The organism is Erwinia persicina, assembly GCF_014838825.1.
Lineage (GTDB): Bacteria > Pseudomonadota > Gammaproteobacteria > Enterobacterales > Enterobacteriaceae > Erwinia > Erwinia persicina_A.
On record NZ_JACYMO010000004.1, the window covers coordinates 57,672 to 114,967 of the forward strand.

General features: G+C 56.2%; 54 protein-coding genes (2 of these 54 cut by a window edge). 30 read left to right on the plus strand and 24 right to left on the minus strand.

The genetic code is table 11. From position 1 onward, the window contains the following. Nucleotides 1-1,845 carry the 5' portion of a bifunctional glycosyl transferase/transpeptidase gene (gene mrcB, locus IFU29_RS11775; protein ID WP_191934100.1) on the minus strand. The gene continues 696 nt to the left of window position 1, outside the view, so only the first 1,845 of its 2,541 coding nucleotides appear in the window; the start codon lies at nt 1,843-1,845; its stop codon lies off the left edge, out of view. Nucleotides 1,846-2,144: 299 nt separating this feature from the next. Next, on the minus strand, nt 2,145-4,595 hold the full coding sequence (hrpB, locus tag IFU29_RS11780) for an ATP-dependent helicase HrpB (protein WP_191934101.1): 2,451 nt from the start codon (nt 4,593-4,595) through the stop codon (nt 2,145-2,147). A gap of 263 nt (nt 4,596-4,858) precedes the next feature. Here hrpB and sfsA point away from each other — a divergent pair, with 263 nt between their 5' ends. From sfsA to panD, 8 genes are all read left to right on the plus strand, one after another. Beyond that, complete coding sequence (sfsA, locus tag IFU29_RS11785) at nt 4,859-5,563, plus strand: DNA/RNA nuclease SfsA (protein ID WP_191934102.1); 705 nt, start codon at nt 4,859-4,861, stop codon at nt 5,561-5,563. A gap of 308 nt (nt 5,564-5,871) precedes the next feature. Further along, nucleotides 5,872-6,327 carry an RNA polymerase-binding protein DksA gene (dksA, locus tag IFU29_RS11790; RefSeq protein ID WP_191934103.1) on the plus strand — a complete coding sequence of 152 codons (456 nt, stop codon included), beginning with the start codon at nt 5,872-5,874 and terminating at the stop codon, nt 6,325-6,327. 69 nt (nt 6,328-6,396) lie between these two features. After that, entirely contained in the window at nt 6,397-7,302 is a 906-nt protein-coding gene (gene gluQRS / locus IFU29_RS11795; protein WP_191934104.1) for a tRNA glutamyl-Q(34) synthetase GluQRS, read from the plus strand. 58 nt (nt 7,303-7,360) lie between these two features. Then, entirely contained in the window at nt 7,361-8,782 is a 1,422-nt protein-coding gene (gene pcnB, locus IFU29_RS11800) for a polynucleotide adenylyltransferase PcnB (RefSeq protein WP_342214473.1), read from the plus strand. Continuing rightward, nucleotides 8,779-9,258 (plus strand): 2-amino-4-hydroxy-6-hydroxymethyldihydropteridine diphosphokinase, encoded by a 480-nt coding sequence (gene folK / locus IFU29_RS11805; protein WP_191934106.1) that lies wholly within the window; start codon nt 8,779-8,781, stop codon nt 9,256-9,258. Before pcnB ends, folK begins: the two co-directional genes overlap by 4 nt. 76 nt (nt 9,259-9,334) lie before the next feature. Beyond that, on the plus strand, nt 9,335-10,129 hold the full coding sequence (gene panB / locus IFU29_RS11810) for a 3-methyl-2-oxobutanoate hydroxymethyltransferase (RefSeq protein ID WP_191934107.1): 795 nt from the start codon (nt 9,335-9,337) through the stop codon (nt 10,127-10,129). Between the two features lie 15 nt (nt 10,130-10,144). Continuing rightward, nucleotides 10,145-10,999, plus strand: coding sequence for a pantoate--beta-alanine ligase (panC, locus tag IFU29_RS11815; protein WP_191934108.1), 855 nt, complete (start codon nt 10,145-10,147; stop codon nt 10,997-10,999). Nucleotides 11,000-11,064: 65 nt separating this feature from the next. Beyond that, nucleotides 11,065-11,445, plus strand: a complete 381-nt coding sequence (gene panD, locus IFU29_RS11820) for an aspartate 1-decarboxylase (RefSeq protein WP_062747172.1) — start codon at nt 11,065-11,067, stop codon at nt 11,443-11,445. Between the two features lie 92 nt (nt 11,446-11,537). Here the strand turns inward: panD and IFU29_RS11825 are convergent, their stop codons facing one another. Then, nucleotides 11,538-12,308 carry an ABC transporter permease gene (locus IFU29_RS11825; protein ID WP_191934109.1) on the minus strand — a complete coding sequence of 257 codons (771 nt, stop codon included), beginning with the start codon at nt 12,306-12,308 and terminating at the stop codon, nt 11,538-11,540. Beyond that, entirely contained in the window at nt 12,305-13,231 is a 927-nt protein-coding gene (locus tag IFU29_RS11830) for an ABC transporter ATP-binding protein (protein ID WP_191934110.1), read from the minus strand. Before IFU29_RS11830 ends, IFU29_RS11825 begins: the two co-directional genes overlap by 4 nt. A 108-nt stretch (nt 13,232-13,339) precedes the next feature. On the opposite strand from IFU29_RS11830, the gene can reads away from it, so the two are divergent. Next, a complete protein-coding gene (gene can, locus IFU29_RS11835) occupies nt 13,340-14,002 on the plus strand; it encodes a carbonate dehydratase (protein ID WP_118665867.1) in 663 nt (220 codons plus the stop codon). Between the two features lie 143 nt (nt 14,003-14,145). On the opposite strand, the gene hpt is transcribed toward can, so the two are convergent. Next, nucleotides 14,146-14,682: a hypoxanthine phosphoribosyltransferase gene (gene hpt, locus IFU29_RS11840; RefSeq protein ID WP_062747178.1), complete on the minus strand. Its 537-nt coding sequence runs from the start codon at nt 14,680-14,682 to the stop codon at nt 14,146-14,148. Nucleotides 14,683-14,935: 253 nt separating this feature from the next. Between hpt and IFU29_RS11845 the strand changes: the two genes are divergently transcribed. After that, nucleotides 14,936-16,213 carry a cystathionine gamma-synthase family protein gene (locus IFU29_RS11845; protein ID WP_062747181.1) on the plus strand — a complete coding sequence of 426 codons (1,278 nt, stop codon included), beginning with the start codon at nt 14,936-14,938 and terminating at the stop codon, nt 16,211-16,213. Nucleotides 16,214-16,500: 287 nt separating this feature from the next. On the opposite strand, the gene cueO is transcribed toward IFU29_RS11845, so the two are convergent. Then, the gene (gene cueO, locus IFU29_RS11850; RefSeq protein ID WP_191934369.1) at nt 16,501-18,117 is read right to left on the minus strand and encodes a multicopper oxidase CueO; all 1,617 of its coding nucleotides are present in this window, start codon (nt 18,115-18,117) and stop codon (nt 16,501-16,503) included. A gap of 211 nt (nt 18,118-18,328) precedes the next feature. Between cueO and IFU29_RS11855 the strand changes: the two genes are divergently transcribed. The 3 genes from IFU29_RS11855 (at nt 18,329) to speD (ending at nt 20,648) form a co-directional block, all read left to right on the plus strand. Further along, nucleotides 18,329-18,676 carry a YacC family pilotin-like protein gene (locus IFU29_RS11855; protein WP_062747186.1) on the plus strand — a complete coding sequence of 116 codons (348 nt, stop codon included), beginning with the start codon at nt 18,329-18,331 and terminating at the stop codon, nt 18,674-18,676. A gap of 277 nt (nt 18,677-18,953) precedes the next feature. Beyond that, nucleotides 18,954-19,811, plus strand: coding sequence for a polyamine aminopropyltransferase (gene speE / locus IFU29_RS11860; RefSeq protein ID WP_191934111.1), 858 nt, complete (start codon nt 18,954-18,956; stop codon nt 19,809-19,811). Between the two features lie 27 nt (nt 19,812-19,838). After that, nucleotides 19,839-20,648 (plus strand): adenosylmethionine decarboxylase, encoded by an 810-nt coding sequence (gene speD, locus IFU29_RS11865; protein ID WP_062747316.1) that lies wholly within the window; start codon nt 19,839-19,841, stop codon nt 20,646-20,648. A 73-nt stretch (nt 20,649-20,721) separates the two neighbouring features. On the opposite strand, the gene yacL is transcribed toward speD, so the two are convergent. From yacL to cspG, 3 genes are all read right to left on the minus strand, one after another. Further along, on the minus strand, nt 20,722-21,084 hold the full coding sequence (gene yacL / locus IFU29_RS11870; RefSeq protein WP_191934112.1) for a protein YacL: 363 nt from the start codon (nt 21,082-21,084) through the stop codon (nt 20,722-20,724). Nucleotides 21,085-21,250: 166 nt separating this feature from the next. Next, nucleotides 21,251-23,848 carry a bifunctional aconitate hydratase 2/2-methylisocitrate dehydratase gene (gene acnB / locus IFU29_RS11875; protein ID WP_191934113.1) on the minus strand — a complete coding sequence of 866 codons (2,598 nt, stop codon included), beginning with the start codon at nt 23,846-23,848 and terminating at the stop codon, nt 21,251-21,253. 505 nt (nt 23,849-24,353) lie between these two features. Then, on the minus strand, nt 24,354-24,566 hold the full coding sequence (gene cspG / locus IFU29_RS11880) for a cold shock protein CspG (protein ID WP_062747198.1): 213 nt from the start codon (nt 24,564-24,566) through the stop codon (nt 24,354-24,356). A 1,171-nt stretch (nt 24,567-25,737) separates the two neighbouring features. On the opposite strand from cspG, the gene IFU29_RS11885 reads away from it, so the two are divergent. Continuing rightward, nucleotides 25,738-26,520 carry an enoyl-CoA hydratase/isomerase family protein gene (locus IFU29_RS11885; RefSeq protein ID WP_191934114.1) on the plus strand — a complete coding sequence of 261 codons (783 nt, stop codon included), beginning with the start codon at nt 25,738-25,740 and terminating at the stop codon, nt 26,518-26,520. A 7-nt stretch (nt 26,521-26,527) separates the two neighbouring features. Here the strand turns inward: IFU29_RS11885 and IFU29_RS11890 are convergent, their stop codons facing one another. From IFU29_RS11890 to IFU29_RS11900, 3 genes are read right to left on the minus strand one after another with little or no spacing between them, the layout of a single operon-like run. Continuing rightward, entirely contained in the window at nt 26,528-27,733 is a 1,206-nt protein-coding gene (locus tag IFU29_RS11890; protein WP_191934115.1) for a thiolase family protein, read from the minus strand. Next, a complete protein-coding gene (locus tag IFU29_RS11895) occupies nt 27,696-29,207 on the minus strand; it encodes a class I adenylate-forming enzyme family protein (protein WP_191934116.1) in 1,512 nt (503 codons plus the stop codon). Before IFU29_RS11895 ends, IFU29_RS11890 begins: the two co-directional genes overlap by 38 nt. 5 nt (nt 29,208-29,212) lie before the next feature. Next, on the minus strand, nt 29,213-29,644 hold the full coding sequence (locus IFU29_RS11900) for an acyl-CoA thioesterase (protein ID WP_423244841.1): 432 nt from the start codon (nt 29,642-29,644) through the stop codon (nt 29,213-29,215). A 46-nt stretch (nt 29,645-29,690) separates the two neighbouring features. Between IFU29_RS11900 and IFU29_RS11905 the strand changes: the two genes are divergently transcribed. Then, nucleotides 29,691-30,677 (plus strand): zinc-dependent alcohol dehydrogenase family protein, encoded by a 987-nt coding sequence (locus tag IFU29_RS11905; RefSeq protein WP_191934117.1) that lies wholly within the window; start codon nt 29,691-29,693, stop codon nt 30,675-30,677. A 62-nt stretch (nt 30,678-30,739) separates the two neighbouring features. Here IFU29_RS11905 and IFU29_RS11910 read toward each other — a convergent pair whose 3' ends face one another. The 8 genes from IFU29_RS11910 to pdhR form a co-directional block, all read right to left on the minus strand. Beyond that, nucleotides 30,740-31,279 carry a biotin transporter BioY gene (locus IFU29_RS11910; protein WP_191934118.1) on the minus strand — a complete coding sequence of 180 codons (540 nt, stop codon included), beginning with the start codon at nt 31,277-31,279 and terminating at the stop codon, nt 30,740-30,742. Continuing rightward, the gene (locus tag IFU29_RS11915; RefSeq protein ID WP_137269066.1) at nt 31,279-31,923 is read right to left on the minus strand and encodes an energy-coupling factor transporter transmembrane component T family protein; all 645 of its coding nucleotides are present in this window, start codon (nt 31,921-31,923) and stop codon (nt 31,279-31,281) included. The genes IFU29_RS11910 and IFU29_RS11915 overlap by 1 nt, the downstream gene beginning before the upstream one ends. Next, on the minus strand, nt 31,920-32,594 hold the full coding sequence (locus IFU29_RS11920) for an energy-coupling factor ABC transporter ATP-binding protein (protein WP_191934119.1): 675 nt from the start codon (nt 32,592-32,594) through the stop codon (nt 31,920-31,922). The genes IFU29_RS11915 and IFU29_RS11920 overlap by 4 nt, the downstream gene beginning before the upstream one ends. 13 nt (nt 32,595-32,607) lie before the next feature. Further along, nucleotides 32,608-33,312, minus strand: coding sequence for an SDR family NAD(P)-dependent oxidoreductase (locus IFU29_RS11925; protein ID WP_137269064.1), 705 nt, complete (start codon nt 33,310-33,312; stop codon nt 32,608-32,610). Between the two features lie 130 nt (nt 33,313-33,442). Next, nucleotides 33,443-34,870 carry a dihydrolipoyl dehydrogenase gene (gene lpdA / locus IFU29_RS11930; RefSeq protein ID WP_191934371.1) on the minus strand — a complete coding sequence of 476 codons (1,428 nt, stop codon included), beginning with the start codon at nt 34,868-34,870 and terminating at the stop codon, nt 33,443-33,445. A gap of 299 nt (nt 34,871-35,169) precedes the next feature. After that, nucleotides 35,170-36,768: a pyruvate dehydrogenase complex dihydrolipoyllysine-residue acetyltransferase gene (aceF, locus tag IFU29_RS11935; RefSeq protein WP_191934120.1), complete on the minus strand. Its 1,599-nt coding sequence runs from the start codon at nt 36,766-36,768 to the stop codon at nt 35,170-35,172. 14 nt (nt 36,769-36,782) lie between these two features. Continuing rightward, nucleotides 36,783-39,446, minus strand: coding sequence for a pyruvate dehydrogenase (acetyl-transferring), homodimeric type (gene aceE, locus IFU29_RS11940; RefSeq protein WP_191934121.1), 2,664 nt, complete (start codon nt 39,444-39,446; stop codon nt 36,783-36,785). Nucleotides 39,447-39,585: 139 nt separating this feature from the next. Then, nucleotides 39,586-40,350: a pyruvate dehydrogenase complex transcriptional repressor PdhR gene (gene pdhR / locus IFU29_RS11945; protein ID WP_191934372.1), complete on the minus strand. Its 765-nt coding sequence runs from the start codon at nt 40,348-40,350 to the stop codon at nt 39,586-39,588. Nucleotides 40,351-40,822: 472 nt separating this feature from the next. Between pdhR and aroP the strand changes: the two genes are divergently transcribed. From aroP to IFU29_RS11960, 3 genes are all read left to right on the plus strand, one after another. Continuing rightward, nucleotides 40,823-42,178: an aromatic amino acid transporter AroP gene (gene aroP / locus IFU29_RS11950; RefSeq protein ID WP_191934122.1), complete on the plus strand. Its 1,356-nt coding sequence runs from the start codon at nt 40,823-40,825 to the stop codon at nt 42,176-42,178. A gap of 170 nt (nt 42,179-42,348) precedes the next feature. Continuing rightward, entirely contained in the window at nt 42,349-43,764 is a 1,416-nt protein-coding gene (locus tag IFU29_RS11955; protein WP_191934123.1) for a glycoside-pentoside-hexuronide (GPH):cation symporter, read from the plus strand. After that, nucleotides 43,761-44,741 carry a glycoside hydrolase family 43 protein gene (locus IFU29_RS11960; protein WP_191934124.1) on the plus strand — a complete coding sequence of 327 codons (981 nt, stop codon included), beginning with the start codon at nt 43,761-43,763 and terminating at the stop codon, nt 44,739-44,741. Before IFU29_RS11955 ends, IFU29_RS11960 begins: the two co-directional genes overlap by 4 nt. Here the strand turns inward: IFU29_RS11960 and ampE are convergent. Together ampE and ampD are read right to left on the minus strand one after the other, a co-directional pair. Further along, entirely contained in the window at nt 44,712-45,566 is an 855-nt protein-coding gene (gene ampE / locus IFU29_RS11965; RefSeq protein ID WP_191934125.1) for a beta-lactamase regulator AmpE, read from the minus strand. The two genes, IFU29_RS11960 and ampE, sit on opposite strands and share 30 nt — an antisense overlap. After that, nucleotides 45,563-46,120, minus strand: coding sequence for a 1,6-anhydro-N-acetylmuramyl-L-alanine amidase AmpD (ampD, locus tag IFU29_RS11970; protein ID WP_191934126.1), 558 nt, complete (start codon nt 46,118-46,120; stop codon nt 45,563-45,565). The genes ampE and ampD overlap by 4 nt, the downstream gene beginning before the upstream one ends. Nucleotides 46,121-46,303: 183 nt before the next feature. On the opposite strand from ampD, the gene IFU29_RS11975 reads away from it, so the two are divergent. From IFU29_RS11975 to IFU29_RS11985, 3 genes are all read left to right on the plus strand, one after another. Next, a complete protein-coding gene (locus IFU29_RS11975) occupies nt 46,304-46,861 on the plus strand; it encodes a fasciclin domain-containing protein (RefSeq protein ID WP_191934127.1) in 558 nt (185 codons plus the stop codon). Nucleotides 46,862-46,983: 122 nt separating this feature from the next. Continuing rightward, nucleotides 46,984-47,529 (plus strand): RNA polymerase sigma factor, encoded by a 546-nt coding sequence (locus IFU29_RS11980; RefSeq protein ID WP_191934128.1) that lies wholly within the window; start codon nt 46,984-46,986, stop codon nt 47,527-47,529. Further along, nucleotides 47,526-48,185, plus strand: a complete 660-nt coding sequence (locus IFU29_RS11985; RefSeq protein ID WP_191934129.1) for an anti-sigma factor — start codon at nt 47,526-47,528, stop codon at nt 48,183-48,185. The genes IFU29_RS11980 and IFU29_RS11985 overlap by 4 nt, the downstream gene beginning before the upstream one ends. Here IFU29_RS11985 and IFU29_RS11990 read toward each other — a convergent pair. Next, a complete protein-coding gene (locus IFU29_RS11990; protein ID WP_191934130.1) occupies nt 48,172-49,083 on the minus strand; it encodes a LysR substrate-binding domain-containing protein in 912 nt (303 codons plus the stop codon). The genes IFU29_RS11985 and IFU29_RS11990 overlap by 14 nt on opposite strands. A gap of 104 nt (nt 49,084-49,187) precedes the next feature. On the opposite strand from IFU29_RS11990, the gene IFU29_RS11995 reads away from it, so the two are divergent. The 7 genes from IFU29_RS11995 to hofC all read left to right on the plus strand — a co-directional run bounded on the left by IFU29_RS11995 (nt 49,188) and on the right by hofC (nt 54,696). Beyond that, a complete protein-coding gene (locus IFU29_RS11995; RefSeq protein WP_191934131.1) occupies nt 49,188-49,508 on the plus strand; it encodes a carboxymuconolactone decarboxylase family protein in 321 nt (106 codons plus the stop codon). 3 nt (nt 49,509-49,511) lie between these two features. Continuing rightward, a complete protein-coding gene (locus tag IFU29_RS12000; protein ID WP_191934132.1) occupies nt 49,512-49,910 on the plus strand; it encodes a tautomerase family protein in 399 nt (132 codons plus the stop codon). After that, entirely contained in the window at nt 49,907-50,452 is a 546-nt protein-coding gene (locus IFU29_RS12005; RefSeq protein WP_191934133.1) for a DUF4865 family protein, read from the plus strand. Before IFU29_RS12000 ends, IFU29_RS12005 begins: the two co-directional genes overlap by 4 nt. An 80-nt stretch (nt 50,453-50,532) precedes the next feature. After that, nucleotides 50,533-51,423 carry a carboxylating nicotinate-nucleotide diphosphorylase gene (gene nadC, locus IFU29_RS12010; protein WP_191934134.1) on the plus strand — a complete coding sequence of 297 codons (891 nt, stop codon included), beginning with the start codon at nt 50,533-50,535 and terminating at the stop codon, nt 51,421-51,423. 240 nt (nt 51,424-51,663) lie between these two features. Further along, a complete protein-coding gene (ppdD, locus tag IFU29_RS12015; protein ID WP_191934135.1) occupies nt 51,664-52,107 on the plus strand; it encodes a prepilin peptidase-dependent pilin in 444 nt (147 codons plus the stop codon). Further along, nucleotides 52,104-53,504 carry a type II secretion system protein GspE gene (gspE, locus tag IFU29_RS12020; RefSeq protein WP_191934136.1) on the plus strand — a complete coding sequence of 467 codons (1,401 nt, stop codon included), beginning with the start codon at nt 52,104-52,106 and terminating at the stop codon, nt 53,502-53,504. The genes ppdD and gspE overlap by 4 nt, the downstream gene beginning before the upstream one ends. After that, the gene (hofC, locus tag IFU29_RS12025) at nt 53,497-54,696 is read left to right on the plus strand and encodes a protein transport protein HofC (RefSeq protein ID WP_191934137.1); all 1,200 of its coding nucleotides are present in this window, start codon (nt 53,497-53,499) and stop codon (nt 54,694-54,696) included. The genes gspE and hofC overlap by 8 nt, the downstream gene beginning before the upstream one ends. 34 nt (nt 54,697-54,730) lie before the next feature. Here hofC and IFU29_RS12030 read toward each other — a convergent pair whose 3' ends face one another. Beyond that, complete coding sequence (locus IFU29_RS12030; protein WP_191934138.1) at nt 54,731-55,771, minus strand: GMP reductase; 1,041 nt, start codon at nt 55,769-55,771, stop codon at nt 54,731-54,733. 248 nt (nt 55,772-56,019) lie between these two features. On the opposite strand from IFU29_RS12030, the gene coaE reads away from it, so the two are divergent. Together coaE and zapD are read left to right on the plus strand one after the other, a co-directional pair. Beyond that, nucleotides 56,020-56,631: a dephospho-CoA kinase gene (gene coaE, locus IFU29_RS12035; protein WP_191934373.1), complete on the plus strand. Its 612-nt coding sequence runs from the start codon at nt 56,020-56,022 to the stop codon at nt 56,629-56,631. A gap of 4 nt (nt 56,632-56,635) precedes the next feature. Then, on the plus strand, nt 56,636-57,296 hold the 5' portion of the coding sequence (zapD, locus tag IFU29_RS12040; RefSeq protein ID WP_191934139.1) for a cell division protein ZapD. 83 nt of this gene lie beyond the right edge of the window; only the first 661 of its 744 coding nucleotides appear in the window; the start codon lies at nt 56,636-56,638; its stop codon lies off the right edge, out of view.

Consider the following 57,296-nt stretch of genomic DNA (forward strand, 5'->3'; position numbering starts at 1 on the left):
GGTCAGGTTCAGCGCACCCAGCAACATTGCCGGTACCGGGTGAAGCTGATCTTTCGGCACGCCCAGCTTAGTCCAGGTATCGACTACCTGCGGCAGACCCAGCGTCATGCCCAGATTGACCGTCGGTACGTTCATCGAGTTAGTCAGTGCATCAACCAGCATCACCTGACCGCTGAAGCGGTGGTCATCGTTCTGCGGCTTCCACACCTGTCCGTTCGGCTGCTTCAGCGCGATCGGGTTATCCGCAATCCAGGTATTAAGACGGTAGGTATCCGGCTGACTGAGCGCCGTCAGATAGGTCGCCGGTTTGGCCAGCGAGCCAATGGAACGACGCGCCTGCAGCGCGCGGTTGTAACCGGCGAACTGCGGATCGGCACCGCCCACCATCGCGCGGACTTCGCCGCTGAAGCGGTCGACCACCACCATCGCGGTTTCAAGATCGTTCACGCCGCGCTGTTTACGCAGCGCCGGGATGCCCTCTTCTACTGACTTCTCCGCGGCATCCTGTGACACCGAATCCAGCGTGGTGAAGATTTTCACCCCGGAGAGATCCTTCACTTTGTCACCGAGCTTCGCCTGCAGCTCGTTACGCACCATCTGCATAAACGCCGGCTGTGGAGTAATCACGCCCCCTTTTGGCTGCACGCCCAGCGGACGGGCACTCAGCATATCGTAGAGCTCCTGGTCGATGACCTTTTGCTGCTGCAGCAGGCGCAGCACCAGGTTACGACGCTCCAGCGACAGCTTAGGATTACGCCACGGGTTGTACAGGGACGCGCCTTTCACCATCCCCACCAGCAGGGCCTGCTGATCGAGGCTCAGTTCGTCTACCGGACGACCAAAGTAGTAAAGGCTGGCCAGCGGGAAGCCGCGGATCTGATCGTTACCGGCCTGGCCGAGGTACACCTCATTCAGGTACAGCTCCAGAATGCGATCTTTGCTGTAACGCGCATCCATAATCAGCGCCATATAGGCTTCATTAGCCTTACGCCACAGAGAACGCTCGTTGGTCAGGAACAGGTTCTTCACCAGCTGCTGTGTCAGCGTACTGCCACCCTGCACAGCGCGTCCGGCGGTGATGTTGGCGAGGAAGGCACGGCCAATCGAATAGAGGCTGATACCGTCGTGCTGATAGAAATGACGATCTTCCGTCGCCACCAGGGTATCCACCAGCAGGTCAGGGAACCCGGCGCGTGGTACAAACAGCCGCTGTTCACCGTTAGGTGACTGCAGCATGGTGATCAGGCGGGGGTCGAGGCGGAAGAAGCCGAAGCTGCGTCCGTTATCGAGATTTTTAATGTCCGTCAGCTCATCGCCGCTGAAGGTCAGGCGGGCGCGGATCTGCCCCTCTTTGCTGTCGGGGAAATCAAACGGGCGGCGGATCATCTCAATGCTGTTGGCCTGCACGGTAAATTCGCCAGGACGCGTCATACGCGTCACTTCGCGATACTGTGTGCCTTCCAGCAGGGCAATCATCTCTTTTTTATTGTAAGACATGCCGGGCTCAAGGCTGACCATACGGCCGTAGACCGTCGCCGGAAGCTGCCAGACTTTGCCATCAATACGGCTGCGGATCTGCGAATCAAGATAGAAACCATAAATGGCCATCACTACCGCGAAGATCAGGAAAAGCTTAAATAAAAAGCCTAACCAGCCTCTTTTCTTGCGCGCAGCGCGTCCTTTTCCTTTACGTGGCATCGGGGTTACCTCTTCTTCATCCAGATCATCATCCTGATCGTCATAGTCATCGTACTCTTCTTCCTTACGGCGACCACGCCCCGCTTTATTACGCGCAGGCTGGGGCTGTTTTCCTTTTCGCCCGATAGGTTCGCGATCGTCAGACATGTCTTTTATTTCTCCAGGGGCAGGCGTCGGCCAGGCCGACTACTCTCGTTGCACGACGGCAATTGCGGAACCAGAACCTTCTGAAAGCCTCTGGCCGACACGCAGGGGTTGTCGGAAGATGACGCACCGTCATCGCACTGACACCACACTCCCCCTGCTAAAGCGCGACAGAATACCATTTATTACCGGCAGGCTTAACCTTGATTTTTTTATCGCCCGCCGGTCAGCGCAGAAAAAAACACGCCATTTCAGCGGGATAAATATTATCGCTGTTTAAATTGTTACGATTAAAAGTGCTGTCACTTCCCGTTCCCTGGGGAAGAAAATCTTTTCACCCGGCTGGTGGGCAGGGTATTGGCGGGATCGTCCGGCCAGAGGTGTTTGGGATAGCGCCCTTTCATCTCTTTCTGGACTTCCCGATAGGCCCCCGACCAGAAGGCTGCGAGGTCGCGAGTGATCTGCAGCGGACGGTGTGCCGGGGATAACAGCTCCAGCACCAGCGGCACACGCCCATTAGCCACGCTGGGGTTTTTCGCCTCGCCGTACATCTCCTGCAGGCGTACCGCCAGCGCCGGGGGCTTGTCGCGATCGTACTGAATCGGCAGGCGGCTGCCGGTGGGCACCACGTAATGGGTGGGTAGCAGATTGTCCAGCTGCTGGCGCTGCGCCCAGGTCAGCCGCTGTGACAGGGCACTGGTGATATCAAGCTGACGCAACCCTTTGCCATCCCGCACGCCATTCATGGCGGGCAGCAGCCACTGTTCCAGCGTTGCCAGCAGCGCACTCTCCTGCATATCCGGCCATTCCCCTTCCGCCAGCCACTGCGCGGCACAGTGCAGCCGTACCCGAAGCTGCTCTGCCTGCGGCGTCCAGTTCAGCACCGACAACCCCTTACTGCGCACCCAGCGCAGCATGGCGGCGTGCAGTTCATCTTCGGCAGGTTTTGCCAGCGGCTGCGATTTCAGTACCAGCTGGCCAATCTGCTCCCGCCGCCAGGCGCGCAGCGTGCCTTTCTCATCATCCCATTCAACTTCCGTTTGCTGCTGGACCAGACCGGGCCGCTGGCTGACCAGCCGATCGATATCCAGTGGCAGCGCCTGTAAAATACGTGCGTCGGGCTGACCACTCCCCTGCAGAAGCGCCGGGGCGATCAGCCACTCATAGCGGGTTAAGCCATCCTCACGATCCAGCGAGGCTCCGCTCCCGTTGGCTAACTGATAGCGTCCGTCCACCCCGCGCCGCCGGGCGATACGGTCGGGAAATGCCGCCGCCAGCAGCGGAGCAATCAGATCCTCATCCGGCTGTCCGCCGCTGATGTTCAGCCGCTGTTGCAGCTGACGGGCGCGACGCTGCCACTGCGGCAGACGACGCTGGAAGCTGTCGCGCAGGTCGGCACTGCCGCGTACCGGATCCTCCAGCATCGCCACCAGCGCCGCCGCCGTTGCCACCGCACCGGCATCACTGCCCGCAGCCATCAGCAGAGCGCCAAAGCGCGGCTCACTGCCCAGCGTGGCCATTTTACGCCCTCCGGCCGTCAGTCTGCCGGTATCGTCGGTTGCACCCAGCTGAAACAGCAGCTGTCGCGCTGCCGCGATCCCCGCGGCGGGCGGCGCATCCAGCCACTGCAGCTGACCCGCCTCCTGGCAGCCCCACTGCAGCAGATCGAGCCACAGGGAGGCAAGATCGCTGTGGAGGATCTCCGGATCGCTGTGCGCGGCGGCGCGTTCAGCCTGATCCTTTGCCAGCAGATGAACACAGATGCCGGGTTCAAGACGTCCGGCGCGTCCGGCACGCTGGGTCATTGATGCCTGGCTGACGCGCTGGGTTTGCAGGCAGGTCACTCCGCTGCGCACATCAAACTGTGCGCTGCGCTCCTGGGCGCTGTCCACCACCAGGCGGATTCCCTCAATTGTCAGGCTGGTTTCGGCAATATTCGTCGCCAGCACCACTTTACGCCGCCCGGCGGGCGCAGGCAGGATCGCCCGGCGCTGTTCGGCCAGCGTCAGCGCACCGTACAGCGGGCAGAGGTCAACATCGCCGTCCACCCTTTCCGCGAGCTGCGTCTGTACGCGCTGGATTTCCGCCACGCCGGGCAGGAACAGCAGCATTGAACCCGACTCTTCACGCAAAAGCTGACTGGCCTGGCGGGCAACCGCCTCCTCAAAACGCAGGTGGCTTGCCAGCGGCTGATAACGACGCTCTACCGGGAAGGAGCGTCCCTCCGAACTGATTAAGGGGGCCTGCGGCAGCCAGTCCCGCAGCCGTGAGTTATCCAGGGTCGCAGACATAATCAGCACTTTCAGGTCATCACGCAGACCGCCCTGAACGTCGAGCAGCAGCGCCAGCGCCAGATCCCCCTGCAGGCTGCGCTCATGGAACTCATCAAGGATCACCAGCGATACGCCGTCCAGCATCGGATCCTGCTGCAACATTCGCGTGAGAATCCCTTCGGTCACCACCTCCAGCCGGGTGTGTTGACCGCAGCGGCTTTCACCGCGCATGCGATAACCTACGGTTGCACCAGGTTCCTCACCTAACAGCTCGGCCAGCCGCTGTGCCACGTTGCGCGCGGCCAGCCTGCGGGGTTCAAGCAGCAGGATCCGCCCGTTAAATCCCGCCTGCTGCAGGATCTGTAACGGCAGCCAGGTAGACTTCCCCGCCCCGGTGGGGGCCGCCAGCAGCACCTGCGATGAGGTCCTCAATGCCGCTAACAGCTCGGATAACACGGCACTGACCGGTAATAAACTCACGTTTTCGCTCCATTACAGCATGGTCTAATTTTCGCGGGCATTGTAGCATCCTCCGGGGCGGATTGACCGGGGGGACGCCAGCGCTGTTTTACCGCCGTGCGTTTTCCGTCATCTGCCTGTCATATCAGTGCGCAACGCTACGCAGCCTGTACTGCTGAGGCCGCGTAATTTTTTCGGGTCACTGTCCGTCAGCGTGTTGTGTGGATGTCGCCACGACTCGCCAGCAGGAGATAACGGGCAGGAAATGACGATAAGGAATTCCTATGGAATTTAATCCCGGGCTGCAGTCAGCAACGCTGGTTAAACGCTATAAGCGCTTTCTGGCAGATATTGTGACGCCGGAAGGCGAAACCCTGACTATCCACTGTGCGAATACCGGCGCGATGACCGGTTGCGCCACGCCGGGTGACACCCTGTGGTATTCAACATCGGCCAGTCTGACGCGGAAATATCCGCACAGCTGGGAGCTGACCAGAACCCAGGAGGGGCACTGGATCTGCGTCAACACCCTTCGCGCTAACGCCCTGGTGCGCGAAGCACTTACCGCCGCGACGATCCCGGAGTTAACCGGATACGATACGCTGTTACCGGAAGTAAAATACGGTAGTGAAAACAGCCGCATTGACTTCCTGTTACAGGCAGATAATCGCAGTAACTGCTATATTGAAGTCAAATCCGTGACGCTGTTACAGCAGGGTAAAGGGTATTTTCCGGATGCGGTGACCGAGCGAGGCCAGAAGCATTTGCGCGAACTGATACAGATTGCGCAATCTGGCCATCGGGCGGTACTGTTCTTCGCCGTTCTGCATTCGGGGATTGAGGACGTTTCCCCGGCGCGTCATATTGATGCACGCTACGCGGAACTACTGGTACAGGCACAGCAGAGTGGGGTTGAACTACTCTGCTATAAGGCGCAGTTATCACCCGAAGGGATCCATCTGCACAGGCCCCTGAAGGTGGAGTTGTAAAATGTAGCGCGATTTGCTTTTATACGGCCACTCAGCGGGCATTAAGTGACTGAGTCAATACAGGAAACTGATGCTGCTGCGCTGCCGGATGGACGGAGATGGCGCGCGCTAAATACGCTTTTCCTCACAGGCTTGTCAAGCCATGTTCAGGAATAATTGCTAACCTTGACCGCTTCTGTTATTTATAGCGGCCTGTTTTTTTCCCCAACGTGGGATCGATGCCCGAATATGTCGGGTTGCAGGGTAGCTGCCAACGCCCTGCAGCTTAAAGATGAAGGGTGTAGTGCGTGTTATCCAGGAGAAACAACATGCAAGAAGGGCAAAGCCGTAAAACATCGTCCCTGAGTATTCTCGCCATCGCTGGGGTGGAGCCGTACCAAGAGAAGCCAGGCGAAGAGTATATGAACGAAGCCCAGCTGGAGCACTTCAAGAAAATTCTTGAAGCCTGGCGCAACCAGCTTCGGGATGAAGTGGATCGCACTGTGTCGCATATGCAAGATGAAGCCGCTAACTTCCCGGACCCCGCTGACCGCGCCACTCAGGAAGAAGAGTTTAGTCTTGAACTGCGTAACCGTGACCGTGAGCGCAAGCTGATCAAAAAGATCGAGAAGACGCTGAAGAAAGTGCTCGATGACGATTTTGGCTACTGTGAATCCTGTGGCGTTGAAATCGGTATTCGTCGCCTTGAAGCGCGTCCTACTGCTGATCTTTGTATTGACTGCAAAACGCTGGCGGAAATCCGCGAAAAACAAATGGCCGGTTAACGGCGCATTGATTGTGCAGTGGAGCCGGAAACGGCTCCCGTTTCCGCTTCACTGCCGATCATTTCTCTTATGTCATCATATATTGGGCGCTTCGCCCCTTCCCCGTCCGGCGACCTGCATTTCGGTTCTTTAATAGCGGCTTTAGGCAGTTACCTTCAGGCTCGTGCTGAAAAAGGTCTCTGGCGCGTGCGCATTGAAGACATTGATCCCCCTCGTGAAGTCCCCGGTGCCGCCACACGTATTCTGCATCAGCTGGAACATTACGCCCTGAAATGGGACGGCGAGGTGCTGTGGCAGTCTCAGCGCCACGAGGCCTATCGCGCGGTGCTTGATGACCTGCAGCAGCAGGGCCTCAGCTACTACTGTACCTGCACCCGCAGCCGCATTCAGCAGGCCGGGGGGCACTATGACGGTCACTGCCGCACCCTGGGTCACGGCCCGGAGCGGGCGGCCCTGCGGCTTAAAGTCGATCATCCGGTGACGGCGTTTGAGGATGGTGTGCGCGGCATGGTCAAGGCTGACCCACATCTGGCCCATGAAGATTTTATTATCCATCGCCGCGATGGGCTGTTTGCTTATAACCTGGCAGTGGTGGTTGACGATCATTTTCAGGGGATCACCGAGATCGTACGCGGTGCAGACCTTATCGAACCCACCGTGCGTCAGATGACGCTCTACCAGCAGCTTGGCTGGGATGTCCCCCGACATCTGCATCTGCCGCTGGTGCTTAATCACGACGGCAACAAGCTGTCCAAACAGAATCATGCTCCCGCTCTTCCCGGCGGCGATCCTCGTCCCCCGCTGGTGGAGGCGCTGCGTTTTCTCGGTCAGCGGGTACCGGCAGGCTGGCAGGATCTGACCACGGACATGCTGTTACAGCAGGCGATTGCTCACTGGGCGTGCGCAAATATTCCAATTAATGATGCAAGGCTGGCGCATACGGCGACTTCGGCATTCTCAAACGGTTCACTCTGAGCTATGATTAGCCGCTGTTTTTACCGACCAGATTTCATTGTCACTATCGAGGTGTCCCATTTTTACCCGAGTTGCTAATTTTTGCCGTAAGGTCCTCAGCCGTGAGGAAGTGGCGCCTGCCGTAATCGAGGAAGTGCGTCAGATGGCCGTCGTCCCGCGTGACGCCCATAATATCTCACGCAAGGACATCAGTGAAAATGCCCTCAAGGTGCTTTATCGCCTGAATAAAGCTGGATATGAAGCCTATCTGGTCGGCGGCGGCGTGCGCGATTTGCTGCTGGGTAAAAAGCCGAAAGATTTCGATGTGACCACCAACGCCACCCCGGACCAGATGCGTAAGCTGTTCCGTAACTGTCGCCTGGTCGGCCGCCGTTTTCGTCTGGCACACGTGATGTTTGGCCCAGAGATCATTGAGGTCGCCACCTTCCGCGGTCATCACGAAGCCGAACAACCGGTGACCGAAGACCGTAACAGCTCACAGCGTGGCCAGAACGGGATGCTGCTGCGGGATAACATCTTCGGGTCGATTGAAGATGACGCCCAGCGACGCGACCTGACCATCAACAGCCTTTATTACAGCGTGGCCGACTTTACGGTGCGCGACTACGTAGGCGGTCTGAGCGATCTGCAGCAGGGCATTATCCGCATGATCGGTGATCCGGAAACCCGCTATCGCGAAGATCCGGTGCGCATGCTGCGCGTGGTGCGCTTTGCCGCCAAGCTGGATATGAGCATCGCGGCGGAAACCGGGGAACCCATCCCGCGCCTGGCGACCTTGCTGAATGATATCCCACCCGCGCGCCTGTTTGAGGAAACCCTTAAACTGTTGCAGGCGGGCTACGGTCACAGCACCTATCTGAAACTGCGCGAATATCAGCTGTTCCAGCCGCTGTTCCCGATCCTCACCCGCTACTTCACCGAACAGGGTGACAGTAATATGGAGCGGATGATCCTGCTGGTGCTGAAAAACACCGATAACCGCATTTATAATCAGATGCGTGTTAACCCGGCGTTCCTGTTTGCCGCCATGTTCTGGTATCCGCAGCTCGAAGCCGCGCAGAAAATTGCGCAGGAGAGCGGGCTTGCCTACTACGATGCGTTTGCGCTGTCGATGAATGACGTGCTGGATGAAGCCTGCCGTTCTCTGGCCATCCCGAAACGAATTACCACGCTGGTGCGTGATATCTGGACGCTGCAGCTCCGCCTGTCGCGCCGCCACGGCAAACGCGCCTGGAAGCTGATGGAGCATCCTAAGTTCCGCGCCGCCTACGACCTGCTGGCCCTGCGTGCCGAAGTGGAAAAAAACCACGAGCTGCAGCGCCTTACTACCTGGTGGAGTGAGTTCCAGGTGTCTGCACCGCCGCAGCAGAAAACCATGCTCAACACCCTGGGTGACGATCCGGTTCCGCGCCGTCGCACCCGCCGCCCGCGCAAACGCGTGCCGGGCGCACCACGCCGTGACCAAAATAACGACGCATGATCCGCGTCTATCTGGCACTGGGCAGTAATCTGGCCGACCCGTTGCATCAGGTGCATTCTGCACTGCATGCGCTGGCGGCCATGCCTGATACCACGCTGGTTGCCACCTCGTCTCTCTATCGTACGCCCCCCTACGGTCCACCTGATCAGCCTGATTTTCTCAATGCAGCCGTGGCGCTGGATACCCGGCTGGACGCGGAAAGCCTGCTGAACCACACCCAGCGTATTGAGCTGGAGCAGGGACGCGTGCGTAAAGCCCACCGCTGGGGGCCGCGCACCCTCGACCTGGATATCATGCTGTTTGGTGAGCAGACGCTGAATACGCCACGTCTGACGGTGCCGCACTACGATATGCTCAACCGCGCATTTATGCTGCTCCCGCTGCTGGAGATTGCTCCGGCGCTGTGCCTGCCGGATGGCACACGGCTGGCCGATATTCTTGCCCGGCTCGATACCCGGGCTATCTCCCGCTGGTAACCTGCCCGTTATCCCCCTTTGCACTGCCCTTCCCTTCCTTTAAGATACGCCAACTCAGTTTTCTTAAGGTGAAATGATGAAACCGACAACTGTCTCTACCCTGCACCAGTGGAAACAACAGGGGCGAAAATTCGCTTCGATCACCGCATACGATTTCAGTTTCGCTAAACTCTTTGCCGATGAAGGCATTGAGGTCATGCTGGTCGGGGATTCACTGGGGATGGTGGTGCAGGGCCACGACTCCACGCTGCCGGTCACCATCGCCGATATTGTCTACCATACTCAGGCGGTACGACGCGGCAGCCCGGCAGCCCTGCTGCTTGCTGACCTGCCTTTTATGAGTTATGCCACTCCGGAGCAGACCTTTGGTAACGCCGCGCAGCTGATGCGTGCCGGGGCCAATATGGTCAAGCTGGAAGGCGGTAAATGGCTGGCAGAGACGGTCAGGCAGTTAACCGAGCGCGCCGTACCCGTCTGTGGCCACCTGGGCCTGACACCGCAGTCGGTCAATATTTTCGGCGGGTATAAGGTGCAGGGGCGTGACAGCGCTGCTGCTGACCGCCTGCTGGAAGACGCGCTGGCGCTGGAAGCCGCCGGCATGCAGCTGCTGGTGCTGGAGTGCGTGCCGGTGGCACTGGCACAGCGCATTACCGATGCGCTGACGGTGCCGACCATTGGCATTGGTGCCGGTAACGTCACCGACGGGCAAATTCTGGTGATGCATGATGCCTTTGGTATTACCGGGGGCCATATTCCGAAATTCGCCAAAAACTTCCTCGCGGAAGCGGGCGAAATCCGTGCCGCAGTGCGTCAGTATGTGGCAGAAGTGGCAGACGGACGTTATCCGGCTGCAGAACACAGTTTCCAGTAACCGAGGAGAAAGGCCGTGCTGATTATTGAAACGCTGCCCATGCTGCGCCGCGAAGTCCGTCGCTGGCGTCAGGATGGCAAACGTATTGCGCTGGTTCCCACCATGGGCAACCTGCACGACGGGCATATGACGCTGGTCGATGAAGCGCGCGAACGTGCGGATATTGTGGTGGTGTCGATTTTCGTTAATCCGATGCAGTTCGAACGTGCCGATGACCTGGCGCGCTATCCGCGCACGCTGCAGGAGGACTGCGAAAAGCTGAACCGCCGTGGCGTTGACCTGGTCTTCTCCCCGGCACCCGGCGACGTTTACCCCCAGGGCCTCAGTGAGCAGACTTTTGTTGACGTTCCCGTCCTGTCCACGCTGCTGGAAGGGGCCAGCCGGCCCGGCCACTTCCGGGGGGTTTCCACCATCGTCAGCAAGCTGTTTAACCTGGTCCAGCCCGATCTTGCCTGCTTCGGCGAGAAAGATTATCAGCAGCTGGCGCTGATCCGCAAAATGGTGGCGGATATGGGCTACGATATTGATATCGTCGGCGTGCCGACCGTGCGCGCTAAAGATGGCCTGGCGCTCAGTTCCCGTAATGGCTACCTCACGGCCGGGGAGCGTAAGATTGCCCCCGTCCTCAGCCAGGTCATGCAGGATATCGCCGGCAAACTCAGCCAGGGGGAGCGTCACGTCGAAACCCTGATCGATGCGGCAGAAAGCACCCTCAGCGAGCGGGGGCTTCAGCCTGATGGTCTGGCCATTGTCGATGCCGATACGCTGCTGCCGCTGAATGTCGACAGCCGCCGCGCGGTGATCCTGATGGCCGCGTGGCTGGGCAAAGCGCGTCTGATTGATAACCAGCAGGTTGATCTGACCCAGTAGACAGACGCGCCCGCTCAGGCAATACTGTCGACCGATTTTTTGAATTGACTGCAGAGTGATTATTTATGAACCGTACTATGTTGCAGGGCAAACTTCACCGGGTCAAAGTGACTCAGGCTGACCTGAATTATGAAGGGTCCTGCGCCATCGACCAGGATTTCCTCGACGCTTCCGGCATTCTGCAATATGAAGCGATTGATATTTATAACGTGAACAACGGCCAGCGCTTTTCAACCTATGCGATCGCGGCTGAACGGGGCTCAAAAATCATTTCGGTTAACGGGGCGGCAGCGCGCTGCGCCTGCGAAGGCGATTTGCTGATTATCTGCTCTTACGTGCAGATGTCCGACGCCGAGGCGCGGGAGTGGCAACCAAAAGTGGCCTATTTTGAGGGCGACAACCAGATGAAACGCGTGGCGAAAGCCGTGCCGGTTCAGGTCGCGTAAAACAAAAGGGCCGATCGGTTACAACGATCGGCCCCTGCGTTACAGGTAGGGGTTGACCTTATTTTCCGGCCAACCCGATAAAACAGTTTTAATCAGGTACGTAATCCACGCCCGCGCTGAATTAACACCCACACCAGCGCGTAAAAGACCACGATAAACGCCACCAGCACGCCCAGCGTAAACACCAGCGGCACGTCATTAATCCCCAGAAAACCGTAGCGGAAGCCACTGATCATATACACGATCGGGTTCAGCTTAGACACCATCTGCCAGACCGGCGGCAGCAGGGTCAGCGAATAGAACACGCCCCCTAAATAGGTCAGCGGGGTCAGCACGAAGGTCGGGATCAGGCTGATATCATCGAAGGTACGGGCAAACACCGCGTTCAGCAGGCCCGCCAGCGAGAACAGCACGGCGGTCAGCAGCAGCGTTACCGCCACCATCAGCCATGAATGCACCTGGAACGGGACGAAGAACAGCGAAATGGCCGTAACCAGCACGCCTACGCACACTCCGCGCGCCACACCACCGCCGACATAGCCGGCAATAATCACGTGCGTCGGTACCGGGGCCACCAGCAGCTCTTCTATATTACGCTGGAACTTGGCGCTGAAGAACGAGGAGGCAACGTTGGCATAGGCGTTGGTGATCACCGCCATCATAATCAGGCCCGGCACGATAAACTGCATATAGCTGAAGCCGTGCATTTCACCGATGCGTGAACCAATCAGGTTACCGAAGATAATAAAATAGAGTGTCATGGTGATCACCGGCGGGACCAGCGTCTGGATCCAGATGCGGGCGAAGCGGTTCACTTCTTTACCCCAGATGCTTTTCAGCGCCACCCAATACAAATGTGTCATGCTTTATCTCCACTGTGACCGTTAACCAGGTCCACAAATAACTCCTCAAGACGGTTCGCTTTATTACGCATACTGAGCACCTGCACCCCCTGATGGCTGAGCTGGCTGAACACGCTGTTCAGGCCCTGCTCACGCAGCACTTCGACTTCCAGCGTTGAGGTATCCGCCAGGCGATACTTAAACCCTTCCAGCTTCGGCAGCGGGCTTTTCGGCGCGAGGTCGAGGATAAAGGTTTCCGATTTCAGCTTGGAAAGCAGGCCTTTCATGGAGGTGTTTTCGACCAGCTCCCCGCGCTGAATAATGCCGATATTGCGGCACAGCATCTCGGCTTCTTCCAGATAGTGGGTGGTCAGGATAATGGTGGTGCCCTGCGCATTCAGCTCCTGCAGGAAGGTCCACATGGAACGACGCAGTTCGATATCCACCCCGGCGGTGGGTTCATCGAGGATCAGCAGCTTGGGCTCATGCATCAGCGCACGGGCAATCATCAGACGACGCTTCATGCCGCCGGAGAGCATCCGCGCACGTTCGTTACGCTTTTCCCACAGATCGAGCTGTCTCAGGTACTTTTCAGCACGTTTCTGCGCTTCGGCTTTTTCCACGCCGTACAGCCCGGCCTGGCTGACCACGATCTGTAGCACGGTTTCAAACTGGTTAAAGTTGAACTCCTGCGGTACCAGACCCAGCTGGCGCTTGGCATTGACCACGTCCTGCTGCAGATCGTAGCCAAACACCCGCACCTTGCCAGCGGTTTTATTCACCAGCGAACTGATAATCCCGATGGTGGTGGACTTACCGGCGCCGTTTGGCCCCAGTAGCGCATAGAAATCACCGGCTTCAACCGTGAGATCGATACCTTTTAGCGCCTGAACCCCACCGGCGTAGGTTTTGGTCAGTTTTTCAAGCTCCAGTGCATAAGTCATAGGTTAAAGAGTGCCCTGTTTTGTTTAGGTTTCTTGTTTGTGATTTTCAATCGTGCCGCATTGCCCTATATTACTGCATCGCATTTTGAGCAACGGGTCGACACCATTATGAAAGACATTGATACCCTTATCAGCAACAATCGCCAGTGGTCCCGGTTGCTGAAAGAGGAAGACCCCGGCTTCTTTGAGCGCCTTTCTCTGGCGCAAAAACCCCGTTTTCTCTGGATTGGCTGTTCTGACAGCCGGGTACCTGCCGAGCGCCTGACCGGGCTGGAACCGGGTGAACTGTTCGTCCACCGCAATGTCGCCAACCTGGTGATCCACACCGATTTAAACTGCCTGTCAGTGGTGCAGTACGCGGTAGAGGTGCTGGAAGTTGAGCACGTCATTATCTGTGGCCACTATGGCTGCGGGGGCGTTCAGGCCGCCGTCGAAAATCCTGAGCTGGGCCTGATCGATAACTGGCTGCTGCATATTCGCGATTTGTGGTACAAGCATAGTTCGTTACTGGGTGAACTGCCGCCCGAAAAACGTTTCGATAAACTGTGTGAAATCAACGTCATTGAGCAGGTGTATAACCTGGGTCACTCGACGGTGATGCAGTCAGCCTGGAAACGCGGACAGAAGGTCAATATTCATGGCTGGGTCTACGGCATCCAGGACGGTTATCTGCGCGATCTGGGCGTCAGTTCTGCCAGTCGCGAAATCCTGGAACAGCGCTACCGCCACGGTATTGCTAACCTGCTGAACGACCCGGATCTCAACCCGTAAGCCACCTGTTCTGGCGGCACCGCCAGTCTACACTCACGCGGCATAAGGCCAGGCGGCGTGCGGAATAATGAACAGGCGGGATATGGTATATCAGGCCGGAGAACCCGGCCTTAGTCGATTGTGCTGTGCTTACACCTTACGGGTTACTCGTCCAGCATCACCACTTTACCCACATAGGGCAGATGACGATAACGCTGGGCGTAATCAATACCATAACCCACCACAAATTCGTCAGGGATGGCAAAGCCCACATACTCAACCGGCACGTCAACTTCACGACGAGAAGGCTTATCCAGCAGCGTACAGATCGCCAGTGACTTCGGTCCGCGCAGGCGGAAAATTTCCCGCACTTTGCTCAAGGTATTACCTGAATCAATAATATCTTCAACAATTAACACGTCTTTGCCACGGATATCCTCATCCAGATCCTTCAGGATCTTTACATCACGTGAGCTTGAGGTGCCATTGCCATAGCTTGAGGCCGTCATAAAATCGACTTCGTGTGACACTTCGATTGTGCGGCACAGGTCGGCCATAAACATAAATGAGCCGCGCAGCAGGCCAACCAGCACCATCTCGCTGCCGCTGTCGCGGTAGTGGTCACTGATTTGTCTGCCAAGTTCGGCAACGCGGGATTTGATCTCAGCTTCGGAGATCATCACTTCAACGGTATGTTTCATAGGTAGCGCTTCGTCGATTGCTCAGGGAAAGCGGTGAAGTTTATCACACTTCGCCACGGCTTCGCTCACCGTTGCGCAACGGATTTTCCTGCTATACAAAGCAGACATATAGACTGCTATACGTTCAGATAGCCATATTTCATATGGCATTTTGATTTAACCATAGAGCGTTTAGGCATTTATGGCGGCACCCTGCCTCATGCTAGTTTATGCGCAACAATAATAGATCCTATGCCTGACGGCCGGAGTTCTCATGCCTTCCTCACATTCTAAAAAAACACACATCGGCACGCGCGAGCTGCACCCTGAAACCCAGATGCTTAACTATGGCTATGATCCGTCACTGTCAGAGGGCGCGGTGAAACCGCCGGTATTTCTCACTTCGACCTTTGTGTTTAACAGCGCAGAAGAGGGTCGCGACTTCTTTGATTACGTTTCCGGCCGCCGTGAGCCGCCCGCCGGGGAAGGCAACGGATTGGTGTATTCGCGCTTTAATCACCCGAACAGTGAGATTGTGGAAGACCGCCTGGCGATCTATGAACGCACCGACAGCGCGGCACTGTTCTCCTCCGGGATGTCGGCCATTTCCACCACCCTGCTGGCGTTTGTCAAACCGGGCGATACCATCCTGCACTCCCAGCCGCTGTACGGCGGTACGGAGACGCTGCTGAGTAAAACCTTCCGCAACCTGGGTGTCTCGACGCTCGGGTTTGCTGACGGTGTGGATGAACAGGGAGTACAGGCTGCTGCAGAGGAAGCGATGACGCTGGGTCGGGTGTCGGTGATCCTGATTGAGTCCCCGGCCAACCCCACTAACAGCCTGGTCGACATTGCACTGGTGAAGCGCGTGGCCGACCATATTGAGCGCCAGCAGCAGCATCGCCCGATTATCGCCTGTGATAACACCCTGCTTGGCCCGGTCTTTTCACGGCCGACCGAACACGGGGCCGATATCTCGCTCTACTCGCTGACGAAATATGTCGGCGGCCATTCCGACCTGATTGCCGGTGCAGCCATGGGCAGCAAGGCGTTAATTCGTCAGGTGAAGGCCCTGCGAAGCGCCATCGGTACCCAGCTTGATCCGCACTCCAGCTGGATGATCGGCCGTTCGCTGGAGACGCTGGCGCTGCGTATGGAGCGCGCCAACGATAATGCCGCCGCGGTGGCCGCCTTCCTGCAAAGCCATCCGCAGGTGGAAAAGGTCCACTACCTGCCGTTCCTTGACCCGGCCTCTGCCGCAGGCAGAGTGTTCAGCACCCAGTGCAGCGGTGCCGGCTCGACGTTCTCGTTTGATATTCGCGGCGGTGAGGCGGCGGCATTCCGCTTCCTTAACACCCTGCAGCTGTTTAAGCTGGCGGTCAGCCTCGGCGGCACCGAATCCCTTGCCAGCCATCCTGCCAGCACCACCCACTCCGGCGTACCGATCGAAGTACGCAACCGTTTCGGCATCACCTCTTCCACCATTCGCCTGTCGATTGGCATAGAGAATAAAGAGGATTTAATCGAGGACGTACGGCTGTCGCTGGCGTAACGCTCTCGCGGTAAGGTAGCGGGTCGATCGCTGATCGGCCCCTGCGAAATTTCTCTTCCCCGGACACTCCCTGAAAGGCGTTCCCCTCGCTTTCACGCTAACTGGCCACCCTGTTTTCTAAGCTGCCTGTACGGCAGTGAACCGTTAGCTTACGTCATTACCCCGTTGACTTCCTTACCTTTTATCACGATGTTTGGGCAAAACCCTTTTTTCTCACTTTGTTTAAATACTGACAATAATCAGTAACATATAAATCGACTCAAAAAAAGGGTCTGCCGTGCCGGAGATTACGCCACGGTGAAGCCGAGCATCATACCGGTGTCTTCATGCTCCAGCAGGTGGCAGTGGGCCATATAAGCATTGGCGGCGTCGGCCTGATGATTAAAGCGTACCAGTACCTCACTGCGCCAGCCTTCGACACGCACCGTGTCTTTCCAGCCGCTGCGGTGGGCCGCAGGGGGTTTGCCGTTTTCAGAGAGAATACGGAACTGGGTGCCGTGAATATGGAACGGATGCAGCATCATGTCGCCTTCGCCGGAAACGGTCCATTTCTCGAAGGCTCCCTGCTTCACTTCAAACGATGGCTTATCCATGTTAAACGCAACACCGTTAATCTTGTTCGCCTGATGGAAATCGTAAGCACCGGACGGCTTATCATGTGCCATTCCCGCCATTTTCTTGTGGTCCATACCGGGCATATTATCGTGCCCTGCCATCGCCATCTTGTCCGCATCATCTGCGCCGTCGTGGGCATCCATCTTCATACCTGCCATTGAGGTATGGCCGTATTTTTCCACCAGGGCTGCCATACCGAGACGGTCCAGCTCAGGATCCATCATCAGCTGCAGCCAGCGGGTGTTCAGCCCTTTTGTGGGCGGGACCGCAGGCAGATCCACCAGCTTATCGGGCAGCGTGCCGCTGGCCAGCACCCGCAGGGGATTGATCGACAGCACCGGCAGCGGATAATCGAAAGGCTCCACCGTCATCCCCATCTGCCGCACGGGCAGGGTTTGCAGGTCAAATGCTTTGCCATCAGAGGTGTCCACCAGCACTTCGAAGCGTTCGCCCGGCATCATCGGCAGTTCGGTGACCGGCACCGGTTCAGCCAGCAGCCCGCCGTCGCTGGCGATCACATACATGGGACGCTGGTCGCTGGTGGTCAGATTAAGAGAACGGGCATTACAGCCGTTGAGCAGCCGCAGGCGTAACCAGCCGCGCGGTGCCGCGGTCTGCGGATAGATAGCTCCATTGGTCAGCATCGTATCGCCAAACCAGCCCATAGCGGCACTCATCACATCCAGCTGGTAGTCAATCTGGCTGCCGTCAGCGCTCAGGCGTTTATCCTGTAAGACGACAGGAATATCATCCACGCCCCACAGCGTGGGCAGCCGCAGTTTGCCGCTCTCCGGATCGTTAATCAGCACCAGCCCGGCCAGCCCCTGCGCCACCTGATAGCCGGTGCGTCCATGCTGATGCGGATGGAACCAGCAGGTCGCTGCAGGCTGATCCGGGGTAAAGGTGACGCGGCGCTTTTGACCCGGCTCAATACGCGCCTGTGGCCCGCCATCAACATTGCCCGGCAATTCCAGACCGTGCCAGTGTACGGTGGTGGCTTCCGGCAGCCGGTTATAGATGTTGATATTGACCTCTTTGCCGCGCTCCAGCTGAATAGCCGGGCCCAGCAGGCTGCCGTTATAGCCCCAGGTAGGGACATTTTTGCCCCGCCACTGGCTGCTGCCCGCCTGTGCGGTCAGGGTAATTTCACTGCGGGCATCGGCCGTCAGCAACGTGGGGACGGGCAGCAGCGGGCGCTGTTCCGCCGCCATTAATGAACGGCTCCACAGCGGCAGGGCGCTGGCTGCGCCAACGGCAGCGCTTAATTTAAGAAAATCACGACGTTGCATCATCCATTCCTTTTGTCAGATGTCGATATCCCCGGGCAAGTCAGTCGCAGGGGCCAGTATTATCCGCAGCATAAACCCTGCCCCAGCGGGAAGGTCAAGCACGTAAAATGACGGTGCATTGGGTGCTTCAGGATTTTTCTGCCGCAAAAGTGGCTGGCACCCGGCGTGAACTGTGCTAACGTCTGCTTATTGCACACGTATGAGAAAAATCATGAAGAAAAGCATCAAGGCTCTGTTGCTGTTAGGGCTGTTTGGCTTCTCCTCCACCAGCTTCGCACTGAGCGAATCGGAAGCAGAAGATTTGGCAGATTTAACCGCTGTATTTGTTTATCTGAAAAATGATTGTGGTTACCAGGAACTTCCCGACGGCCAAATCCGCCGCGCACTGGTCTTTTTTGCACAACAGAATCGTTGGGATCTGACCAATTACAACAGCTTCAATATGAAAGCACTCGGTGAAGACAGCTACCGCGATCTGAGCGGCATTGCCGTCCCGAACGATACCAAATGCAAATCTCTGGCTCGTGATTCACTGAGTCTGCTTGCCTACGTGAAGTAATCGACCATACTCATCCTCCTGCTGCCGCTGATTTGACCGTGCAACCACGGTCATAAATAGCTATGATACTGGCCCATTTTTTACGGCTGTGATACCCGTTTTTCAGGTGCCGGGGCGCGGACTGTCCGCAACCGCATCGCTTTCGGGATGCACAGGCCGGCCTCGTTATCCCGGCCGGCACAGGTCAGGCAACCGCCCCCCGTTCACACAGTGTTCACCGGGGTGCCTCCTGGCTGAAACCTGAATGACGCAGAGTCTATGAGGAGGAAAACCGACCATGAGCGATAATGAAATGTGGTATGAAACGCTTCATACCGGGTTCGGGCAGTATTTTACTGTCGATAAGGTACTGTATCGCGAGCAGACCGGGCATCAGGATCTGATCATCTTCGAAAATGCGGCACTGGGTCGCGTAATGGCGCTTGACGGTGTGGTACAAACCACCGAGCGCGATGAGTTTATTTATCACGAAATGATGACTCACGTTCCCCTGCTGGCACATGGCGCACCTAAACGCGTTCTGATCATCGGTGGCGGAGATGGGGCCATGCTGCGTGAAGTGAGCCGCCATAAAAATATCGAACAGATCACTATGGTCGAAATCGATGAAGGCGTCGTGACCTTCTGTAAGGAACATCTGCCCAACCACAGCCAGGGCGCTTATAATGATCCGCGCTTTACGCTGGTCATCGATGATGGTGTGAACTTCGTTAAGCAGACCCGCGAAAAATTCGATGTCATTATTTCTGACTGTACCGACCCCATCGGGCCGGGTGAAAGTCTGTTTACTTCAGACTTTTATGAGGGTTGCCACCGCTGCCTGAATCAGGATGGCATATTCGTGGCACAAAATGGCGTCTGTTTCCTGCAGCAGGATGAAGCGGTTAACAGTCATCGCAAACTCAGCCACTATTTTGAGGATGTCAGCTTCTACCAGGCGGCGATCCCGACCTATTACGGCGGCATTATGACCTTTGCCTGGGCCAGCAATAATCCGGCGCTGCGCCAGCTTGATACCGCGACTATCGCCTCACGCTTTGCCGACGCGGGTCTGACCTGCCGTTATTATAATCCGGCGATCCACACTGGCAGCTTTGCCCTGCCGCAATATTTGTTGAATGCGCTGGCTGACTAGCCGGGCATTTTAAGGGGGTGAGTGAAATTGCAAAAGCTTAAACTACATGGCTTCAACAACCTGACGAAAAGCCTGAGTTTTTGTATCTACGATATCTGTTACGCCAACACGGATGCTGAACGCGACGGATATATTGCATACATTGATGAGCAGTATAATGCCAACCGCCTGACTGAAATTCTGAGCGAGACCTGCTCAATTATCGGTGCTAACGTGCTCAATATCGCACGTCAGGATTATGAGCCTCAGGGTGCCAGCGTGACGATTCTGGTCAGTGAAGAGCCGATCGACCCGCGCGACATCGATACCTCCGAACATCCCGGCCCGCTGCCGAATTCCGTGGTCGCTCACCTTGATAAAAGCCATATCTGCGTCCATACCTACCCGGAAAGCCATCCCGAAGGCGGCCTGTGTACCTTCCGTGCGGACATTGAAGTGTCGACCTGCGGGGTGATTTCGCCGCTGAAAGCGCTGAACTACTTAATTCATCAGCTCGAGTCCGATATTGTTACTATCGATTATCGTGTGCGTGGCTTCACCCGCGACGTCAACGGGGTGAAACACTTTATCGATCATGAGATTAACTCTATCCAGAATTTCATGTCAGACGATATGAAATCGATGTATGACCTGATGGATGTGAATGTGTATCAGGAAAATATCTTCCACACCAAAATGATGTTGAAAGAGTTCGACCTGAAACACTATCTGTTTAATACCAAACCGTCCGATCTCAGCCCGCAGGAGCACAAGCGTATTACCGACCTGCTGTGGAAGGAGATGCGTGAGATTTACTACGGCCGTAATATTCCCTCAGTGGGGTTAAAAACGCAGTAAGGGGGATGCCCCCTGTTTAGCGATAGCGGACTGGTGCGGGTCGATCGTCGATCGACCCGACCTGTTTTGCCGCTTAACGTCCCTGCAGAAACGCCCGGTAGGCGGCAATCACCGCCAGGAAGTCCTCTACGCCGCAGAACGCCAGGCTCTCTTCATCGTAATAGTTCATGCCATCTTCCATCTCGTCGCCTTCAAAACCGAGCTGGTTTGAGCGGATCATCACTTCTTCTTCATCCAGCAGCAGGGTATATTCACTGCCCACGCGCTGCCACTGGCGCACGCTGCCTTTCACCTCTGCGATGGCCGCTTCAACGTCATCCAGCAGCGCCAGGTTTTCGTTCACCTCATCGTTAAACCAGTGGCCGACGGCCTCGTGGCCCATCGTCATGCGCACCTTCACGCCACCGGTAATGTCTCTTAAAAATTCATATTCCATCGCGCCTTCCTCCCGGCCTGCCTGCTTAACCCCATTTTGCGCGCCTGCCGCGACAATACTGAGCTTTGGCGCGCATTATCGCAGCCAGGCGCGGGAAAAGCAGCGGTTTTACGCAGGCATAAAAAAACCGGGCACTGGGCCCGGTTTGTTAACTGCAGACTGACGCTTAAACTGCCGTCTGGAAAATCACACCGTCGGCTTTGTCGGTGTACTGACTCAGCTGGTCAAAGTTCAGGTAACGATAGGTATCTACTGCGGTTTTATCCACCTGATCCATAAACGTCAGATACTCTTCTGGCGTAGGCAGTTTACCCAGCAGTGAAGCGACCGCTGACAGCTCGGCAGAAGCAAGATAGACGTTAGCGCCGGTGCCCAGACGGTTAGGGAAGTTACGCGTTGACGTCGATACCACTGTCGCCCCATCTGCCACACGCGCCTGGTTACCCATGCACAGCGAACAGCCAGGGATCTCAATGCGCGCACCGCTCTTACCGAACACGCTGTAGTAACCTTCTTCAGTCAGCTGTGCCGCATCCATCTTGGTAGGCGGAGCCACCCACAGACGGGTAGGCAGCTGGCCTTTATGCGCATCCAGCAGTTTGCCGGCCGCGCGGAAGTGACCGATGTTCGTCATGCAGGAACCGATAAAGACTTCATCGATTTTTGTCCCCTGCACGTCGGACAGCAGACGGGCATCATCCGGATCGTTCGGCGCACACAGGATCGGCTCTTTAATATCGGCCAGATCGATGTCGATCACTGCCGCATATTCCGCATCCGCATCGCCTTCCAGCAGCTGCGGATCGGCCAGCCATTTTTCCATGCCCTGAATACGGCGCTCAAGCGTACGACGATCGCCGTAACCTTCTGAGATCATCCACTTCAGCAGCACGATGTTGGAGTTCAGATACTCGATAATCGGATCTTTACTCAACTTGATCGAGCAACCCGCAGCAGAACGCTCAGCGGACGCATCTGACAGCTCGAATGCCTGCTCAACTTTGAGGTCCGGCAGACCTTCAATTTCCAGAATACGGCCAGAGAAGATGTTTTTCTTCCCTTTCTTCTCAACGGTCAGCAGACCCGCTTTAATCGCATACAGCGGGATCGCATGCACCAGATCGCGCAGGGTGATACCCGGCTGCATTTTGCCTTTAAAGCGTACCAGTACAGATTCAGGCATATCCAGCGGCATCACACCGGTCGCAGCGGCAAAGGCCACCAGACCTGAACCCGCCGGGAAGGAAATACCGATAGGGAAACGGGTGTGGGAGTCACCGCCGGTGCCGACGGTATCCGGCAGCAGCATACGGTTCAGCCAGCTGTGGATAATGCCATCGCCCGGACGCAGCGACACGCCACCGCGGTTCATGATGAAGTCAGGCAGCGTATGGTGTGTAGTGACGTCAACCGGCTTCGGATAGGCGGCGGTATGGCAGAAGGACTGCATCACCAGATCGGCAGAGAAGCCCAGGCAGGCCAGGTCTTTCAGCTCATCACGGGTCATGGGACCGGTAGTGTCCTGAGAGCCAACCGAGGTCATTTTGGGTTCGCAGTAAGCGCCCGGACGAACCCCGTTCACGCCACAGGCACGGCCCACCATTTTCTGCGCCAGTGAGAAACCACGGGTGCTGGCTGCCACGTCTTTCGCCTGCTCGAACACATCGCTGTGCGGCAGATTAAGAGATTCGCGGGCTTTCGTGGTCAGGCCACGGCCAATGATCAGCGGGATACGGCCACCGGCACGCACTTCATCCACCAGCACATTGGTTTTCAGCTCGAAGTTAGCCAGCACTTCACCGGTATCATGATTGCGCACTTCACCTTTATACGGATAGATGTCGATGACATCGCCCATATTCAGACGGTCAACATCCACTTCAATCGGCAGTGCGCCCGCATCTTCCATGGTGTTGAAGAAGATAGGGGCGATTTTACCGCCGAGGCAGACGCCGCCGCCTTTCTTGTTCGGCACGTAAGGAATGTCGTCGCCCATAAACCACAGCACCGAGTTGGTGGCTGATTTACGTGAAGAACCAGTACCCACCACGTCACCGACGTAGGTCAGCGGGAAGCCTTTAGCCTGTAATGCTTTAATCTGTTTGATCGGGCCAACGTTGCCGGCATCATCGGGTTCGATGCCTTCACGGGCGTTTTTCAACATCGCCAGCGCGTGCAGTGGAATATCCGGGCGAGACCAGGCATCCGGCGCCGGAGAGAGGTCGTCGGTGTTGGTTTCGCCGGTCACTTTGAACACGGTTACGGTGATTTTTTCTGCCAGTTTAGGGCGCTTAAGGAACCACTCGGCATCAGCCCACGACTGAATAATTTTTTTCGCGTGCGGGTTACCGGCTTTGGATTTTTCTTCAACATCATAGAAGTTGTCGAACATCAGCAGCGTGTGGGACAGCGCTTCAGCGGCAATCGGTGCCAGCTTTTCATCGTCAAGCGCGTCAATCAGCGCATGGATGTTGTAGCCACCCTGCATGGTACCCAGCAGCTTAACGGCCAGTTCAGGAGTCACCAGAGGAGAGGTTGTTTCGCCTTTTGCGACGGCAGCCAGGAAACCGGCTTTCACATAGGCCGCTTCGTCAACGCCCGGCGGCACTCGATTGATTAACAGGTCGGACAGAAATTCTTCTTCACCCGCTGGAGGGGCTTTTAGCAGTTCAACCAGCGCGGCCATTTGGGAAGCATCTAACGGTTTTGGAACAATCCCCTGGGCAGCACGCTCGGCAACGTGCTTACGGTATTCTTCTAGCACGACGTTCTCCTCGCTCTCATTGTATTTGGCATCCCGGGCTACCTGATCCACCGTAAAGTGAAACAATCCATGTGTAGGGTATGGTGCCCGGTTCCGCGAGGGCCAGCATAGCAGGATTTCGGCGGCATGTTAATCCGTTTACAAAAAAGCAACATCATTACCCTGACCGTTTTTAGGGGCAAAAAAGCGCTTTTCCAGCGCCTTTCACTGCCTTATCCTGCCAATTCTGCCGGTTATTCTTCATCCTGGAATAAAAAACAGCGTATGTTCCGCAAAGCCATCTCCCGCCTGTCGGTGTGGAAATAAATGCAGCTTATTGTAACGCGGCGTTCAATAACTTATCAGGGGGGCAAACCGGAGGGAAAGAGAAGCACAGGAAGAGGGCGAGGCCTGGGGGACAAAAACAAAAAAAGCCGCACATGGCGGCTTTTTTATCACTGACGCTGCACTGCTCGGGCTGTTATGCCGTCATCGCGATCGTCTTTGTCAGTGAGGTTATCGCGAATTACAGCGCGACAACGTTTACTGCTGATGGACCTTTAGCGCCGTTCTCGATAGAGAACTCCACTTTCTGGCCTTCATCTAAGGTTTTGAAATCGCTGCTCTGGATTGCAGAGAAATGTACGAATACATCTTTGCTGCCGTCTGCAGGAGTGATAAAACCGAAGCCTTTATCAGCGTTAAACCATTTTACTAAACCAGTCATTTTGTTAGACATAATATTTCCTATTCATTTTTGAGCCACTTTACATGGCGAACATGGCCTGTTCATCAGAATTTATCTTATGGGCACTTAGGAGGAGGCTCTCGATGAAGGGATATCTGTGATAACACTTGTACTGAGGACTGCTTTACTAAAACTGCTTTCATAAGGTCTGTATTCCAAACCGATGCAAACATAGTAGACCGGATACGCCTGAACAAGCAAGGATTCATTTCACTTATATTTTTGGAACTTTATGCCGCCTTCGTTGTCAGTGAAAAGCGCTGAGAAAGCACACCCACCAGGTAGAAGAAAAAAATCACCGGCAGCGTAAATGATAAAAGCCCTGACGGAGATCGCCAGGGCTTTTAGGTTACTGCTAACTCAAAATTTAACATTAACGAACTTAACAAGTTTTACTGCTATTAATACTTCGTTGAATGTACGTGTTTATTACGGACAGTATTAGTGACTAAAATTCTAACTTACCTCCATAAATGACAGTTAACATCATCATGCCAGTCAACAGACATGGCGGTTTAAACAAGTACACACCCATCGCGACGTAGACTCTTTGATACGTGGCTCGACTTCTGTTGCGACGATAACAAAAAGTGTCACAACCTCCAGACTTGCTTGCATCGGTAAAACATGGCCTTATGTCGTCGCGTTACGTTCCCACCCTGCGATTTTGCAACTGACTGCATGGCCTTGAAGCAGTGTCGGCGTAAGAAAAAATAATCTGAACACTTACGACAACATTCCCATACTAAAATACTTCGTGACCTTCATCGCATATATATCTGTTACTCTTTACTGCATCACAGCCGGGTAATATTTGCCTGCTGTGGGATCCAATTTACTGCTTTAAAAACCAGAGTCAATACTGTTTTTAATAACATGTAATTATTATCAGTATTAAAAGACGTCCCAGTTCACATAATGGGCCAATGTGGTGATATTAGCGCCAATTGTCAGGAAAAATAGACGTTATTATTATCCCCGAAGGTAAAAACCCCACTGAAAATCAATATTCATGCCACATCAGAAAGCTCTGACAATTTAAGGGGAAGCGCAATGTCCGCTTTATTGATCAATGATGAATGGACGGCGCAATCAGTCCCCTGCTCACGCACATTTTGACGTGATACACTCGCCTTTACCTGCTAAACCGCTGTGAGCCACCATGAATACCCCTCTACCGAACACCCAGTTGGTCCGCTGCGACCGCCCGACCGCACACGTGGCGCGCCTGACACTAAACCGCCCCGTCGCCGGTAACGCCTACAATGCCATGATGATTGCGGAGTTTGAAGCCTGCCTGCAGTGGTGCGAACAGCAGTCCGATATCCGCACCGTGCTGCTGACCGGCAGCGGGACGGTATTCTGTGGCGGAGCCGATTTGCAGGAAGCGTTTACCGACGGCGGTAAAGGGCTGCTTAACTCACATGGCGGCTATAATCCGCTCCAGTATACCCCCCGGCGGAAAATCTGGGTGGCCGTACTGAACGGGCATGCCTTTGGTGGCGGTCTTGAGCTGGCGCTGGAGTGTGATTTTATCGTGGCGACAGACCAGGTAAAAATCGCCCTGCCGGAGGTTAAACACGGCCTGTTACCGCTGGGTGGAGGAATTGGCCAGCTGGCTACCCGGCTACCTGCCAGCCTGGCCAAGGAAATGCTGTTAACCGGCGAACCGGTGGACGCCGCACGTGCGCTGGCGCTGGGTCTTTTTTATCAGGTTACCCCGGCGGAAGATCTGCTGGAAACCGCGCTGGCGCTGGCCGCACGTCTTAACCGTCATTCTCCGCTGGCCGTTCAGGCCTGTAATGCGCTGCTCAGGCAGGCGCTGGCAGCCGATCTTCGCCAGCAGAGTGAGGCTGAGTTAGCGCAACTGCAGCAGAGTGAAGACTATCAGGAAAGCCTGCGCGCTTTTACTGAGCAGCGCAGGCCGCTGTGGACGGGAAAATAGTGCGGCTTCAGATCGATACAGCCTGGAATAACGCGCTTAGCCCGAGGCCCCCGGCAATGCCCAGCATGGCCAGGCCAAAACCTTCTCCGTCCGGCTCCGCCAGCAGCTGGCTGAACAGTCGCGTGACCATGATTGCGCCGGAGGCACCGTAGGGATGGCCCAGCGCAATCGCTCCGCCCTGTAAGTTAATGCGCTGCTCATCAATACCCAGTGCATCAACCGACCCCAGCACCTGGGCAGCAAAGGCTTCGTTAAATTCAATCACCGCGATGTGGCCGATGGTCAGAGCCGGCTGGCGGGCCAGCAATTTTTGCGTGGCAGGTACCGGCCCGAGACCAAGCAGGTTAGGGTCGACGCCGGCACTACAGGCATCGGCAAAAAGCAGCCCGCGGGTAAAGCCGCACTCGCGGGCTTTGCGACGGCTCATCACCAGCATCAGCGACGCGCCGTCGTTGAGCGGGCAGCAGTTGCCCGCCGTCACCGTCCCTCCAGCGGCAAACGCCGGGGGCAGCGCCGCCAGTTTCTCCAGCGATGTGTTGGCGCGAGGACACTCATCCACCGCCACCCACTGCCCTTTCACGCTGACCGGTACAATTTCCTGACGGAACGCTCCCTGCTGTTGGGCGGCCAGCGCACGCTGATGGCTGCGCAGGGCAAAGCGATCCTGTCGTTCACGGCTGATGCCGCACTGGCACGCTACATTTTCCGCCGCGATCCCCATCTCCGGGTCACCAATATCATCCGGGGAGAACTGTGCGCGGCCGTAAAAACGCGGCATCTGCTTCAGCGAGGCGGGCTTTTCCACCCGCCACGGCGCGGTACTGACGCTTTCGACGCCCCCCGCCAGATAACACTCCCCCGCCCGGGCCTGCACCAGGCGGCAAGCCTGGATCACAGCTTCCAGCCCGGAGCCGCACTGACGATCCACCGTCACCGCCGGAACGGAGAGCGGCACGCCCGCCGCCAGTGCCGCCAGCCTGGCAATATTGCCGCCGCCGCCGGTCGCATTGCCGATGATGACCTCATCTATGGCGTTAAAACCCGGCGGCAATGCTGCCATGATGTGCTCAAACAGAGGGGCCAGTAGCCCTTCCATCGGTACTCCGGCAAAAACACCGTAGGCCCTGCCGACGGGCGTGCGCCGCGCCACTACAATCACCGGCTTCGCGTCATCGTCAGGCTGATAATTCAGTAAGCTCTGTGCTGCTGCCATGTTGTGCGATCCTTTTTTCCAGCCCGGCGCGCTCGATTTTGCCGCCCGGCGTCAGCGGCCAGCGCGTAATATGATAAAACTGGTGGGGTTGTTTATATTTTGCCAGCACTGAACGACAGCGCTGGGGGAGCAGATGCAGATCGTCCGCCGCCGCTTCCACGATGGCCACCATCTTTTTGCCCGCATACTCATCATCAACGGCAATCACCACCGCTTCAATAATGCCCGGCAGTGATTTAATCGCGGACTCTATTTCGGCAAGATAAATATTATTCCCCCCGCTGAGGATCATATTTCCCCGGCGACCAATCACGTGCAGGCACTGTTTTTCATCCAGATAACCGATATCCCCTGCCGTCGCTATAGCGCCCTGTTTCACAAAGGCGCTGCCCTCATCGCCCCATAGATACCGGTCGATAATTTGTTCGCTGCGGATATAAATGGTTCCGGGCTGATTGTGCGACAGTCGCTTACCGTCATCATCACAGATGCTGATGTGTACGCCGGGAAACGCCTGCCCGACCGTCGCCAGCGAAGCCTGGATGTCGGCCTCATCCGGCGTGGACACGGCGATAAAACCGAGTTCAGAAGCCCCGTAATACTCCTGTATCCGCGCGGCGGGAAACAGCATCCGGGCCTGACGATAGTGGTTCAGTTCCAGCTTAGCGCCGGCGCTGACCAGACCGCGCAGGCTGGGGCAGGCTGCGGACCCCACAGCGCGGGCAAATCCGGCGATCATCGTGGGCACGACCACCAACCGTTCAATCTGCTGCCGGGCGATCAACGCCAGTACGGATTCCGGTTGCCACCGGCCGGGGCTGTAAAAGGTCCCCCCCGCGTACAGCGTTTCGTTCAGGCAATACAGTCCAATGCCGTTTGAAAGCGGGCCGGGAAACAGCGTCGAAGGGCCTCCCTGCAGGCCAAAGATCGCTTCGCCGTTTTCCAGGCTGGCCCGCCAGGATCGCCGCGAACGGATAAACGCTTTAGGCAGGCTGGTGGTGCCGGAGGTAAAGTTGATTAAAAACGGCGTCCCGGCCTGCATCCCCCCGGTAAAGGCGCTATCGTCCGATACATCAGGGTGGCTTTGCCCGCCGTCGATATCCCGCCAGCGAACCGACAATCGGTCGGCCTGCGCTTTCAACGTCTGATCCCCGGCTGGCAGCAGCAGGCAATCAGGATTAAGCCTGTGCAGGATGTCATTCAGCTGCGCTGCGGGCGTCTGCGGGTCGATAATAGCGGCGGTAAAAGGCTGGGCGCTGGCGGCCAGCCAGGCCACGGGAAAGGTAATATCATTCCCGGCGGCAATAGCAACAATCCCGCTGCCGCCGGCAGGCCTTTCACGCAAGAGGGTTTGGTAAAGCGCCAGTGCGCTCTGCCACAGCTGCTGCCAGCTCAGGGTGGCACCGGCAATATCCACAGCGATCTGCGCAGGATGGCGCTCCGCATGGTATTTTACTTTGTCATGTACCGGCATAACACTCAGGCCCCGGCAAACGAAAAGTGGTGCATCAGCGCCTGACGTGCTTCATCGGGGATGGGGCAGGGTTTATGATCCGTCAGCCCCACGCATACCCAGATTAATTTCCCCTCGGCGCTCAGCGTGGTGCGATCCTCACACATTAAGCGGATGGTAAAAATCAAACTGCTGTTACCCATTTTCTCAATCAGTACCTGAGGGATAACAACATCGTCCACCGACAGGGGATGAAAGAATGTGGCTTCACATTTTTTGACATGATAGGCAACGCCTGCGGTATGCGGGCGAAATAAAGGCAGAATTTCAGCACGGCGAAAGGCATTGACGACGGCATCTTCACAATAATCTAAATAGACTGAATTATGCACGTGGCCGTTTAAATCTATATCCCGCATTGATACGCGAAATGCTTCGCTATTATACTGTTCCTGCATAAAAATCATAAACCTGTAAACCGGACAACACGAAAGAAAATATACCATGAAAGAGACTTTATTCACCAGAGCCGTCGTCCGGGAGTTCGGCAATATCAGTCACGTTATGCAGCTTGAACAACAGGCTTTGACGCCATTAGCCACAGGCCAGGTCCGGGTTAAAATGGCGTTTGCCACTATTAACCCCTCCGATATTATTACGATTTCCGGGGCCTATCGTTCGCGTATCACCCTGCCCTTTGTGCCCGGGTTTGAGGGCATGGGCCGGATCAGCCAGAGCGACGATCCCAGCCTGCGCGTCGGCCAGCGCGTCCTGCCGGTGGGCAGCATGGGCGCATGGCAACACTATAAAGACAGCGATCCGCAGTGGTGCTTTACCCTGCCTGACTTTGTCACCGACCAGCAGGCGGCAACCAGCTATGTTAACCCGATGACCGCGCTGCTGATGCTGACAGAAGCGCTTGAGCGCTCATCGGGGATGCGGATTATTATCAATGCGGCCAATTCGGCCATCGGCAAAATGCTGATCCGCATCGCCAACCACCTGGGGCTGAAGCCGATCGCCATCGTACGAAAAGCTGAAAACCTCAGCCTGTTTCACGGCTGTGCCACCGAGCAGGTGTTGAACAGCAGTGCGGAGACGTACCCGCAGGCGCTGGCTGCCATTGCCCGTCAGGGGGGGGCAGCCGCCATCCTCGACTGCATTGGCGGTGAAGCGTCGCTGATGCTGGCACAGGCGCTGATGCCGGGCGGGCAGTTTATCCACTACGGCCTGCTGTCCGGCCAGCCGATACCGGCCACCTTCTGGCGCAGCCGTCCGGATATTCGTTTTTCCAACTTCCATCTGCGGTTATGGGTACATCATCATGATAAGGCGCTGGTACAGCGCAGGATCAATGAAGTGATGACGCTGATCCGCGACGGTGTAATTGCCACCGATATAGTGGCCGAATATGCGCTGGAGGAGATCGATAAAGCGGTCAGAGACGTGCAGTCCGGCGAGCTGAAAGGGAAAATTTTACTGCGGCTCTGAGGCGGGATAGCTGTAATCAGGGCCGACCGAAAAGACGATCGGCCTCTTCAACTGCCTGTGGCTCAGCCTAACGTGGGGTACGCCCGGCGCACGGCACGGACAATCAGCACCGCCAGCACCACCTTCACCATATCCCCCGGCAGGAAACCCAGTGAGCCCAGCGCGGCCTGCTTAAGGGGTAACCCGGCCATCACGGCAATCCACGGAATGCCCGCAGAGTAAATCACCACGACGCCCCCCAGTGTCAGGATCAGCCCTTCCCTGACCACCGTCAGCGAGCGCAGGAAGCGCTGGTAGAGATAACCTATCAGCAGCGCCGCCAGCGGCCACGCCAGAAGAAAGCCCCCGCTCGGGCCAAAGAAGATCCCCAGACCGCCACGGCCTCCCGCCAGCAGCGGCAGGCCAACTGCCACCAGCACGACAAACAGCACCATCGCCAGCGCGCCGCGTCTGGCACCAGCAATCGCCCCCGCCAGCATGGGGCCTAAGGTCTGGGCGGTGATCGGCACCGCAATCACCGGCAGGCTGAATGCCGGGAACAAGCCCAGCGCAGCGGTGATCGCGGCGAAAAGCGCAATATAAACAATATCTCGGGTGGACATTACGATCCTCTCACTTTCTCTGCATCGGTACGCTCAGGGCGCAGTTTGGGGTCCCAGGCACGGGCTTCCAGCGCTGCCGCAATATCATCGGCCATCTTCAGGGTGCGAACGATCACCGGGATAGCAATGGCAATGACGCTGCGATCCAGCCCGCGCGCTTTTTGCGCTTCGCGCACTTCAGCCACGATGGCCGCCAGTACCGGAATAAACCGCATCGCCAGCGACAGCGCCAGGCTGACCTTCGCCGGATTGATACGTAAATAACGCAGCCAGAACAGACCTTTCTCCAGCGCGTCAATCATCTCAGTGGTACGCGTGGTAAGGGTCACCAGCGCCGCCATCAGCATCAGCGCCGCCAGCCGGGCAATCACCAGCACGCCGGACTGCCAGTTCACCATCCACCACTGCACGGCAAACAACAGTGCCAGCACCCACAGCAGCGGCTTAAGCTGCAGCAGCATGATATGCGGTGAGATACGCGCCAGCGGATAGCACAGTCCCACCAGCAGCAGGGCGACCAGCGAAGTTTCCAGGCGCGGGAAGACAAACAGTAGCGTGCCCAGCAGCGCCAGGGTGAGGATCTTCAGCCCCGGCGGCAAGCGATGTATGATCGAATGTCCCGGAATATAATCACTCAACATCATGACATCATCCTGACATACTCTTTCAATGCTATGTGAGGCAGATCATCAATCACCACCTGACCGTGGTCAAACACCAGTACGCGGTCAAAATCCTGCAAAAACTCCAGATCGTGGGACACCACGATAGCCGTCTGGTCGAGATCGGCAATCGCCTGCGCAATACGCCGCTTGTTGCGCAGATCGAGCAGCGTAGTCGGTTCATCGAAAACGATATATTCTGGCTCCATGACCAGCACCCCGGAGATGGCCAGCAGCTGCTTCTGCCCGCCGCTAAGGAGATGTGCCGGATGCTGACGCAGGTCCTGCATGTCATAGCGCGCCAGCGCCGCATCGGTGCGTTCGCGGATCACCTGTTTCGACAGTCCGAGGTTTTTCATACCGAAGGCGAGATCTTCCTCCACCACCGGGAAGACAATCTGGTTGTCCGGGTTCTGGAACACAAACCCAACCTTCCGCCGCACCGCTTTCCCCTGCTGACGGGTGTTCAATCCGTCAACCCGCACCTCGCCCTGTTGGGGTAATAACAGGCCGTTCAGCAGGCGGGCAAAAGTGCTTTTGCCACAGCCGTTGCTGCCGACAATGCCGATGCGTTTTTCCGTGAGTTGCAAATGAAGGTTATCGAGGACTTTCCGTTCGCCGTAAGCATGCGAGACCCCTTTCAGTTCCAGCATAATACCTCCTGGTTCAGACAGGTTGACGCGGACGATACTGCCGCCCGATGGTCAGCTGCTCCACCACTGCAGCAGGAGACAACGACATCACAAAGTCCACGGCGCGACAGAGGTCGTCGGTGCTCAGCATCTCGTCGACTGTCAGGCCAGAGCCCTGTGCCATATCGGTGTCCACGACATCGGGGCACAGCGTGGTCACTTTAATCCCCTGTGCGCCCAGCTCACGGGCAATCGAACGGCTGTATCCGACCAGCGCGTGTTTGCTGGCGGCATAGCTGGCCACGCTGCCGTAAGGCTGTACGCCACTGACGGAGGCAAGATTAAAGATGCGCCCCTCAGCGGATTTCAGCAGCCACGGGGTACACAGCTGGCACAGATGGTGGATAGCGGTCACGTTAGTGGCAAGCAGCGCGCTGAAATCAGACAGCGGGGTCTGCGTAGAGCCGGGACGAAAAATGCCGGCGGCGTTGATCAGTACATCAAGCTGGCGGTTCGCGGCCAGCGCCTGCGGCACCTGCTGTGCAATAGCAGGATAATCACACACGTCGAGCGCCAGCGTCTGTACGCGGGCAGGATCGAAGGTGCTGGCTAAGGCGTTCAGCGCCTGCGCATTCCGTGCAATTAATATCAGGTGGTAGCCCTGCGCATAAAAATGGCGGGCAAGATGGTGGCCGATACCGCGTGAGGCACCGGTGATCAGGGCAACTTTACTGGACACAACAAGCCTTTTTACCGGTCAGAAATTGCCTGCAAAGATACGCGATTTTGCGGCATTCTGCGCGGTTTTTTCGGCGTAGCAGATAGCAAAACGGCCCCCGCAGGAGCCGTTATTTAAACCTTATGGCGAATTATTTCTTTTTCGCTTTCGGGTTTGGCAGATCGGTAATGCTGCCTTCAAAGATTTCCGCCGCCAGGCCAACCGATTCATGCAGGGTTGGGTGAGCGTGGATGGTCAGCGCCAGATCTTCGGCATCACAACCCATCTCGATAGCCAGACCGATCTCACCCAGCAGTTCGCCGCCGTTGGTTCCGACAATAGCACCACCGATGACACGGTGTGTCGCTTTGTCGAAGATCAGTTTGGTCATACCGTCTGCACAGTCGGAAGCGATAGCACGGCCTGATGCCGCCCACGGGAAGGTGGACGTTTCATAGCTGATGCCTTTCTCTTTCGCTTCTTTCTCGGTCAGACCGACCCAGGCGACTTCCGGCTCGGTATAGGCGATCGATGGGATCACTTTCGGGTCGAAGTAATGCTTCAGGCCCGAGATCACTTCTGCTGCCACGTGGCCTTCATGCACGCCTTTGTGCGCCAGCATTGGCTGACCGACGATATCGCCGATTGCATAGATGTGCGGCACGTTGGTACGCATCTGCTTGTCGACGCGGATAAATCCGCGATCGTCCACTTCCACACCGGCTTTGCCTGCATCCAGACCTTTACCATTCGGTACGCGGCCGATCGCCACCAGCACCGCATCGTATCGCTGTGGTTCAGAAGGGGCTTTTTTGCCTTCCATCGTGACGTAGATGCCGTCTTCTTTGGCTTCTACGGCGGTCACTTTGGTTTCCAGCATCAGGTTGAACTGCTTAGAGATGCGCTTGGTGAAGACTTTCACCACATCTTTGTCAGCCGCCGGGATCACCTGGTCAAACATTTCGACCACGTCGATCTGCGAGCCCAGTGCGTGATACACGGTACCCATTTCCAGACCGATGATGCCGCCGCCCATAACCAGCAGACGCTCTGGCACTTCTTTCAGCTCCAGCGCATCGGTAGAGTCCCAGACGCGCGGATCTTCATGCGGAATGAAGGGCAGTTCAATCGGACGGGAACCCGCGGCGATGATAGCGTTGTCGAAAGTGATAACAGTTTTAGAGCCGTCTTCTGCTGTCACTTCCAGGGTGTTAGCGCCGGTAAATTTACCCAGGCCGTTCACCACATTCACTTTACGGCCTTTTGCCATGCCGGCCAGGCCACCGGTCAGCTGGGTGATCACTTTCTCTTTCCAGCTGCGGATCTTATTCACGTCAGTCTGTGGCTTACCGAACACGATGCCGTGTGCTTCCAGCGCTTTGGCTTCTTCAATCACCTTCGCCACGTGCAGCAGGGCTTTAGAAGGGATACAGCCAACATTCAGACAAACACCACCGAGGGTGCTGTAACGCTCAACGATCACGGTCTCCAGACCAAGATCCGCTGCACGGAAGGCTGCAGAGTAACCTGCAGGACCTGCCCCAAGTACCACGACCTGAGTTTTAATTTCTGTACTCATCATGACCTCTTATTTGATTGTCCGGCGGGTCAGAGCTTATACCCTTCATATTGAACCTGCATCTGTGTTGGCTACGCTCGCTCACCCAAATCACTGACTTATGAAAGCTCATCAGGATCCACTCACTTGCCGCCTTGATGCAGTTCCAATTATTTTGGATAGAATTTTCAACGTCCTTCTTCCACCGGGACGCGTTCACCGCAAGAGTTTACAGAATTGTTAATAAACTGCAAACCACGGTGCCACGAATCACTACAACAACTTACAAGAAGGCCGGCTTCCGCCGGCCTTCTTCATGGTTACATCACCAGACGGCGAATATCAGCCAGTGCGTTATTGATGATGGTAATGAAGCGCGCACCATCAGCACCGTCGATAACGCGGTGGTCGAAGGAGAGCGACATCGGCATCATCAGACGCGGCGTGAACTCTTTACCATTCCAGACCGGCTCAATCGCAGACTTGGAAACACCGAGGATAGCCACTTCCGGCGCGTTAACGATTGGCGCGAAGTGGGTTGTCCCGATACCGCCCAGGCTGGAGATGGTGAAGCAACCGCCCTGCATTTCGCCAGCAGTCAGCTTGCCATCACGCGCTTTTTTGGAGATAGCCATCAGCTCACGAGACAGTTCAGTGATGCCTTTCTTGTTCACGTCCTTGAACACCGGAACCACCAGACCGTTTGGCGTATCAACCGCCACACCGATGTTGATGTATTTCTTCAGCGTCAGCTTCTGCGCGTCTTCAGACAGTGAGCTGTTGAAGCGTGGCATCTGCTCAAGCGCTGCCGCCACCGCTTTCATGATGAACACCACCGGGGTGAACTTCACATCCAGCTTACGCTTCTCTGCTTCAGCATTCTGCTGCTTGCGGAATGCTTCCAGCTCAGTGATGTCGGTTTTGTCGAAGTGAGTCACGTGTGGGATCATCACCCAGTTACGGCTCAGGTTAGCACCAGAGATTTTCTGGATGCGGCCCAGTTCCACTTCTTCGATTTCGCCGAACTTGCTGAAGTCCACTTTCGGCCATGGCAGCATGCCTGGCAGACCACCACCCGCTGCAGCCGGGGCTTCAGCGCGTTTCACCGCGTCTTTCACGTAGCTCTGCACGTCTTCTTTCAGAATACGGCCTTTACGTCCGGTGCCTTTGAGTTTCGCCAGGTTTACACCAAATTCGCGTGCCAGACGGCGGATCACCGGCGTGGCATGAACGTAAGCGTCATTCTCAGCAAACTCTGACTTGGCTTCTGCTTTAGCAGGAGCCGCAGCCGGGGCCGCTTTTTCTTCCTGTTTAGCCTGAGCTGGAGCCGCAGCCTCAGTGCTCTGGGCAGGTGCAGCCGCTGGTGCAGCCCCCTCTACCTCAAACACCATCACCAGAGAACCGGTGCTGACTTTATCGCCCGTGGCGATTTTGATCTCTTTAACCGTACCTGCAAATGGTGCAGGCACTTCCATTGAGGCTTTGTCGCCTTCAACGGTGAGGATCGACTGTTCAGCTTCAACTTTGTCGCCGACTTTAACCATGATCTCAGTGACTTCAACTTCGTCGCCGCCGATATCCGGTACGTTGACCTCTTTCGCTGCGCTGGCCGCCGGGGCCGCTGCAGGCGCGGCCGGAGCCGCTTCTTCTTTTTTCTCTTCGGCCGCAGCCGGTGCGGCTGCACCGCCTGCCGCTTCGAAGATCATGATCAGTTTGCCGGTTTCGACTTTATCGCCGGTAGCCACTTTGATCTCTTTAACGACGCCAGCCTGTGGGGAAGGCACTTCCATTGAGGCTTTATCACCCTCAACGACCAGCAGTGACTGCTCAACTTCAACAGTGTCGCCCACTTTGACCAGAATCTCGGTGACTTCAACTTCGTCTGCACCGATGTCCGGGACATTAATTTCGATAGCCATTACTCTATTACCTCTTATGCCAGGCGTGGGTTAACTTTATCAGCATCGATCTCGAACTTAACGATGGCATCAGCCACCACTTTTTTGTCGATTTCGCCACGTTTAGCCAGTTCACCCAGGGCTGCAACCACCACGTAAGATGCGTCCACTTCGAAGTGGTGACGCAGATTCTCACGGCTGTCTGAACGACCGAAGCCGTCAGTACCCAGCACGCGATAGTCGCTGGCAGGGATATAGCTGCGAACCTGCTCGGCGAACAGTTTCATGTAGTCGGTTGATGCCACGGCAGGGGCATCGTTCATCACCTGAGCGATGTACGGCACGCGAGGCTCTGACGTTGGGTGCAGCATGTTCCAACGCTCACAGTCCTGACCATCACGGGCCAGTTCGGTGAAGGAGGTCACGCTGTAGATGTCCGAACCTACACCGTAATCTTTCGCCAGGATGTCAGCCGCTTCACGCACGTGGCGCAGGATAGAACCTGAACCCAGCAGCTGTACTTTACCTTTGCTGCCTTCTTTGCTGTCCAGTTTATAGATACCTTTACGGATACCCTCTTCTGCACCGGCCGGCATAGCTGGCATATGGTAGTTTTCGTTCAGCGTGGTGATGTAGTAATACACATTTTCCTGCGCTTCGCCGTACATACGCACCAGGCCGTCATGCATGATGACTGCTACTTCATAAGCGTAAGCCGGATCGTAGGAGATACAGTTCGGGATAGTCAGAGACTGAATATGGCTGTGACCATCTTCGTGCTGCAGACCTTCACCGTTCAGTGTCGTACGACCAGAAGTGCCGCCCACCAGGAAGCCGCGTGCCTGCTGGTCACCCGCTGCCCAGCACAGGTCACCGATACGCTGGAAACCGAACATGGAGTAGTAGATGTAGAACGGGATCATTGGCAGGTTGTTGGTGCTGTAAGACGTTGCCGCCGCCAGCCACGATGCGCCTGCACCCAGTTCGTTAATCCCTTCCTGCAGGATCTGACCTTTTTCGTCTTCTTTATAGTAAGCAACCTGCTCACGGTCCTGCGGCGTGTACTGCTGGCCATTCGGGCTGTAGATACCGATCTGGCGGAACAGGCCTTCCATACCGAAGGTACGCGCTTCATCCGCAATGATCGGCACCAGACGATCTTTGATCGACGGATTTTTCAGCATCACGTTCAGGGCACGCACGAAGGCGATGGTGGTCGAGATCTCTTTGTTCTGCTCATCCAGCAGCGCACGGAAATCTTCCAGCACTGGCATATCCAGCTTCTCGCTGAATTTCGCTTCACGGGTTGGCAGGTAGCCGCCCAGTTTTTCACGCTGACCGTGCAGGTAGTTATACTCTTCAGAACCTTTTTCGAAGGTCACATACGGCAGTTTTTCAATGGCTTCATCACTGACCGGTACGTTGAAACGATCGCGGATGTAGCGTACGCCATCCATGTTCATTTTCTTGACCTGGTGCGCGATGTTCTTGCCTTCTGCCGTCTCGCCCATACCATAACCTTTAATGGTATGTGCCAGAATCACCACAGGTTTACCTTTGGTGTCCTGGGCTTTTTTCAGTGCGGCAAAGACTTTCTTCGGATCGTGACCACCACGGTTCAGGGACCAGATCTCGTCGTCGGTCATATCTTTAACCAGCGCTGCGGTTTCCGGATATTTACCGAAGAAGTGCTCACGAACGTAGGCACCGTTGCGGGATTTGAAGGTCTGATAGTCGCCGTCAACCGTTTCATTCATCAGCTGGATCAGTTTACCGCTGGTGTCTTTACGCAGCAGTTCATCCCAACGGCCGCCCCAGATAACCTTGATCACTTCCCAGCCAGCGCCACCGAAGATGCCGTCCAGTTCGTTAATGATCTTGCCGTTACCGGTGACCGGGCCATCCAGACGCTGCAAGTTACAGTTGATGATGAAGACCAGGTTATCCAGTTTTTCACGGGTCGCGATGGTGATCGCCCCTTTAGATTCTGGCTCATCCATCTCACCGTCGCCCAGGAAGGCATAAACGGTCTGCTGAGAAGTATCTTTCAGGCCACGGTGTTCCAGATATTTCAGGAACTTAGCCTGATAGATTGCACCCAGTGGGCCAAGGCCCATGGAAACGGTCGGGAACTGCCAGAAGTTAGGCATCAGTTTAGGATGCGGGTAAGAGGACAGGCCTTTACCGTCAACTTCCTGACGGAAGTTGTTCATCTGGTCTTCGGTCAGGCGACCTTCCAGGAAGGCACGGGCGTACACGCCCGGCGAGATATGGCCCTGGAAGTAAACCAGATCGCCGCCGTCTTTTTCGGTGCGCGCACGGAAGAAGTGGTTAAAGCACACTTCATACACAGTGGCAGAAGACTGGAAGGAGGACATGTGGCCACCCAGATCCATATCTTTCTTTGATGCACGCAGAACGGTCATGATGGCGTTCCAGCGAATAGCGGAACGGATACGACGCTCTAAAGACGTGTTGCCCGGGTATTCCGGCTCATCTTCAACGGCGATAGAGTTAATGTAGTTACTGGCTCCCGCACCGGCAGCCACTTTCACGCCGCCTTTACGTGCGCCGCTCAACACCTGGTCAATCAGATACTGTGCGCGCTCAACACCTTCTTCACGGATGACCGATTCGATCGCTTCTAACCAGTCGCGAGTTTCGATCGGATCCACGTCATTATTTAAACGTTCTGACATGGGGGGTATTCCTTATCTGTGTCTAATTACGTTGAATTGTCTGGAGCCTGTCTCTTTGTGCTCTGGTTCACTTCAAAACACAAAGAGACAGGCCCGTCGTTTATACCTATACAGGTACGTGCCGCGTTATATTTACGCGTTAGTCCTTACGTTGCTGTAAACGTCTCAAGGAGCGCTCTCTACGACTTTGCTCCCGACTTCTGTCCAGCAATATTTCCTCGATAAACGCCAGGTGGCGGTGTGAAGCTTCGCGTGCCTGCTCGGGCTCACGTGCCACAATCGCCTCAAAAATACTGGCGCGGTGGCTACTTACTTTCTCCAGCATCTCACGACGCGAGTAGAGCAATTCAAAGTTCTGTCTGACGTTCTGTTCCAGCATCGGGCCCATGCTGCGAAGTAGATGTAAAAGCACCACATTATGAGCCGCTTCTGTGACAGCAATCTGATATTGCATCACGGCATCGGCTTCTGCGTCGAGATCGCCGCTTTGCTGGGCGGTCTGGATCTGCAGATGACAGTCGCGGATGCGCGCCAGATCGTCGTCAGTGCCGCGCAGTGCGGCGTAATAGGCGGCAATCCCTTCCAGCGCATGTCGTGTTTCTAACAGGTCGAACTGGGATTCAGGATGGCCGGCAACTAATTCTACGAGCGGATCGCTCAGGGTTTTCCACAAATGGGTCTGGACGAAGGTTCCTCCCCCCTGACGGCGGAGTAACAGGCCCTTGGCTTCCAGACGCTGTATCGCTTCACGCAGAGAGGGGCGGGAGACGTCAAACTGTACAGCCAGCTCTCGCTCGGGCAGCAGTTTCTCTCCAGGGCGCAGCGTCCCTTCCATAATCAGGGACTCAAGCTGCTGTTCGATAGCATCAGAAAGCTTCGGTTGGCGGATCTTGCTGTAGGCCATCATCCCTTCTTTTCGATTTGCCAGAGTAAATTGGTAATACCAATTGCAAAAAGGAGCCCGTAAAGTAACAAAGTATTCACCTGATGTCCATATGGTGACCCGCTGAATCCAGACCGCCGTCTCTTTCACAATCATAGCCTAAGCTGAAAAACTGTCGGGCTCTTACCGGGCGGGGTAAATGTTAAATTTCGTCACTTTTTCGAAAGGCGGCAGCAGGTTAGTGGATAAACAGCGATGTCACCATAAGAGAATGTTATTCGTCATTCTTGCTGATTTGTGACAGAAAATGAGAATGATAAAACTGAGAGCGATCGTTGATTTTTTGGGCATTCTTTCGCACAGAAAGCAAAAGCGAGTGCATTAGCGGTCACTTAACACTATTCTCTTCGCCAGGATACGTTTTGCCCTATTTTCGCTTACACGACAGCGTAAAGTTTTTAATACATTAAAAAATAATAAGTACGAGGTTTCTATGGAACAACAGCAGGGCGAAACGCTGAAGCGTGGTCTGAAAAACCGCCATATCCAGCTGATTGCATTAGGCGGTGCCGTCGGTACTGGCCTGTTTCTGGGCAGTGCATCGGTGATTCAATCCGCAGGTCCCGGCGTGATACTTGGCTATGCCATCGCCGGGTTTATCGCCTTCCTGATTATGCGCCAGTTGGGCGAAATGGTAGTGGAAGAGCCTGTTGCAGGCAGCTTCAGCCACTTTGCCTATAAATACTGGGGTAATTTCGCCGGTTTCGCCTCCGGCTGGAACTACTGGGTCCTGTATGTGCTGGTCGCAATGGCCGAACTGACCGCAGTGGGCAAATATATCCAGTTCTGGTACCCCGATATCCCCACCTGGATGTCTGCCGCCGTTTTCTTTGTGCTGATCAACGCGATCAACCTCACCAATGTCAAAGTGTTCGGTGAAATGGAGTTCTGGTTCGCGATAATCAAGGTCGTTGCCGTCGTGGCGATGATCCTGTTCGGCGGCTGGTTGCTGTTCAGCGGTACCGGTGGCCCGCAGGCCAGCGTGCGTAACCTTTGGGAACAGGGGGGCTTCCTGCCGAATGGCTTTAGCGGCCTGATCATGATGATGGCCATCATCATGTTCTCTTTCGGTGGTCTGGAGCTGGTCGGTATCACGGCGGCAGAAGCCGATAACCCGGAAACCAGCATTCCCAAAGCCACCAACCAGGTGATCTACCGTATCCTGATTTTCTATGTCGGCTCACTGGCTGTCCTTCTTTCACTGATGCCGTGGACGCGTGTCACTGCCGATACCAGCCCGTTTGTGCTGATTTTCCACGAGCTGGGCGATGCCCTGGTGGCCAACGCCCTTAACGTCGTGATCCTGACGGCGGCGCTGTCGGTGTACAACAGCTGTGTTTACTGTAACAGCCGTATGCTGTTTGGCCTGGCGCAGCAGGGCAACGCCCCGAAAGCGCTGTTGAAAGTGGACGGTCGCGGTGTGCCGGTGATCTCCATTCTGTTCTCCGCCGTGGCCACTGCCCTGTGCGTGCTGCTGAACTACCTGATGCCGGGCGAGGCTTTTGGCCTGCTGATGGCGCTGGTGGTTTCTGCTCTGGTCATCAACTGGGCGATGATTAGCCTGGCGCACATGAAGTTCCGCCGTAAAAAGGACCAGCAGGGGATTAAAACCCGCTTCCCGGCCCTGTTCTACCCGTTGGGTAACTGGATCTGCCTGTTATTCCTGGCCGGTATCCTGGTACTGATGGCGATCACCCCAGGCATGGCAATCTCCGTCTGGTTGATCCCGGTATGGGTACTGATCCTCGCCGTCGGCTACTGGGTGAAAAACCGCACTCAGCGCGGATAATCATCACCTTCGCTTCTGATTCGGCCAGCATAAGCTGGCCGAACTGTTATCTGCCTCACACTTTCCCCTCCCCAGGCGTTTTGTCCATCTCTGCGACGTTTTGCACCTGCGCACTGCGCGCGATAAGCGTGAATACTCTCGATCACGAATGATACGCGGGAGAATAATCCATGAAGAGCACCAGGCTCTCAGTCAGAGAAAAAATTGGTTACGGGATGGGCGACGCCGGATGCAATATGATCGGCGGTGCCATCATGCTTTTTCTTAACTATTTCTACACTGACGTCTTCGGCCTTGCCCCGGCGCTGGTCGGGGTGCTGCTGCTGTCAGTCAGGGTAATCGATGCCGTGACGGACCCGATTATGGGCGCGATTGCCGACCGCACGCAGAGTCGCTGGGGGCGGTTCCGCCCATGGCTGCTGTGGATCTCCCTGCCCTACGTGCTGTTCAGCGTACTGATGTTTACCACGCCAGACTGGACCTACAACAGCAAGGTGATCTGGGCATTCGCCACCTACTTCCTGATGTCCCTGACCTATACGGCGATCAATATTCCTTACTGCTCGCTGGGCGGCGTGATCACCAGTGACCCGGGTGAGCGTGTCTCCTGCCAGTCGTACCGCTTTGTGATGGTTGGCGTCGCCACCCTGATCCTCTCGCTGACGCTGCTGCCGCTGGCGGACTGGTTTGGCGGTGACAATAAGGCGCGCGGCTACCAGATGGCTATGGGTGTGATGGCGCTGGTCGCCCTGATGATGTTTCTGTTCTGCTTTGCCACGGTGCGCGAACGTATTCATCCGGCCGTCCCCACTCATGACGACCTGAAGGGGGATCTGCGGGACGTGTGGAAGAACGATCAGTGGGTGCGTATTCTGCTGCTGACCTTCTGCAACGTCTGCCCCGGCTTTATCCGCATGGCCGCCACCATGTACTACGTCACATGGGTGATGCAGCAGTCGACCCACTTTGCCACGCTGTTTATCAGCCTGGGCGTGGTTGGCATGATGGTGGGTAGCACGCTGGCAAAGGTTCTGACCGACCGCTGGTGTAAACTGAAAGTCTTCTTCTGGACCAATATTGCGCTGGCGATCTTCTCTGGCGGGTTCTACTTCCTCGACCCGCAGGCCACCATGCTGGTGCTGGTGATGTACTTCCTGCTGAATATTCTGCATCAGATCCCGTCACCGCTACACTGGTCGCTGATGGCCGATGTGGATGACTACGGTGAGTGGAAAACCGGCAAACGTATCACCGGTATCAGCTTTTCCGGCAACCTGTTCTTCCTGAAGGTCGGGCTGGCAGTGGCCGGGGCGATGGTCGGCTTCCTGCTCTCCTGGTACGGCTACAATGCCGGGGCAAAACAGCAGAGCCCGGCCGCTTTAAACGGCATCGTCCTGCTGTTTACCGTGATCCCGGCGGTGGGTTACCTGATCACCGCCGGTGTGGTGCGCCTGCTGAAAGTGGACCGTACGCTGATGCTGCAAATCCAGAGCGACCTGGAACAGCGCCGCACTAACTATCAGGAGCTGAACGATTACCACAACAGCAAAGAGCTGAAAACAAAACCACAAGGAGCCGCACGATGAGCCACTGGCCTAACCCCTTAATCGAACAGCGTGCCGACCCGTTTATACTGCGCCATCAGGGAAGCTACTACTTTATCGCATCGGTGCCGGAGTATGACCGGCTGGAGATCCGCCGCGCCACCACGCTGGACGGACTGGCAGAGGCCCGGGCGGCAGTCGTCTGGCACAAGCCCGAACGCGGGCCAATGAGTGCATTAATATGGGCACCCGAGCTGCATCTGATTGACGGACAGTGGGTGATCTATTTTGCTGCCGCGCCGTCACAGGAGATCAAACAGGGCTTGTTCCAGCACCGGATGTTTGCCCTCACCTGTGATGATGCCGACCCGCTCAGCGGAAAGTGGGTGGAGCGCGGGCAGATCCTGACCCCCATCGACAGCTTTGCGCTGGATGCCACCCACTTCGTTCATCAGGGGAAAAACTGGTATCTGTGGGCGCAGAAAGATCCGGCTATTCCCGGAAATTCCAACCTCTATCTGGCAGAGCTGGCCACCCCGTGGCAGATCAAGGGCCACCCGGTGATGATCAGTCGCCCGCAGTATGAATGGGAGTGCGCCGGTTTTAGCGTGAATGAAGGCCCGGCGGCCATTCGCCACGGTCAGCGGCTGTTTGTCAGTTATTCTGCCAGCGCTACCGACGAGAACTACTGCATGGGATTGCTCTGGATTGATGCCGACGCGGATCCGCTGCAGGCGGCAAACTGGCAAAAATCTGCCGCACCGGTCTTTACCACCAGCTGGGAAAACCGCCAGTATGGCCCCGGACACAACAGTTTTACTACGGGTGAAAACGGCGAGGATGTGCTGGTCTATCACGCCCGTAACTACACCGAAATTGAAGGGGACCCGCTGTATGACCCTAACCGCCATACGCGGATAAAAACATTCCGCTGGGATGCCAGCGGCATGCCGCAGTTTGGCACGCCACCGGCGGATACGGATACGACGCTACACCAGCGTGCCGTAAATCGTCAGTAACGCCACCACCACGACCACAACCAGCGACACTTTTTTTGCCAGCGCAACCGCGATACGCGGGGTCTCCACCTTATCAAGGTGGGGATCGCGCGCCAGAGAGAACTGAGCCAGTCGCGTCAGTACCTGGTACTGAGACGTGTGGCGGTCGCCCAGCGAAGCGAACCAGGCAGGCAGCGCACGCTCACCGTGCCCCAGCAGGGCATACGCGACACCGACCAGGCGTACCGGGACCCAGTCAACCCAGTGCAGAATGGCATCCACACCTGATTGTGCCCGCGCCAGCGGGTTCTGCTGACGTGCCAGCCAGCTCTGCCACGCTCGCAGAAAAGCGTAGCCGACCAGCAGCACCGGCCCCCACGGCCCCCCCACCACAAACCAGAACAGCGGTGCCAGGTAAAACCGGTAGTTGATCCACAGCAGTGCATTTTGCAGCGCTGACAGAAATTCACGCTCACTGCACTCCGGAGGAACACCGTGGATCAGCGTTAACTCTTCAATCATCGCCTGGTGTGCATCACGATCGTTGTGGCTGGCAGCTTTCAGATAAGCGTGATAGTGCAGGCGTACCGACCCGGCCCCGATGCACAACAGGCCAATGACGATCCAAAACAGCAGCTTAGGCACACCAAAAAACAGCCCTTTCAGCGCCAGCAGACATAGCGCAACCGCCGCCATCATCAGTACGGTCATCAGTAGCGTGCGAAGCAGAGAGAAGTGGCGGCGGGCGCGGAATAACGGTATTAAATGATGGTCAAGCTGCCAGTGCTCGCCCATTTTAAACAGTCTTTCCCATCCCAGAACCAGTAACAGGCTGAATAACGTCATAGCTTCACTCCCGTATGCTCAAGGTCAGCATGATAACGCGCCCAGTCAAAAGAGGGGCCCGGGTCCGTTTTACGTTCAGGCGCAATGTCGCTGTGCCCGGTGATGTGCTGTGCCATAGCGGGGTAGTGCTGTGTCAGTAATGCCGTCACTGCACACAGCGTCTGATATTGTGCATCGGTATAGGGCAGCGTGTCCGTCCCTTCCAGCTCAATACCCACGGAAAAATCATTGCAGGCCTCTCGCCCCTGATAGCGTGACACGCCGGCATGCCATGCACGCAGGTGAAAAGGGACGTACTGCACGATTTCACCATCGCGACGAATAAAACAGTGTGCTGAGACCTTTAAATGGCAGATATCAGCAAAGTACGGGTGAATGCTGGGATCAAGCTGTCCGGTAAACAAGTCGTCGACCCACGGGCCGCCAAATTCACCGGGTGGCAGACTGATATTGTGGATCACCAGCAGTGAGGGGGATTCCCCTTCCGGTCGCTGATTACTGTGCGGCGACGGCACCTGCCGTACCCCCGAAATCCACCCATCTTGCAGCTGCATACCGCTTCTCCTGTGTTCAGACTCCAGCAGATTAACATGATTTTTTTCTGCTGAATCAAACTTATCTGCCGCTCATTTTACCCTGTGAGAAAATATTTTTACTTTTTTGCATCCGATTTCACTCCTCATCCGTAGATAGCTATGTGAGGCAAAAATGCCTTCTCTTACGCTAAGGAACTCATCATGAAAACGTTCATCCGTACCGCCCTGTGTGCTTCAATGCTGTTCAGTGCTGCATCCATGGCTGAGATGTCGCGGAATACCGTGATGGTGGGTGGGGCCGCCATGTCCCCTTCCCATAATATCGTTGAAAATGCCCTGAATTCGAAAGACCACACGACACTGGTGACCGCGGTGAAAGCAGCCGGCCTGGCAGAAACCCTGCAAGGTCCAGGCCCGTTCACCGTCTTTGCGCCGACCAATGCCGCCTTTGCCAAACTGCCGGCAGGCACCGTGGATAATCTGCTGAAACCGGAAAACAAAGCCACGCTGACCAGCGTGCTGACCTATCATGTGGTCGCCGGAAAATATGATATGAAAGCGTTGATGAAAAAAATCAAACAGGGGAACGGCAGTGCAGAGCTGAAAACTGTTAACGGTGCCCCTCTGTGGCTGATGATGAACGGCCCTCACAATATCCAGGTAAAAGATGATAAAGGCAACGTCGCCAATATCAGCACCTATGATGTGCAGCAAAAAAATGGCGTGATTGATGTTATTGATACGGTACTGATGCCTTAATCCATCGTGTGCCAACACTCGGGAAAAACTAAATATACCCGCTGATGTTAAAATAAAGGGTATATAATTGGTGCAGCAGGTTTTTTTACACTCCTTCTGCACCTCTTTTTTCAGGATGCTTCATGACGGACGACGTAACGGATAGCCAGATTTTATTTATGAAGGCCATCGCGGCCGGTGATAAACAGGCATTTGAGGCGACCTACCGCCGTTATTCACCTTACCTTTTTGCCATTGCACTGCGTATGTTACGCCGTCGCGACTGGGCAGAAGAGGTGCTGCATGACAGCTTCCTTATCGTCTGGCAGCGTGCTGACAGCTTTGATCCGGCACTCAGCGCCCCTAAAACCTGGCTTACCAATATTGTGCGCAACCGCGCGATTGATTATTTGCGCCTGCAGGATAACCGTGTCGACGCGCTGGAAGAGGATGACGATCTGTTCGCCATGACGCCCCTCAGCGCTGACTTACCTTCAGGATCAGAATCACGCAGACTGACAGACTGCATGACACAGCTGTCGTCTGAACAGCGTCAGAGCATCACGCTGGCGTATTATCAGGGATTGTCACATAGCGAAATTGCGCTGCACCTGGAACAACCTGCGGGAACCATTAAAAGCTGGATCCGCCGTGCATTAACTCAACTGAAAGAGTGTGTGGGCATATGAAAAGCAGACGCGATTTTGACTCAGCCCTGGCCGCAGAATATGCCCTTGGCACGCTGCGCGGTGCCGCACGTCAGCGTTTTGCCCGCCGCCTGCTGCAGGAGCCTGAGCTGGCGGCAGAAGTCAGCCGCTGGCAGAATTCACTGGCTGAACTCGACCAGCAGGTGACTCCCGTTCCCCCTCCTGAAGCCGTCTGGCAGCGAATATCCCGTGGGCTTCCCGCTAACATTGCGCCTGCACACCGCCCGCGCTGGCCCTGGGTGGGATGGGTGCTGGCCGCCTCCTTTGCCGGAGCGCTGCTGTATACGCAGTTCAGCGTGCCGCCAGCACAGCAGGCCATTGCGGTACTTAACGGTGACAGCCAGCAGGGGTCCTGGGTCGTCAGCCTCAGCCCGGATAAAACGCAGCTGATGGTGGAGGCCGTCAATGCCCCGGCCATTCAACCCGACCACAGTTTACAGCTCTGGCTCATCCCGCCAGGTGAGAAACCGCAGTCTCTGGGGCTGGTGACAGAGGGAGAGCGTCAGCGCGTTGACGTCACGTCACGCCAGATAGCACAGCTACCGACGCTGGCGATCAGCCTTGAGCCGCGCGGCGGTTCCCCGACCGGACAACCGACAGGGCAGGTACTGTATAGCGGTAAAATTATGCCTTTGTAGCCAGACTGGCCTCGGGTAAAACCGGAGCCAGTTGCGCCAGCAGTATCGCGCGCAAGCGCGCGGCGGCAGGCGGTAATACCTCCTGCCCCTGAAGCAGTGCCATGCCCAAATCCCCGACCGGCGGCAGCAGCGGATGATGTAAGACCTGCAGCCCCTGCGGAAGCCCAAACTGAGTGCGCAGGGTCACGCCCAGTCCGGCGGAGGCCGCGGCCCAGAGTCCGCTCAGGCTTCTGCTGGTAAAAGCTACCCGCCACGGTATGGCGGCGTGATCCAGTGCATCGATTGCCCGGGTGCGCATCAGACAGGGTGCCTCAAACAGCAACAGCGGCAACGCCTCACCCTGCTCTAACCATTGCGCCAGCTGAAACCCTTCACGCCCTATCCAGCGCAGTGCGGCGGCCGGCAGCGGCTGCGTAAAGCGTGACGTGTCATCCCCCTGCCAGCACAATGCCAGGTCAAGCTCCCCCTGACGCATTCCCTGCAGTAATTCACTGTTACGGCCAATGCGTGCAGAGACCTGTATCAGCGGATGTGCCCGCGAAAACTGCCCCAGCAGTTCCGGCAGCACGATCTCGCCAAAATCTTCCTGTAACCCTATGCGCACGCTACCGCCAATATCCCGACCGGACAGCGCACTGAAGGCCTCATCATTGAGCGCCAGTAATCGCCTGCCATAAGCCATCAGCAGCTCGCCGTTATCAGTCAGTGCCAGCCGTCGCCCGGCCTTCTGTAACAGCGGCAGCCCTGTTTGCTGTTCCAGTTTTTTTAGCTGCGCACTAACGGCGGAGGTCGAGCGACTCAACCGGTCGGCGGCCTGGGAAAAACTCCCCAGTTCAATACCGAGCACAAACGTGCGTAACGCATCCAGATCGAAAGTCATACGTTTAAACGACTGCATTCATCATCCTGTTTTTCGGGATTATCGATACGAATATATGCGATTTTATAAACTATTTTTACGTTCTATGCTGCTGTCTTCTTCCACAGAAAAGGAACAGCCGCATGACAGCACCGCTTGACCGTGACAGCCTGGCCAGCGTGTCCCCCGTGCTTGCCGCCATTACAGAACAGACTCTGTTTGGCACGATCTGGCAGCGTAGCGAATTAAACAAACGTGAACGCAGTCTGATCACCCTGGCCGCGTTAATCGCGCTCGGCCGCCACCAGCAGTTATCCTGGCATCTGGATTTCGCCCGGCAGAATGGTCTGACTGACAGCGAAATCGCGGAAGCGATGACACATCTGGCGTTTTATTGCGGCTGGCCCGCAGCCGTTTCAGCACTCAGCCTGCTGCCTCAGCCAGGCAGCAAACCTCAGGAGTAACTTATGCCATTTACCCGGATTGCCCTGCCCGGGGGCACCACGCCCCCTTTCAAACAGGCGCTGTCAGAGATCCTGCACCGTACGCTGGTGGATTTTTTCGACGTACCGCCGGATGACTGCTTTCAACTGCTGGACGAATATGCGCCAGACCAGCGGGTGTATCCACGCCACTATCTTGGCGGCCCGCGATCTGAGGGATTTGTCTGGTTTCATATCACCGCAGGCAGGCCCAGAACGGTGGAGCAAAAACAGCAGTTTTATCATCACCTGGCACATCGACTCTCCGGCGAGCTGGCGATACGCCCGGAAGATGTGATGGTCACACTGAGTTTTACCCAGCCTGAGGACTGGTCTTTCGCCAGCGGTAACGCTTTTCACTGGCCAGCGGAGAACACATTATGATCGCCATGCAATATCGTTTCCGCCTGCCACATGACTATGACATGGCAATCATCACCACCCGTATCGGCGAAAATGGTCACCGGCTTGATGGTTTCCCTGGCCTGCTTCTGAAAGCCTATTGCTACGCTGATTATGGCAGCCCACAACATTCTCCCGAGCCGCTGTATGCGCCTTTTTACCTCTGGCAGGACAGTGAGAGTATGACGCGCTTTCTCACCAGCAGTGCGTTTCAGCGGCTGACTCAGGATTATGGCTGGCCGCAGATCGACAGCTGGCTGGTCCTGCACTACCAACCGGCATCGGCACTGGCGAACGCCGGTTTTGCCAGGCGTATTATTACCCCCATATCCCCCTATACAGATCTCACACGTTACCGCCCAGAGATCGAAGAACAGGCAGCCTCAGTCAGTCAGATCCTTGCATGGGATGTACAAACCTGGCGGCATTTAACCTTTCAGATAAGCCCGCGGCCGTTGAGTGACGTGAATGCCGCAGAATGCTACCGGGTGGGACACATCTCGCTGCCGCTACACATCGTGTAATCCGGCGGCGGTCGCTGGCATGGGCGGTATAAACACGCTAGCATGTCAGCCTCTGTTATCCGACCTTTCGGAGTTTGATCATGACATCCCGCCGTTACGATCCGGACAGCCGTCGCGCTGAATTAATGGGCCGTATTGAGGACGATATTCCGCCTGGCGTCGCCCAGGCACTGCGTGAAGACCTGGGGGGTGAAATTGACCTCTGCCAGGACATCACCGCCAGTCTGCTGTCTGCCGACACCGCCTCTCACGCCGTAGTCATCACGCGTGAACCGGGTATTTTCTGCGGTAAGCGCTGGGTGGAGGAAGTGTTTATTCAACTGGGGGACAAAGTGCAGACTGTCTGGCACGTTGATGACGGTGATACGATCGCTGCCGATCAGACGCTGTTTGAGGTCAACGGCCCTGCCCCGGTGATCCTCACCGCTGAACGTACCGCACTGAACTTTGTCCAGACGCTCTCTGGCGTGGCAACGGAAGTCAGCCGCTATGTCGCCCTGCTGGAAGGCACCCGTACACAGCTGCTGGATACGCGTAAAACCCTGCCAGGGCTGCGTACGGCACTGAAATACGCGGTACTGTGCGGCGGCGGGGCCAACCACCGTCTGGGTCTTTCGGATGCGTTTCTGATTAAAGAAAACCACATCATCGCCTGCGGTTCTATCGCCAAAGCCGTCGAAAAAGCCTTCTGGCTGCGCCCTGACGTCCCCGTAGAGGTGGAAGTCGAGTCGCTGGATGAACTGGAGCAGGCGCTGCAGGCCGGTGCAGACATCGTGATGCTGGACAACTTCACCGTCGGGCAGATGCGTGAAGCGGTGAAAATCAGCGACGGCCGGGCATTGCTGGAAGTCTCGGGAAATGTCACCGATCAAACACTGCGTACCTTTGCCGAAACCGGTGTGGATTATATTTCCGTCGGTGCCCTGACCAAACATGTGCATGCCCTCGATCTGTCGATGCGCTTTCGCTAAGGGTAACGCCGCGTAGCAGACATCGCGTCAGTCAACGTCCCCGTTTTACCTCAGGCCAGCCAGATACGCTGGCCTTTTTTTGTCCGCGCGGTGCTTTTGCGGGGTGGCTTCCAGCCCTGACGGTACCCATGCAACACAGCAACACACTTTACGACGTGCCTCTGAACAACGCGGTCTGACGCTGGCCGGAGGTTTCCCGCTGAAGTAGGGTACCTGCCTCAATACACAAGGAGGTTTGTTATGATCCACCAGCGGGGCTTTACCCTGATCGAACTGATGATCGTCATCGCTATTATTGCCATTCTCAGCGCCATTGGGCTGCCTGCTTATCAGGGCTATCTGCAAAAAGCAGCGCTCACCGATATGCTCCAGACGGCGATGCCGTTTAAAACCGCCGTCGAACTGTGCGCGATAGAGCGTGGGGGCAGTGGAAACTGTAGTGCCGGCAGTAACGGGGTTCCTGCTGAACGGACCTCGCACTATGTTTCTGCACTGACCGCAAATGCAGGGGTGATTACGCTTACCGGCCAGGAAAGCCTGCTGGGTTTAAGCGTTAAACTCACACCGCAGTGGGATAGCAGCGATGGGCAGATAAGCTGGCAGCGCAGTTGTACCAGTGGAAACGTCAGCCTGAAGGAAGCCTGTCAGGAGGTATTCCGTTTCGATGAGGAACAGATACCATGACCGCAGAGACTCAGCGTGCGATAGAAATCATCTGCCAGCAGCACGGGGCTATTATCATCGACTACAGCGCACAGCGGCTGCGTATTGCCACGGCGGAAACGCCCACTCATGAGATGATGGCAGCCCTGCGCTTTACTACCCACAGCACCATTGATGTTGAGTGCTGGCCACAGGCACGCATAGAGCAGTTTACCCGCGAACATGCCTCTTCCGTGCAGGGTTCGACGGAAAACCAGCAAGAATCCGCGGGATCGGCTGTAGACAAAATTGATATGCTGCTCACCCAGGCGCTGCAGAAACGCGCATCGGATATTCATATTGAGCCACAGGAAGCGGGGCTTCGTGTTCGCCTGCGCGTCGACGGCGTTCTGCAGCGCCTGCCTGTGGCGGGCCAGGATAATAGCGCTCCGCTGGTCGCCCGGTTAAAGATCCTCGCGGGGTTGGATATTGCTGAACGCAGGGTGCCGCAGGATGGTCAGTTCTCCCTGTTGCTTAACGGCGTCAGCGAGTCGTTTCGTCTGTCTACGTTGCCGACACGTTTCGGTGAGAAAGCAGTCGTACGGCTGCTGCAAAGTGATACCCAGGCTATCGCCCTGGAAAATCTTGGCATGCCAGCCCATCATTTGAAGCGCTACCGTGAAGCACTGTCCCGGCCGCAGGGCATGATTCTGGTGACCGGCCCCACCGGCAGCGGCAAGACGTTCACGCTGTACAGTGGTCTGAGCTGGCTGAATGCCATCACGCGAAATGTGTGCAGCGTAGAGGACCCAATCGAGATCCCTCTGCCAGGCATTAATCAGACTCAAATTCATCCCCGGGCAGGCCTGGATTTTCACCGGGTCCTGCGTGCGCTGCTGCGCCAGGATCCAGACGTGATCATGATTGGAGAGATACGTGATGGGGAAACCGCTGAGATTGCGGTTAAAGCAGCCCAGACCGGACATCTGGTGCTCTCCACCCTGCATACGAATTCCACGACGGAAACACTGGTACGTATGGGACAGATGGGTGTTCCGGGCTATCTGCTGGCCTCCGCGCTGAAACTGGTCATTGCACAACGTCTGGTACGCAGGCTTTGTCCCCACTGCCGTCAGCCTGCCGATGCCACGGCCCATTTTCCTCCGTCTGTCTGGCCCGGGACCGTACAGAACTGGCGCGCGGTAGGTTGTGAACACTGCTTTTCGGGCTTCTATGGACGCCTGCCCCTGTTTGAACTGCTGCCGATCGATGGCAGGTTACAGAATGCTCTGGCAAGATCGGCTCATCCGGAAGAACTGGCAAATATTGCCCGCCAGCAGGGGCTGAATTCCCTGTTTGTTGAGGGGCTGCACTGCGTCAATCGTGGTGACACCACCCTGGAAGAGCTGACACGGGTCGCAGGAGAAAGTCATGAGTAAACGTTCTCTTTATCGCTGGCAGGCGGTTGACGATGAGGGCGGACTCCATCAGGGATACCGCTTTGCCGCCAGCCCGCTGCAGATTGCCAGTGATCTGGCGGCGGCAAGTCAGCTACCGCTGAAGATCTCGCACGACCGCCGCTACGCCCCACGGCACTGGAAATGGGCGCATAAAACAGCCTTTGTGCGCCAGTTATCCACCTTGCTAAAGGCGGGAATGTCCCTGTCAGGGTGCTTACAGCTGCTGGCTGAGGATCACCCTGAACCGGGCTGGCAGGCGCTGCTTTCCGGCCTGCAACACAGCATCTCGGCTGGCACACCCTTTTCAGAAGCGTTAACGCACTGGCCTGACGTCTTTCCGCCGCTGTATCCGGCACTGATTCATATCGGCGAACTGACCGGTGAGCTGGACGAGTGCTGCCTGCAGCTGGCCAATCAGCAGGAGCGTCAGCACCAGTTGCAGATGAAGGTGAAAAAAGCCCTGCGCTACCCCCTGTTTATTCTCGTAGTGGCACTGCTGGTCAGTCTGGGGATGCTGGTCTTTGTTCTGCCTGAGTTCGTCGCTATCTACAAGACGTTTAATGCTCCCCTTCCCGCCTTTACCGCCGCTGTTATCGCTTTTTCACAGCTTCTGCAACAGCAGGCACTGATGATGATCGTCAGTGTTGCCGTTGCAGCACTCATCTGGAGGCACCGTCGCAGGACGTCTCTGCGCTGGCAGCGCGTGGAACAGCGTTTACTGCTTCGTTTGCCCCTGGTCTCGACGCTTTGTCAGGGCAGCCTGTTAAGCCAGATTTTTACCACTCTGTCTCTGACACAGCGGGCTGGACTGACATTACTTCAGAGCCTGCAGGCCGTGGAAAAGACACTGTCACCGCTGATCTGGCGTGAGGCTATTGGCGAATTACAGCGCCACATTGAGGCAGGTCATCCCCTGCATCAGGCCCTGAAATCTCATGCGTTGTTTACGCCTCTTTGCTACCAGTTAGTGAAGGTGGGTGAAGAGTCTGGTTCGCTGGATACGCTGCTGTTCAGGCTGGCGAACTGGCATGAACAACGCACCCACCAGCTGGCAGATACGCTCGCGGCGGCGCTGGAACCGCTGATGATGGTGGTGATTGGGGGGATTGTCGGTACGCTGGTGGTGGCCATGTATCTGCCCGTATTTCGCCTGGGGGATGCGCTGGGGTAGACATGCCCCGCCCGACGGGGCGGGGCTGGCCGGTTTAGCGGTTAAAAACGCGGTTTTCCTGCTCGTTAACGCGGATAAACGTTGTGCGCTTGGTCAGCTCTTTCAACCTTTCGGCACCCACATAGGTACAGGCTGAACGCAGCCCTCCCAGGATATCCAGAGCGGTGAGTTCGACCGGCCCCCGCACCGGCAGCTTAACGGTTTTCCCCTCCGCTGCCCGGTACTGTGCCACACCGCCAACATGACGTTTCATTGCTGACTCTGAGCTCATGCCATAGAACAGCATAAATTTTTCGCCCTGTTCTTCGACGACCGTGCCCTCACATTCATCGTGAGCCGCCAGCATCCCGCCGAGCATGACAAAATCAGCACCGCCGCCGAAGGCTTTCGCAACATCGCCAGGTACCGAGCAGCCGCCATCGCTGACAATCTGGCCGCCAAGACCGTGTGCCGCATCTGCACACTCAATCACGGCGGACAGTTGCGGATAGCCCACGCCGGTTTTCACTCGGGTAGTGCAGACCGACCCCGGCCCGATGCCCACTTTGACAATATCGGCCCCGGAGAGGATCAGTTCCTCCACCATTTCCCCGGTCACCACGTTACCGGCACAGATAGTTTTACCCGGGCAGGCTTCGCGGGCACGCCGCAGAAAGGCGACAAAGTGCTCGGAGTAACCGTTCGCCACGTCAATGCAGATAAAGTTCAGCGCCGGGGACAGCGCCAGAATCTGCTGCAGCTTGAGGAAGTCAGCCTCAGAGGTTCCGGTAGACACCATCACATGCTGAAGCACCTCCGGCGTGGAACGCTCAACGAACGCCCGCCACTGCTCAACGCTGTAATGTTTATGCACTGCGGTGAGAATATCGAACGAGGCCAGCGCCTGCGCCATACTGAAGGTACCGACGGTGTCCATATTCGCCGCAATAATGGGTACGCCAGACCAGGCGATGCCTGAATGCTTGAAGGTAAACTGACGCTCCAGCTCAACCTGAGAACGGCTTTGCAGCGTGGAACGCTTTGGCCGGATTAGAACATCTTTGAAGCCCAACTTAATATCTTCTTCGATACGCATAACAAATTTCCTGGTTGATGGCGTTGATGCAGTGACGCACCTGACGAGCTACGCTTGTTGTCACAAGCTGAGTGCCAGCTCCAGTGACGCTATCATACGCGCTAAAAACGCGCCGACAAGACTGCGAAATTGACTTTAATTACGTTACAATCTGATAAATTTATCTGTGAATTTGTCTTGTGACCTGTATCGCAAAACGGTGTATACGGCGTAAACGCAGTTCATCAAGGCACTGAGAGTTGAGTCCTATGCGCTATATCGTGGCGCTGACCGGTGGTATCGGCAGCGGGAAAAGCACCATTGCAAATGCCTTTGCCGGGCTGGGTGTGGATGTTGTCGATGCCGATGTCATCGCTCGCCAGGTCGTTGAAAAGGGACAACCCGTTCTGGACGTCATCCATGCCCGCTACGGCGATGAGGTTCTGCATCTGGATGGCGCGTTAAACCGGGCCGTTCTGCGTCAGAAAATCTTCAGTTCACCGCAGGAAAAGCGCTGGATTGATAATTTGTTACATCCGCTTATCCACGCCGCAACCCAACAGCAGTTAGCATTAAGCCGATCGGCATGGTGTTTGTGGGTCGTCCCCCTGCTGGTTGAAAATAACTTACAGCATCTTGCTGACCGGGTACTGGTCGTCGATGTTGACCGGGAAACACAGCTGAACCGCACCATGCGTCGTGACAATATCAGTCGCGAACAGGCGGAAAATATTCTTGCGGCGCAGGCGACGCGCGAAGCGCGCCTGGCAGTAGCAGATGACATTATTGATAACGGCGGATCGCCTGAAACGGTGATCGCGCACGTTGCCGCCCTCCATCAGCGTTATCTGGCGCTGGCGGCGGCAGCCTATCGGGATTAACTGTATGAGCACAACCGTTCTCTTTGAGCACCCTCTGAATGAAAAAATGCGCACCTGGCTGCGTATTGAATTTTTACTTAAGCAGCTGACGGCCAGTCAGAAAATCGTCGATCACCTTAGTGCCCTGACCTTTTTTCGCAATGCCGCAGAACTGCTGGATGTCTTTGAACGAGGTGAACTGCGCACGGAGATATTAAAAGAGCTGGAACGCCAGCAGCAAAAACTGCTGGGCTGGGCAGACGTTCCCGGCGTTGATATGTCACGCATTAATCTGCTGCGTGGCGAACTCAAGCAGTGTGGCGCTGCGTTAATGGCCGCCCCCCGTACGGGCCAGGTTCTGCGGGAAGAGCGCATGATCGGTCTGGTCCGCCAGCGTCTGAGTATCCCGGGCGGATGCTGTAGTTTTGATCTGCCGACGCTGCACATCTGGTTGCATATTGACCAGTCGCTGCGTGATCAGCAGGTCACCACATGGATAAATTCGTTAGCCCCGATACAGGATGCGCTGACAATCATTCTCGATCTGATTCGGCAGTCAGGGATCTTCCGCAACCACACCAGCCTGAATGGCTTCTTCCAGGATAATGCGGAAGGTGCAGACCTGCTGCGGATGCAGCTCCGACTGGATGATGCACTCTACCCACAGATTTCCGGCCATAAGAGCC

What these genes read in the sequence shown, in the direction of transcription:
- sfsA (WP_191934102.1), top strand. Translation starts at nt 4,859, where the DNA reads ATGGAATTTAATCCCGGGCTGCAGTCAGCAACGCTGGTTAAACGCTAT.
- dksA (WP_191934103.1), top strand. Translation starts at nt 5,872, where the DNA reads ATGCAAGAAGGGCAAAGCCGTAAAACATCGTCCCTGAGTATTCTCGCC.
- gluQRS (WP_191934104.1), top strand. Translation starts at nt 6,397, where the DNA reads ATGTCATCATATATTGGGCGCTTCGCCCCTTCCCCGTCCGGCGACCTG.
- folK (WP_191934106.1), top strand. Translation starts at nt 8,779, where the DNA reads ATGATCCGCGTCTATCTGGCACTGGGCAGTAATCTGGCCGACCCGTTG.
- panB (WP_191934107.1), top strand. Translation starts at nt 9,335, where the DNA reads ATGAAACCGACAACTGTCTCTACCCTGCACCAGTGGAAACAACAGGGG.
- panD (WP_062747172.1), top strand. Translation starts at nt 11,065, where the DNA reads ATGAACCGTACTATGTTGCAGGGCAAACTTCACCGGGTCAAAGTGACT.
- IFU29_RS11825 (WP_191934109.1), bottom strand. Translation starts at nt 12,308, where the DNA reads ATGACACATTTGTATTGGGTGGCGCTGAAAAGCATCTGGGGTAAAGAA.
- IFU29_RS11830 (WP_191934110.1), bottom strand. Translation starts at nt 13,231, where the DNA reads ATGACTTATGCACTGGAGCTTGAAAAACTGACCAAAACCTACGCCGGT.
- can (WP_118665867.1), top strand. Translation starts at nt 13,340, where the DNA reads ATGAAAGACATTGATACCCTTATCAGCAACAATCGCCAGTGGTCCCGG.
- hpt (WP_062747178.1), bottom strand. Translation starts at nt 14,682, where the DNA reads ATGAAACATACCGTTGAAGTGATGATCTCCGAAGCTGAGATCAAATCC.
- IFU29_RS11845 (WP_062747181.1), top strand. Translation starts at nt 14,936, where the DNA reads ATGCCTTCCTCACATTCTAAAAAAACACACATCGGCACGCGCGAGCTG.
- cueO (WP_191934369.1), bottom strand. Translation starts at nt 18,117, where the DNA reads ATGCAACGTCGTGATTTTCTTAAATTAAGCGCTGCCGTTGGCGCAGCC.
- IFU29_RS11855 (WP_062747186.1), top strand. Translation starts at nt 18,329, where the DNA reads ATGAAGAAAAGCATCAAGGCTCTGTTGCTGTTAGGGCTGTTTGGCTTC.
- speE (WP_191934111.1), top strand. Translation starts at nt 18,954, where the DNA reads ATGAGCGATAATGAAATGTGGTATGAAACGCTTCATACCGGGTTCGGG.
- yacL (WP_191934112.1), bottom strand. Translation starts at nt 21,084, where the DNA reads ATGGAATATGAATTTTTAAGAGACATTACCGGTGGCGTGAAGGTGCGC.
- cspG (WP_062747198.1), bottom strand. Translation starts at nt 24,566, where the DNA reads ATGTCTAACAAAATGACTGGTTTAGTAAAATGGTTTAACGCTGATAAA.
- IFU29_RS11885 (WP_191934114.1), top strand. Translation starts at nt 25,738, where the DNA reads ATGAATACCCCTCTACCGAACACCCAGTTGGTCCGCTGCGACCGCCCG.
- IFU29_RS11890 (WP_191934115.1), bottom strand. Translation starts at nt 27,733, where the DNA reads ATGGCAGCAGCACAGAGCTTACTGAATTATCAGCCTGACGATGACGCG.
- IFU29_RS11895 (WP_191934116.1), bottom strand. Translation starts at nt 29,207, where the DNA reads ATGCCGGTACATGACAAAGTAAAATACCATGCGGAGCGCCATCCTGCG.
- IFU29_RS11900 (WP_423244841.1), bottom strand. Translation starts at nt 29,644, where the DNA reads ATGCAGGAACAGTATAATAGCGAAGCATTTCGCGTATCAATGCGGGAT.
- IFU29_RS11905 (WP_191934117.1), top strand. Translation starts at nt 29,691, where the DNA reads ATGAAAGAGACTTTATTCACCAGAGCCGTCGTCCGGGAGTTCGGCAAT.
- IFU29_RS11910 (WP_191934118.1), bottom strand. Translation starts at nt 31,279, where the DNA reads ATGTCCACCCGAGATATTGTTTATATTGCGCTTTTCGCCGCGATCACC.
- IFU29_RS11915 (WP_137269066.1), bottom strand. Translation starts at nt 31,923, where the DNA reads ATGATGTTGAGTGATTATATTCCGGGACATTCGATCATACATCGCTTG.
- IFU29_RS11920 (WP_191934119.1), bottom strand. Translation starts at nt 32,594, where the DNA reads ATGCTGGAACTGAAAGGGGTCTCGCATGCTTACGGCGAACGGAAAGTC.
- lpdA (WP_191934371.1), bottom strand. Translation starts at nt 34,870, where the DNA reads ATGAGTACAGAAATTAAAACTCAGGTCGTGGTACTTGGGGCAGGTCCT.
- aceF (WP_191934120.1), bottom strand. Translation starts at nt 36,768, where the DNA reads ATGGCTATCGAAATTAATGTCCCGGACATCGGTGCAGACGAAGTTGAA.
- aceE (WP_191934121.1), bottom strand. Translation starts at nt 39,446, where the DNA reads ATGTCAGAACGTTTAAATAATGACGTGGATCCGATCGAAACTCGCGAC.
- pdhR (WP_191934372.1), bottom strand. Translation starts at nt 40,350, where the DNA reads ATGGCCTACAGCAAGATCCGCCAACCGAAGCTTTCTGATGCTATCGAA.
- aroP (WP_191934122.1), top strand. Translation starts at nt 40,823, where the DNA reads ATGGAACAACAGCAGGGCGAAACGCTGAAGCGTGGTCTGAAAAACCGC.
- IFU29_RS11955 (WP_191934123.1), top strand. Translation starts at nt 42,349, where the DNA reads ATGAAGAGCACCAGGCTCTCAGTCAGAGAAAAAATTGGTTACGGGATG.
- IFU29_RS11960 (WP_191934124.1), top strand. Translation starts at nt 43,761, where the DNA reads ATGAGCCACTGGCCTAACCCCTTAATCGAACAGCGTGCCGACCCGTTT.
- ampE (WP_191934125.1), bottom strand. Translation starts at nt 45,566, where the DNA reads ATGACGTTATTCAGCCTGTTACTGGTTCTGGGATGGGAAAGACTGTTT.
- ampD (WP_191934126.1), bottom strand. Translation starts at nt 46,120, where the DNA reads ATGCAGCTGCAAGATGGGTGGATTTCGGGGGTACGGCAGGTGCCGTCG.
- IFU29_RS11975 (WP_191934127.1), top strand. Translation starts at nt 46,304, where the DNA reads ATGAAAACGTTCATCCGTACCGCCCTGTGTGCTTCAATGCTGTTCAGT.
- IFU29_RS11980 (WP_191934128.1), top strand. Translation starts at nt 46,984, where the DNA reads ATGACGGACGACGTAACGGATAGCCAGATTTTATTTATGAAGGCCATC.
- IFU29_RS11985 (WP_191934129.1), top strand. Translation starts at nt 47,526, where the DNA reads ATGAAAAGCAGACGCGATTTTGACTCAGCCCTGGCCGCAGAATATGCC.
- IFU29_RS11990 (WP_191934130.1), bottom strand. Translation starts at nt 49,083, where the DNA reads ATGCAGTCGTTTAAACGTATGACTTTCGATCTGGATGCGTTACGCACG.
- IFU29_RS11995 (WP_191934131.1), top strand. Translation starts at nt 49,188, where the DNA reads ATGACAGCACCGCTTGACCGTGACAGCCTGGCCAGCGTGTCCCCCGTG.
- IFU29_RS12000 (WP_191934132.1), top strand. Translation starts at nt 49,512, where the DNA reads ATGCCATTTACCCGGATTGCCCTGCCCGGGGGCACCACGCCCCCTTTC.
- IFU29_RS12005 (WP_191934133.1), top strand. Translation starts at nt 49,907, where the DNA reads ATGATCGCCATGCAATATCGTTTCCGCCTGCCACATGACTATGACATG.
- nadC (WP_191934134.1), top strand. Translation starts at nt 50,533, where the DNA reads ATGACATCCCGCCGTTACGATCCGGACAGCCGTCGCGCTGAATTAATG.
- ppdD (WP_191934135.1), top strand. Translation starts at nt 51,664, where the DNA reads ATGATCCACCAGCGGGGCTTTACCCTGATCGAACTGATGATCGTCATC.
- gspE (WP_191934136.1), top strand. Translation starts at nt 52,104, where the DNA reads ATGACCGCAGAGACTCAGCGTGCGATAGAAATCATCTGCCAGCAGCAC.
- hofC (WP_191934137.1), top strand. Translation starts at nt 53,497, where the DNA reads ATGAGTAAACGTTCTCTTTATCGCTGGCAGGCGGTTGACGATGAGGGC.
- IFU29_RS12030 (WP_191934138.1), bottom strand. Translation starts at nt 55,771, where the DNA reads ATGCGTATCGAAGAAGATATTAAGTTGGGCTTCAAAGATGTTCTAATC.
- coaE (WP_191934373.1), top strand. Translation starts at nt 56,020, where the DNA reads ATGCGCTATATCGTGGCGCTGACCGGTGGTATCGGCAGCGGGAAAAGC.